Origin of the sequence: Romboutsia sp. (assembly GCF_035470145.1) — a bacterium.
In the GTDB taxonomy this organism is placed as follows: domain Bacteria; phylum Bacillota; class Clostridia; order Peptostreptococcales; family Peptostreptococcaceae; genus Romboutsia_D.
This window is the reverse complement of the sequence record NZ_DATIRC010000389.1, coordinates 1-49,219: the sequence shown is the minus strand read 5'-3', so window position 1 is coordinate 49,219 and position 49,219 is coordinate 1. Positions and strand designations below refer to the sequence as shown.

General features: G+C 32.7%; 65 protein-coding genes. 45 read left to right on the top strand and 20 right to left on the bottom strand.

Translation table 11 applies throughout. The features are described from left to right. Positions 1-1,051 precede the first annotated feature (1,051 nt). The 45 genes from VLM92_RS15590 (at position 1,052) to VLM92_RS15370 (ending at position 25,986) form a co-directional block, all read left to right on the top strand. A complete protein-coding gene (locus tag VLM92_RS15590; RefSeq protein WP_325277242.1) occupies positions 1,052-1,306 on the top strand; it encodes a hypothetical protein in 255 nt (84 codons plus the stop codon). A 51-nt stretch (positions 1,307-1,357) separates the two neighbouring features. Further along, a complete protein-coding gene (locus tag VLM92_RS15585) occupies positions 1,358-1,723 on the top strand; it encodes a hypothetical protein (protein WP_325277241.1) in 366 nt (121 codons plus the stop codon). Between the two features lie 78 nt (positions 1,724-1,801). Continuing rightward, positions 1,802-2,395 (top strand): hypothetical protein, encoded by a 594-nt coding sequence (locus tag VLM92_RS15580; RefSeq protein ID WP_325277240.1) that lies wholly within the window; start codon positions 1,802-1,804, stop codon positions 2,393-2,395. A 113-nt stretch (positions 2,396-2,508) separates the two neighbouring features. Then, on the top strand, positions 2,509-2,931 hold the full coding sequence (locus tag VLM92_RS15575; RefSeq protein ID WP_325277239.1) for a single-stranded DNA-binding protein: 423 nt from the start codon (positions 2,509-2,511) through the stop codon (positions 2,929-2,931). A gap of 153 nt (positions 2,932-3,084) precedes the next feature. After that, positions 3,085-4,305 carry a hypothetical protein gene (locus VLM92_RS15570; RefSeq protein ID WP_325277238.1) on the top strand — a complete coding sequence of 407 codons (1,221 nt, stop codon included), beginning with the start codon at positions 3,085-3,087 and terminating at the stop codon, positions 4,303-4,305. Between the two features lie 623 nt (positions 4,306-4,928). Next, on the top strand, positions 4,929-5,552 hold the full coding sequence (locus VLM92_RS15565) for a hypothetical protein (protein ID WP_325277237.1): 624 nt from the start codon (positions 4,929-4,931) through the stop codon (positions 5,550-5,552). A 221-nt stretch (positions 5,553-5,773) separates the two neighbouring features. Then, positions 5,774-5,941 (top strand): hypothetical protein, encoded by a 168-nt coding sequence (locus tag VLM92_RS15560; protein WP_325277236.1) that lies wholly within the window; start codon positions 5,774-5,776, stop codon positions 5,939-5,941. A 153-nt stretch (positions 5,942-6,094) separates the two neighbouring features. Further along, positions 6,095-7,642, top strand: coding sequence for a hypothetical protein (locus VLM92_RS15555; protein WP_325277235.1), 1,548 nt, complete (start codon positions 6,095-6,097; stop codon positions 7,640-7,642). A 10-nt stretch (positions 7,643-7,652) separates the two neighbouring features. After that, complete coding sequence (locus VLM92_RS15550) at positions 7,653-7,796, top strand: hypothetical protein (RefSeq protein WP_325277234.1); 144 nt, start codon at positions 7,653-7,655, stop codon at positions 7,794-7,796. 24 nt (positions 7,797-7,820) lie between these two features. Next, the gene (locus tag VLM92_RS15545) at positions 7,821-8,894 is read left to right on the top strand and encodes a hypothetical protein (RefSeq protein WP_325277233.1); all 1,074 of its coding nucleotides are present in this window, start codon (positions 7,821-7,823) and stop codon (positions 8,892-8,894) included. Positions 8,895-8,963: 69 nt separating this feature from the next. Further along, the gene (locus VLM92_RS15540; protein ID WP_325277232.1) at positions 8,964-9,638 is read left to right on the top strand and encodes a ThiF family adenylyltransferase; all 675 of its coding nucleotides are present in this window, start codon (positions 8,964-8,966) and stop codon (positions 9,636-9,638) included. A gap of 1 nt (position 9,639) precedes the next feature. Next, a complete protein-coding gene (locus VLM92_RS15535; protein ID WP_325277231.1) occupies positions 9,640-9,849 on the top strand; it encodes a hypothetical protein in 210 nt (69 codons plus the stop codon). Positions 9,850-9,873: 24 nt separating this feature from the next. Continuing rightward, complete coding sequence (locus VLM92_RS15530; RefSeq protein WP_325277230.1) at positions 9,874-10,065, top strand: hypothetical protein; 192 nt, start codon at positions 9,874-9,876, stop codon at positions 10,063-10,065. After that, on the top strand, positions 10,046-10,303 hold the full coding sequence (locus tag VLM92_RS15525; protein ID WP_325277229.1) for a hypothetical protein: 258 nt from the start codon (positions 10,046-10,048) through the stop codon (positions 10,301-10,303). Before VLM92_RS15530 ends, VLM92_RS15525 begins: the two co-directional genes overlap by 20 nt. Then, positions 10,284-10,580 (top strand): hypothetical protein, encoded by a 297-nt coding sequence (locus tag VLM92_RS15520; protein WP_325277228.1) that lies wholly within the window; start codon positions 10,284-10,286, stop codon positions 10,578-10,580. Before VLM92_RS15525 ends, VLM92_RS15520 begins: the two co-directional genes overlap by 20 nt. After that, positions 10,580-10,843, top strand: coding sequence for a hypothetical protein (locus tag VLM92_RS15515; RefSeq protein WP_325277227.1), 264 nt, complete (start codon positions 10,580-10,582; stop codon positions 10,841-10,843). The genes VLM92_RS15520 and VLM92_RS15515 overlap by 1 nt, the downstream gene beginning before the upstream one ends. Next, entirely contained in the window at positions 10,840-11,043 is a 204-nt protein-coding gene (locus VLM92_RS15510) for a hypothetical protein (RefSeq protein ID WP_325277226.1), read from the top strand. Before VLM92_RS15515 ends, VLM92_RS15510 begins: the two co-directional genes overlap by 4 nt. Continuing rightward, entirely contained in the window at positions 11,040-11,267 is a 228-nt protein-coding gene (locus VLM92_RS15505; RefSeq protein WP_325277225.1) for a hypothetical protein, read from the top strand. The genes VLM92_RS15510 and VLM92_RS15505 overlap by 4 nt, the downstream gene beginning before the upstream one ends. Next, entirely contained in the window at positions 11,267-11,494 is a 228-nt protein-coding gene (locus VLM92_RS15500) for a hypothetical protein (RefSeq protein ID WP_325277224.1), read from the top strand. Before VLM92_RS15505 ends, VLM92_RS15500 begins: the two co-directional genes overlap by 1 nt. Before the next feature lie 29 nt (positions 11,495-11,523). After that, positions 11,524-12,015 (top strand): hypothetical protein, encoded by a 492-nt coding sequence (locus VLM92_RS15495; RefSeq protein WP_325277223.1) that lies wholly within the window; start codon positions 11,524-11,526, stop codon positions 12,013-12,015. 12 nt (positions 12,016-12,027) lie between these two features. Further along, entirely contained in the window at positions 12,028-12,624 is a 597-nt protein-coding gene (locus VLM92_RS15490) for a hypothetical protein (RefSeq protein ID WP_325277222.1), read from the top strand. Continuing rightward, positions 12,605-12,970, top strand: a complete 366-nt coding sequence (locus VLM92_RS15485; RefSeq protein ID WP_325277221.1) for a hypothetical protein — start codon at positions 12,605-12,607, stop codon at positions 12,968-12,970. Before VLM92_RS15490 ends, VLM92_RS15485 begins: the two co-directional genes overlap by 20 nt. Positions 12,971-12,985: 15 nt before the next feature. Further along, on the top strand, positions 12,986-14,350 hold the full coding sequence (locus VLM92_RS15480; RefSeq protein WP_325277220.1) for a DnaB-like helicase C-terminal domain-containing protein: 1,365 nt from the start codon (positions 12,986-12,988) through the stop codon (positions 14,348-14,350). A 2-nt stretch (positions 14,351-14,352) separates the two neighbouring features. Then, positions 14,353-14,796, top strand: coding sequence for an HNH endonuclease signature motif containing protein (locus tag VLM92_RS15475; protein ID WP_325277219.1), 444 nt, complete (start codon positions 14,353-14,355; stop codon positions 14,794-14,796). A gap of 2 nt (positions 14,797-14,798) precedes the next feature. After that, the gene (locus VLM92_RS15470) at positions 14,799-15,422 is read left to right on the top strand and encodes a hypothetical protein (RefSeq protein WP_325277218.1); all 624 of its coding nucleotides are present in this window, start codon (positions 14,799-14,801) and stop codon (positions 15,420-15,422) included. Positions 15,423-15,430: 8 nt separating this feature from the next. After that, on the top strand, positions 15,431-16,435 hold the full coding sequence (locus tag VLM92_RS15465) for a toprim domain-containing protein (RefSeq protein ID WP_325277217.1): 1,005 nt from the start codon (positions 15,431-15,433) through the stop codon (positions 16,433-16,435). Next, positions 16,432-16,719 (top strand): hypothetical protein, encoded by a 288-nt coding sequence (locus VLM92_RS15460; RefSeq protein WP_325277216.1) that lies wholly within the window; start codon positions 16,432-16,434, stop codon positions 16,717-16,719. Before VLM92_RS15465 ends, VLM92_RS15460 begins: the two co-directional genes overlap by 4 nt. Then, positions 16,719-17,105, top strand: coding sequence for a nucleotide modification associated domain-containing protein (locus VLM92_RS15455; RefSeq protein WP_325277215.1), 387 nt, complete (start codon positions 16,719-16,721; stop codon positions 17,103-17,105). The genes VLM92_RS15460 and VLM92_RS15455 overlap by 1 nt, the downstream gene beginning before the upstream one ends. Before the next feature lies 1 nt (position 17,106). Next, positions 17,107-17,364: a hypothetical protein gene (locus VLM92_RS15450; RefSeq protein WP_325277214.1), complete on the top strand. Its 258-nt coding sequence runs from the start codon at positions 17,107-17,109 to the stop codon at positions 17,362-17,364. Positions 17,365-17,394: 30 nt separating this feature from the next. Continuing rightward, positions 17,395-17,598: a hypothetical protein gene (locus VLM92_RS15445; protein ID WP_325277213.1), complete on the top strand. Its 204-nt coding sequence runs from the start codon at positions 17,395-17,397 to the stop codon at positions 17,596-17,598. Between the two features lie 93 nt (positions 17,599-17,691). After that, on the top strand, positions 17,692-17,832 hold the full coding sequence (locus VLM92_RS15440) for a hypothetical protein (RefSeq protein ID WP_325277212.1): 141 nt from the start codon (positions 17,692-17,694) through the stop codon (positions 17,830-17,832). Then, complete coding sequence (locus tag VLM92_RS15435; RefSeq protein WP_325277211.1) at positions 17,819-17,959, top strand: hypothetical protein; 141 nt, start codon at positions 17,819-17,821, stop codon at positions 17,957-17,959. Before VLM92_RS15440 ends, VLM92_RS15435 begins: the two co-directional genes overlap by 14 nt. A 15-nt stretch (positions 17,960-17,974) precedes the next feature. Then, the gene (locus VLM92_RS15430; protein WP_325277210.1) at positions 17,975-18,166 is read left to right on the top strand and encodes a hypothetical protein; all 192 of its coding nucleotides are present in this window, start codon (positions 17,975-17,977) and stop codon (positions 18,164-18,166) included. A gap of 35 nt (positions 18,167-18,201) precedes the next feature. Beyond that, positions 18,202-18,411 (top strand): hypothetical protein, encoded by a 210-nt coding sequence (locus tag VLM92_RS15425; RefSeq protein ID WP_325277209.1) that lies wholly within the window; start codon positions 18,202-18,204, stop codon positions 18,409-18,411. 40 nt (positions 18,412-18,451) lie between these two features. After that, positions 18,452-21,499 carry a DNA polymerase III subunit alpha gene (locus VLM92_RS15420; protein WP_325277208.1) on the top strand — a complete coding sequence of 1,016 codons (3,048 nt, stop codon included), beginning with the start codon at positions 18,452-18,454 and terminating at the stop codon, positions 21,497-21,499. Between the two features lie 207 nt (positions 21,500-21,706). Further along, positions 21,707-22,018 carry an AbrB/MazE/SpoVT family DNA-binding domain-containing protein gene (locus VLM92_RS15415; RefSeq protein WP_325277207.1) on the top strand — a complete coding sequence of 104 codons (312 nt, stop codon included), beginning with the start codon at positions 21,707-21,709 and terminating at the stop codon, positions 22,016-22,018. After that, positions 22,005-22,976 carry a RecB family exonuclease gene (locus VLM92_RS15410; protein WP_325277206.1) on the top strand — a complete coding sequence of 324 codons (972 nt, stop codon included), beginning with the start codon at positions 22,005-22,007 and terminating at the stop codon, positions 22,974-22,976. The genes VLM92_RS15415 and VLM92_RS15410 overlap by 14 nt, the downstream gene beginning before the upstream one ends. Further along, positions 22,976-23,116 carry a hypothetical protein gene (locus VLM92_RS15405; protein WP_325277205.1) on the top strand — a complete coding sequence of 47 codons (141 nt, stop codon included), beginning with the start codon at positions 22,976-22,978 and terminating at the stop codon, positions 23,114-23,116. Before VLM92_RS15410 ends, VLM92_RS15405 begins: the two co-directional genes overlap by 1 nt. A gap of 13 nt (positions 23,117-23,129) precedes the next feature. Beyond that, positions 23,130-23,303, top strand: a complete 174-nt coding sequence (locus VLM92_RS15400; protein WP_325277204.1) for a hypothetical protein — start codon at positions 23,130-23,132, stop codon at positions 23,301-23,303. A 1-nt stretch (position 23,304) separates the two neighbouring features. Beyond that, positions 23,305-23,826 (top strand): dUTP diphosphatase, encoded by a 522-nt coding sequence (locus VLM92_RS15395; protein WP_325277203.1) that lies wholly within the window; start codon positions 23,305-23,307, stop codon positions 23,824-23,826. A gap of 1 nt (position 23,827) precedes the next feature. Further along, positions 23,828-24,469, top strand: coding sequence for a sigma-70 family RNA polymerase sigma factor (locus VLM92_RS15390; protein ID WP_325277202.1), 642 nt, complete (start codon positions 23,828-23,830; stop codon positions 24,467-24,469). After that, positions 24,411-24,917, top strand: coding sequence for a RusA family crossover junction endodeoxyribonuclease (locus tag VLM92_RS15385; RefSeq protein ID WP_325277201.1), 507 nt, complete (start codon positions 24,411-24,413; stop codon positions 24,915-24,917). The genes VLM92_RS15390 and VLM92_RS15385 overlap by 59 nt, the downstream gene beginning before the upstream one ends. Further along, positions 24,895-25,188: a hypothetical protein gene (locus tag VLM92_RS15380; protein WP_325277200.1), complete on the top strand. Its 294-nt coding sequence runs from the start codon at positions 24,895-24,897 to the stop codon at positions 25,186-25,188. The genes VLM92_RS15385 and VLM92_RS15380 overlap by 23 nt, the downstream gene beginning before the upstream one ends. A gap of 107 nt (positions 25,189-25,295) precedes the next feature. Beyond that, a complete protein-coding gene (locus tag VLM92_RS15375; protein ID WP_325277199.1) occupies positions 25,296-25,586 on the top strand; it encodes a hypothetical protein in 291 nt (96 codons plus the stop codon). 1 nt (position 25,587) lies between these two features. After that, positions 25,588-25,986, top strand: a complete 399-nt coding sequence (locus VLM92_RS15370; RefSeq protein ID WP_325277198.1) for a hypothetical protein — start codon at positions 25,588-25,590, stop codon at positions 25,984-25,986. A 432-nt stretch (positions 25,987-26,418) separates the two neighbouring features. On the opposite strand, the gene VLM92_RS15365 is transcribed toward VLM92_RS15370, so the two are convergent. From VLM92_RS15365 to VLM92_RS15270, 20 genes are all read right to left on the bottom strand, one after another. Continuing rightward, a complete protein-coding gene (locus tag VLM92_RS15365; protein WP_325277197.1) occupies positions 26,419-27,111 on the bottom strand; it encodes an N-acetylmuramoyl-L-alanine amidase in 693 nt (230 codons plus the stop codon). Beyond that, entirely contained in the window at positions 27,111-27,356 is a 246-nt protein-coding gene (locus VLM92_RS15360; RefSeq protein ID WP_325277196.1) for a BhlA/UviB family holin-like peptide, read from the bottom strand. Before VLM92_RS15360 ends, VLM92_RS15365 begins: the two co-directional genes overlap by 1 nt. Before the next feature lie 26 nt (positions 27,357-27,382). Next, positions 27,383-33,001, bottom strand: coding sequence for a hypothetical protein (locus VLM92_RS15355; protein WP_325277195.1), 5,619 nt, complete (start codon positions 32,999-33,001; stop codon positions 27,383-27,385). Positions 33,002-33,022: 21 nt separating this feature from the next. Further along, positions 33,023-34,735 (bottom strand): hypothetical protein, encoded by a 1,713-nt coding sequence (locus VLM92_RS15350; protein WP_325277194.1) that lies wholly within the window; start codon positions 34,733-34,735, stop codon positions 33,023-33,025. A gap of 50 nt (positions 34,736-34,785) precedes the next feature. Beyond that, positions 34,786-35,010, bottom strand: a complete 225-nt coding sequence (locus VLM92_RS15345; RefSeq protein ID WP_325277193.1) for a hypothetical protein — start codon at positions 35,008-35,010, stop codon at positions 34,786-34,788. Between the two features lie 14 nt (positions 35,011-35,024). Then, positions 35,025-35,801: a gp53-like domain-containing protein gene (locus VLM92_RS15340; protein ID WP_325277192.1), complete on the bottom strand. Its 777-nt coding sequence runs from the start codon at positions 35,799-35,801 to the stop codon at positions 35,025-35,027. 45 nt (positions 35,802-35,846) lie between these two features. Then, positions 35,847-38,150 carry a Kelch repeat-containing protein gene (locus VLM92_RS15335; RefSeq protein ID WP_325277191.1) on the bottom strand — a complete coding sequence of 768 codons (2,304 nt, stop codon included), beginning with the start codon at positions 38,148-38,150 and terminating at the stop codon, positions 35,847-35,849. Further along, positions 38,150-38,512: a hypothetical protein gene (locus tag VLM92_RS15330; RefSeq protein ID WP_325277190.1), complete on the bottom strand. Its 363-nt coding sequence runs from the start codon at positions 38,510-38,512 to the stop codon at positions 38,150-38,152. The genes VLM92_RS15335 and VLM92_RS15330 overlap by 1 nt, the downstream gene beginning before the upstream one ends. 16 nt (positions 38,513-38,528) lie before the next feature. Next, complete coding sequence (locus VLM92_RS15325) at positions 38,529-38,933, bottom strand: hypothetical protein (protein WP_325277189.1); 405 nt, start codon at positions 38,931-38,933, stop codon at positions 38,529-38,531. An 18-nt stretch (positions 38,934-38,951) separates the two neighbouring features. Next, positions 38,952-40,850, bottom strand: a complete 1,899-nt coding sequence (locus VLM92_RS15320) for a hypothetical protein (protein ID WP_325277188.1) — start codon at positions 40,848-40,850, stop codon at positions 38,952-38,954. Continuing rightward, positions 40,840-41,268 carry a hypothetical protein gene (locus tag VLM92_RS15315; protein WP_325277187.1) on the bottom strand — a complete coding sequence of 143 codons (429 nt, stop codon included), beginning with the start codon at positions 41,266-41,268 and terminating at the stop codon, positions 40,840-40,842. The genes VLM92_RS15320 and VLM92_RS15315 overlap by 11 nt, the downstream gene beginning before the upstream one ends. Continuing rightward, the gene (locus tag VLM92_RS15310) at positions 41,268-41,420 is read right to left on the bottom strand and encodes a hypothetical protein (RefSeq protein WP_325277186.1); all 153 of its coding nucleotides are present in this window, start codon (positions 41,418-41,420) and stop codon (positions 41,268-41,270) included. Before VLM92_RS15310 ends, VLM92_RS15315 begins: the two co-directional genes overlap by 1 nt. A gap of 67 nt (positions 41,421-41,487) precedes the next feature. Further along, on the bottom strand, positions 41,488-42,474 hold the full coding sequence (locus VLM92_RS15305; RefSeq protein ID WP_325277185.1) for a Mu-like prophage major head subunit gpT family protein: 987 nt from the start codon (positions 42,472-42,474) through the stop codon (positions 41,488-41,490). A gap of 29 nt (positions 42,475-42,503) precedes the next feature. Further along, complete coding sequence (locus VLM92_RS15300; protein WP_325277184.1) at positions 42,504-43,358, bottom strand: hypothetical protein; 855 nt, start codon at positions 43,356-43,358, stop codon at positions 42,504-42,506. A gap of 2 nt (positions 43,359-43,360) precedes the next feature. Continuing rightward, positions 43,361-43,555, bottom strand: coding sequence for a ribosomal-processing cysteine protease Prp (locus VLM92_RS15295; protein WP_325277183.1), 195 nt, complete (start codon positions 43,553-43,555; stop codon positions 43,361-43,363). Beyond that, positions 43,548-45,620, bottom strand: coding sequence for a portal protein (locus tag VLM92_RS15290; protein ID WP_325277182.1), 2,073 nt, complete (start codon positions 45,618-45,620; stop codon positions 43,548-43,550). Before VLM92_RS15290 ends, VLM92_RS15295 begins: the two co-directional genes overlap by 8 nt. Then, positions 45,620-45,868 carry a DUF2829 domain-containing protein gene (locus VLM92_RS15285; RefSeq protein WP_325277181.1) on the bottom strand — a complete coding sequence of 83 codons (249 nt, stop codon included), beginning with the start codon at positions 45,866-45,868 and terminating at the stop codon, positions 45,620-45,622. Before VLM92_RS15285 ends, VLM92_RS15290 begins: the two co-directional genes overlap by 1 nt. Then, positions 45,868-47,631, bottom strand: a complete 1,764-nt coding sequence (locus VLM92_RS15280) for a hypothetical protein (protein WP_325277180.1) — start codon at positions 47,629-47,631, stop codon at positions 45,868-45,870. Before VLM92_RS15280 ends, VLM92_RS15285 begins: the two co-directional genes overlap by 1 nt. Before the next feature lie 68 nt (positions 47,632-47,699). Next, positions 47,700-48,143 carry a terminase gpP N-terminus-related DNA-binding protein gene (locus VLM92_RS15275; RefSeq protein WP_325277179.1) on the bottom strand — a complete coding sequence of 148 codons (444 nt, stop codon included), beginning with the start codon at positions 48,141-48,143 and terminating at the stop codon, positions 47,700-47,702. Positions 48,144-48,157: 14 nt separating this feature from the next. Further along, on the bottom strand, positions 48,158-48,661 hold the full coding sequence (locus tag VLM92_RS15270) for a hypothetical protein (protein WP_325277178.1): 504 nt from the start codon (positions 48,659-48,661) through the stop codon (positions 48,158-48,160). Positions 48,662-49,219: the final 558 nt, after the last annotated feature.

The window sequence follows — 49,219 nt, the reverse complement described above, 5'->3', positions numbered from 1 at the left end:
TTGTTGGCTAAAGCCAAAACATATCAATAAATATATATCGGCTATTTACGTGTTTTGATTCGGAAATTACCTGTAATATATATTTCGGCAGGTCGGTTATAGGTACTTCGGTACACAGTGAACCTACTTTTGCACCCTGGGGAGGGTGTATTTACTCTTTGGTAATTTGGAGCATAAGTGCGTGTCTACCACCATAAGGCAGGTGTGCCTCTACCACCCCCCCACAACACAACACACACACACAGTATGTGTGAATACGGAGTCCCGTATTGCACCCTGGGTAGGGTGGTGTTGGGTGGCACTGCGTGGCAATACACGCTCAATACCTTTTACACATATCATATGCGATACATACGCACAAAGCGTATTGGCAAAAACATTTTAACACCATTACTGCATGTTGTACACGTGGTTTACTTGTTATATCACGCTTCGGCAAAGATGTCACATTCGTTCCACTTTCCCTTCGCTAAGTACGTTAAGACCTTGGGTTGCACCCAATCCCGCACTGCGTTTACTACACCTTCTTATCACGTTTATAACTTGTTTGGTACATGTTGTGTACGTTATATACCTGCGCCTTCGGCGTTTAGTCGCAGTACTGCGTACTACTCCTACACGTTACAAAGCTTGTTGGAAGGTATGGTAGCGTGTTGTTGCGTAAGGTACGCCCTTGCCTTCGGCGTGTGCGTAGGGCTAACGCCCTATGATTTTGCATAGGTTTTAAATTGTTTTGACTACCTTTGAACATGTATTATACCTTATTTCACCATAAAAACACGTTGTGTACACTCTCTCTCCACATCAAATTACATGTTATGAAATACTTTTTGTAACACTATTCACGTAGTGTATTAAGACCTAAAGGTCTAGGTTTTATTCACTTCGTTCATAAAACATAATCAACATATCATTTATACACATCTAAATGCTACTTATCAATAGAAATGTATGTCGGTGAGAGCACATATTAAAACACCTTCTCCCTTTTATAACACGCATAGCGTGTTGTGTATGTGGTATAAATTATTATTAAAAGGATGGTTTTATTATGTTTAAATTAGAAAGTATATTAGTTGATGAGTGTGCAGTATGTGTTATGCCTGTTTGTGAGTTAGAAGGTAATTCAGAACATTCTCAAGGTTATTTTGAGGTTGAAGAATTTGAAATGGTTACGTGTGACCATTGTGGCTTAGTAGTTGAAAAAACAACTGCAACACCTTGTACTTGGGAAGAATTTAATTTAACTTGGTACTATTGTGAAAGATGTAATAAAATATTTGAAAAAAATGAACTACCTTTTTAGGTAGGTCTTTGGTTGTTAAATAAAATTATAAAATTATAGGGGGATAAACAGATGTTTAATATATTATTAGTAGTATTATTAGGGTTAATATTGGTTGGAATGGTTAAGCAAGATAGGGATATGAAACATATCAAAGAGATACAAGAAAGACAAGCTAAACGTTTAGAAAGGCTTGAGGAAAAGAGATTGGACTATGCATTACTTAGACAACGTATCGAAACGATGGATAGGGAATATGATTTATTTACTAAGGTTCAAAGGGCACGTGATATTTCTATTGATGTGGATAGGGTTTGTAACCCTATTGGATTTGACATATCAAATATAACTGTTGAAGATATGATAAATCAGGTTAACAACACGTATAAAGAACATGGTATAGACGTAAGTTACGAGGAAATCGTATTAAGGGAATAAAGACCTTTTCCCTTTTTTACACCCTAAAGGGTGTTGTGTTATAAGTATAAATATTAAATTAATTAGGAGGTAGTCGTTATGGCTAAGAGAAAAAATAGTTTTGAGGCGTTAGAAAATATAAAGGTTGAAGGTGCAAACAATAATACAAATACTATGGAGGTTGTTGATATGAATGAATTAAATAAGGAAATGGTTGAAACTCAAATAAATACTTTAAAAGGTGAGGTAATAGATATGCATGAGAATATGGAAAATTGTTTAGAATCAGGCTTAGTAGAAGATGCTAATGAATTACATACAGAAATAGTTGTAGCAGAAGAAATGATAGTTGAGTTAGAAAATAAGTTAGATGAAGAATATGACATAGCATCTGATAAAGAAGATGATAAAGAGTTATTATCACTTTATGCACACAAATTAAAGATTGATGGTGCTATACATTATGCAGTTAAACAAGGTGCTTTAAAGTATGCACAAATGGTTGAAAAAGGTGAAGAAACACCTAAGTTTGTATCTAACAAACAAATACAAGGTATTATAAAGAATTATGAGTTAAGAACAGGTGTTGAAATGACTACTAAGCAAATCAACTTTATAAAAACTCTTAATCCAATTCAAATAGAATACATTGGTATAACACTTAACAAGGCTAGAAACTTAGCCATGGCATAAGGTTGATAATCTATAGTGCTCATATCGGGGATGTGAGCGTAATTAGGTTCTTAACCTAACAAAACAAAACATATGGTGATAAGTGGTCGAACTTATCAAAGGAGGAAATTATTATGAATAAGGTTGTATTAGTAGGAAGATTAACTAAGGATGTAGAATTAAGATTTATAGCAGGAACAGGAACACCAGTTGCAAACTTTTCATTAGCAATAGATAGAGAGTTTACAGGTAAAAATGGTAAAAAAGAAACAGATTTCATTGATGTGCAAGCATGGGGTAAAAGTGCAGAGAATTGTGCTAACTACATTGGTAAAGGCGCTATGGTTGCAGTAGATGGTAGTATAAGAGTTGATAAATATCAAGCTCAAGATGGTTCTAAGCGTACATCATTTAGAATAAACGCTGATAGAGTTCAGTTCTTAGATAGTAAGAAAAAAGAAGTTGCACCACAAACAGAAACATTTAAACCAACATTTGAACAATTAGATGGTGAAGAGATGTTTAACGAAGTAAATTTTGATGATTGTCCTTTCTAGGCACATCAAATAATACACAATCTGTTGGGGAACAGAGGTTTTGAGAGGGTGTAGGGGTACACCTTCTCTTTGAAATATATTAAACTAACATAAAATAAAAAAACAAAATGGTAAGACATAATGATGGGGATATGTCAATAGGAGATAAGACAAATGAAAAACTTAACTAAAGAAATGATAACTTTAAATAATATAAATACATCTGCTAGAAAAGATATTGATGCTACAATAAAAACTCTGCTTAAAATAGAAATAGAAGAATCAAGAAATGTACCAAGTGAAAAGATGATAACAAGCACACTTATGCCTTGTTATTATGATAGAGCAGGAGTACCAATGTCTAAGGAGCAAATTGTTTTCTTGTTAGGTAAGTGTTCAAGAGATAGAGTTCAATTGATAATAGATGTTTTAAAGGAAAAATATTCAACAGTTTCACAAAGAAAAGAGCTTATCAAAAATATTGAGGGTATGAGGAAGATGAGTACATCAACTTATCTTAAAATTAAGATGGAATTATACCCTAGAATACATGAAAGAAGTTGCATTGATGAGTTTTTCCAAAAGTGTACTGCAATATATCAAATGCAACCTGCAAATAGTGAACAAGTTAGACAAATAAAAGGTATAGCACTAATACCTGAGGTGTATGAAGGGTTATATTCAAGAGGAATAAAACTTGATGCTCATATAGACCCTGTAAACGGTAAGATACTACCTTCGTTTGATAAGGAAATAATGGATAGAATGAATAATGAAGATGCATCATCATTCTTACAATTCTTCTATACATACAAACAACAATACCAAGGTAGAATGCTTACTCCACTTCAAAGAAATACTTTAAGAAATCTATATACTCAATTGGGCGAAACAGATAAAGCATCTCCAATACATTTAATGTACATTGACCTTAGAAACTATGATAAGGTGGTAAATGAGTTGAATGAAAGAATAAGAAGAAATAATATAGCACAAGAAAGTGCATACAGTAATCGTAAAATGGTAAGACTTGATAATGGAGATATAATAGAGGTTAAAGAATATAAAGCAAATGAGTTCACATATGAAAACATGCGTGAAAGTAATAAAGATGCAGTAGAAACTAAGAGGTTATTAAAGTTTATACACACAACTTGGTCTGCATTAGGTGAAAGATACCAAGATGATGAGGATTTAGAGGCTTTATTACCATACTTAAATATAACTCAAACAAGTGGTTCTCACATCAAAGAAGATGTTGATGAGAATAGAGATAAGCTAGTTAAAATGATTAGACAAAAGATACAACAAGGAATAAGATTAGGTGCACTGGCTAGAGATTATGTATTACAACAACATGAAGATATAATAGAATTAGTATATCCATCACTATAAAAAGGATAAAGGGTGAATCTAGGTCTGAAAAGGCTTGGATTCACCCTTTTTTTATTTGTATATTAAACCATTTTAAAAACATTTAAAAGCAAAGGAGGAAAAACGCAAAGAACACGTTTTTCTTTTATTGAAGTAAAACCTAGGAAGGCGTAAACGCCTTCGATTTTTTGTTCATACTTTTATATCATGTATTTACACCTATTTCACGTTATACACGTTTAGAATACGTTTTAAATGCGTTTTATAGGTATCCCATGCTATACTTCGTATCTACCCTTATCTCCTTTCCACGTTTTACAGGTTTTTCTTTGTTTAAATGCATATCTTCGTATACACGTACTTTGTGCTCTTCTTTCATATACTCTACTTATTCTCATAGCCTTATTTCCTTGACAGTACCTTAGCTTGTCGTTCCTAGTACGGTATACATTTTAATATCATCTATTTGGGTGTAATTAATTAAAAAATAAAAAGAAAAAAAGAAATAAGTTGTTTTTTAAATAATTACAATGTACACTTAAATTTAGGCGGTAATCACATCAATAAGATGTTTACATAAAATTTATTAAAAAAATATTAATGGTAGTGGGTATGAAACATACTCACATAAGGAGGAAATTGAAATGATGAGAACAGTTAAAGTAGGAATGATGCCAGGTAGATTAGTAGAAGTAGCAGTTGAAGATGCAACAAACGTAGCACAAGTATTTGAAATAGCAGGAATAGAAATACCAAGTGGTTACGAAGTAAGAATGGATGGAGAGAAAGTTGCTATGGATACAATAATTACAGGTAATTTAGTAGTTGCTACAAAGATGATAAAAGGTAATTCATCAACAGTAAAGGTTGGAATGATGCCAGGTAGGTTGGTTGAATTGGCTTTACAAGGTGGAGAATCGGTTCAAGATGTATTTGCATTAGCAGGCATAGAGATACCATTAGGATATGAAGTTAGAATGGATGGAGAAAAGGTTGATTTATCTACAACAGTAACAGGAAACTTAGTTGTTGCAACTAAATTAATAAAAGGTAATACCCACACAGTTAAGGTGGGTACTATGCCTGGAAGATTAGTTGAGATTGCAGTAGAAGGAACTGAAACAATAGCACAAGTATTTGAAATAGCAGGTATAGAGTTATTATCAGGTTATGAATTAAGAAGGGATGGTGAAAAGGTAGAATCACATCAAACAGTAGGTACTTGTAATTTAATCGTTCAAAGTAAACTAATAAAAGGTAATAAGTAATTAACAGTTAAGTAACATTTATTTACACTTATTTTTTTACACTAATACACGTATATTTATATAAACTTTTTGAAGGGTACAGGTGGTGGTACACTTGCCCTTCACCTTTTTATAGTTTAAAACTTAGGTCAACACCCCATTTATATATACTCCTTACCCCATTAATTTATGTATATATCGTTGACCTGGGTTTTAAGTTATAAAATTAGGAGGTAATATAGGTGGATGAAAGAGAAATAATAAACAATTTTTTAAATGGTGCAATTAAAGAAATAGATGAAGAAGTAGTTAAATGTGTAGAATCATCATATCAAAAAGGCGAAGATTATGATAAAGAAACATTAGATGATTTAATTTATCAAAAAAGATTGCTTGGGTGCTATTTATAAAAGAGCTAACACATATTTATGTGTTTTAATTTTTACACCACAACATACCAAATTACATACCATGGGGGACACATCGCTCCACTTTAATTGGTGGTGTATTTTTTAAAGCACATAAGTTGCTTAATTAACAAAACATAGAGGAGGTACTTGCAAATGACAAGTATAGAACAAGAAATAAAATTATTAAGAGGAAACATTGAGAAGAATTTAATAGGTGAAATAGTAACAGATGTTACACCTGATATGATAAAAGGTGTATTGAATGAAAGAAACAATGATATAATGGTATTTGCTCAAATCAAAGAAGAAGTAGAAGTTGGAACAATAGGTGGAGGATTTAGATTCTCAGAAGATATGAGCGTTTTAAAAGATAAGTTATTACATATAAATGGTTGTATAGAAAGAGATAGAAGTGAAGAAGATGCCAAACGTGGTGGTAGAAAAGGCAAGGTGTTTGGTTTTAGAGGTGACATAATAGTCGATGGTGTTAAAAAAGAACATCCACGTGTAATAGATGATGAGTTTATAACAAATATACAAATTATATCATTTGTAATGCCACCATTTAGCGAGAGAATAAATGCTATAAGTGAGAATTTAATAAAAATAGCAAACGATAGTAAAAGAGATATAGATGATTTAAAGTATAAATTTGATGAAGAGCAAAAAAAAGCCATTGAATTTAGAGAAAAGCTAACTAGAACATTAAATAATGTTAAAAAATATGGAACACAATTAGAAGATTTGGTGAAAAGAACTAAAGACAAGAGTTTTATAAGTGAATTAGAAATGCTTATTACACATAAAAACTTCGTTGATTTGGAAATAGTTAATGATGATTTGGTATTTACAACCAACCACATAGATATATATGACCCAAGCAATATGGAAAACGTGTTTAAAGGTAATAAATTTAAAATAACAGTTAAATTAAGTAGTAGTAGAATTAAATTTGAAGGTTTGGATAGAACTAGGAGTCACAAAAGTTATTGGTCAACTAATGACCCTCACCCACATGTAAATGGTAGAACAGGTGAGGCTTGCTTAGGTAATGTGTCTTCAACGCTTGCAGACCTTTGCTCATCAAATGAAATATACGCATTATTTACTATGCTTGTTAACTTCTTACAAACATTTAATATAGACGATAGTGCAGGTAAATACATACGTAATTGGGAAATGGTTGATGGTAGTGATAACCCATATAGTACAAGTGTTAGGTGTAAACAATGTGGAGATGAAATAAATTTAGATGAAGATGATTACAGAAGATGTGGTGATTGTGATGGTTATTTATGTGAAAATTGTGGTGAATGGCACGGTGAAAATGACACTTATTATTGTGACGAGCATTACGCACAACACATATTTACTTGTTTAGAATGTGATGAAGAGAGCGAAGATATGAGAAATAAAAGAATATGTTCGGCTTGTGGAAAAGTAATGTGTGATAATTGTGTAGAATACCATGATGATAAGCCATATTGTCCAAGTTGTATGCCCAGCGAAGAGGTTGATGAAGAAGTTGACAATGGAACAGATGAAGAAGGAGTTCAACAAGAAGTGGTGGTAGCAGGTTCTAAATGTGATGATTGTGGTAAAATCCTTGATATGGGTGAGAGTATATCTTGGGTAGAAAACACAGGCATATTACTTGAATTATGTGAAGGTTGTATGAAAACAAGAGAAGAAAGATTATAGGTGATAAAAAATGAACAACATAGGTTTTAAAGTTGCATGTTACATTGACACGGCTATAATGATTGCTAATTATTACAGAGGTGAAATGGAGGCAACGATATTTTGTGGCTTTCTTGCGATTATAACTGCAATACTAAGTTTAGAAAAAAAATAACATATCAAAAAGGAGAATAAGAAGATGAAAACTTTATTTAATGAAAGAAGAACTGCACAAACTAAGGTTGAGATAATAACTGGGTTAGACCCAATAATATATGTTGATGTGAACTCATTAGGGAAGATGAGAGCATACGTTGATGGATGTAATGACGAGATAGGTTGGTTAGGAGAAGTAATTAAACAAGGTAATGATTATTTAATAAAGGATGTACACCTGTTCAAACAACAGGTGCACTCTACTACTTGCGAAATAACAACAGAAGGTTTAACAGATTTTGCAAATGAGATATTGATGCAACCAAATGGAATAGATACTTGGAATGATATGAAATTGTGGGGACACTCGCACGTTAATATGGGGGTTACACCATCAGGTCAAGATAATACCCAAATGAATGTATTTAAAGATTGTGGACATGATTTCTTTGTACGTGTTATAGCAAATAAAAAAGGTGAAATGGAATTTACATTATATGATTATATAAAAGGATTATCATATAAAGATGTTAAGTGGGTTACATATTATGATAACGCAGAGATTTACGACTTACAACAACAAATAAATGCTTTACAAGCCCACATGAACACTTTAAAACAACCTAATATAGATACTCCCAGTATCACACAAGAAATCAAAGATAAGGTATCAAAAATCAGACATGCAACAACATATGCAAATGCAGTTGCCTATAATGGGTACACAAGTGGAGCTTATGATAGTTGGTGGGATAAAGCATATGGTAATAAAAATACTCAACAAAATAAAAAAAAAACAAACGTAACAACAAATCAAATAAGCGTGGTAGATAGTGCAGAAAGCAATGATATATACGCAGGTGTAGGAAGTATAGAAGATAAAATACTTATAGCTTGGATGAGTATGGATGTTGTTGCACTTGAAGGTTTTTTAAGTGTTGATGATATATTTGATGTGACAACAATGACTACAGTTGGTGTAAGTAATTTTATAAGCGAGGAATTTGGTGAAGAAATAACGTTTAAAACTTGTGACAAGTTTAAGGAATTATGCATTGAATATAAAAAAACGTATAATGAACAATACAGTTGTAGTGGGTTTATAAACAATAAATAATGTAAAAGGGTGTGATTTAATAGGTTGCACCCTAAATAACAAATCAAATAATAAAGGATGGTAAACAAGATGAAGGTTGAAAATTACTCAAGACAAATGAATATATTAGATGTGGAGAAGGAAAAGAACAAACCAATAAATATCATAGGAGCAGGTGCAACAGGTTCTTGGATAGCATTAGGACTTGCTAAGATGGGATTTGAAAATATAAATATATATGATTTTGATACAGTAGGAGAGCATAATTTACCTAATCAAGCATTTAACATAGAAGATATAGATACTAACAAAGCTATGGCAGTTCAAAAGAACGTGATGAATGCAACGGGCAACATAGTTAAAGCGCATAATCAAAAACTACAAGGTGGAGAAAGATTAGCAGGTGTAGTGTTTGTATTAACAGATAGTATGAAGTCACGTAAAGATATATGGATGAAGAGTTTAAAGCTTAACCCTGCAATAGAACTTGTGATAGAAACACGCATGGATTTAAGAGTAGGTCGTGTGTACGCTATAAATCCTAATGATATGGCTCAAATAAAGAGATATGAAGAAACGCTATACGATGATGCAGAGGCAGAGGTATCTGCTTGTGGTGTATCTCAAACAGTTTTATGCACCGCAATAGGCATCACGTCACAAGCTATATGGAAGTTACTTAACCATATCAATGAAGTGCCTAATCATCAAGAAACTATGATAGAGTTTGAAAATAATTACATATTAACGCAGGAGTGGAAATAAGATGGAAACAAGATTAAGGGATGCAAATGGAACGTTATTAGAAATAGGTGATAAGGTAAGAAGAATAGATGGAGAATTTGGAGGCATGGTGGTTGGTGATGTAGGAACTATAACTGAATTTAGAGATGATTTACATGTAAGCTTAGAAGAATATGGTGGTGGACATGGAGTTTCACACTTTATAAAAGATAAAGAAGAAAACGAAATATAATCAATAAATAGGGGGAAGAAAAATATGATTATAGTAGGAACAAGTGAATTAGGTAATTTAGTTGCTGTTGAAATGAGATTTGGTGATACAGGTATTGCGCTTGAATTCACATCAAAGAATACAGTAATATTAGATAGTCTTGATAAGGATGTTACTTTTGTTGGTGCAATTAATAAGGTGAAGTCGGTGTTGTGCGATGAAAGCTTTGGATTATAAAGGTAAGGTTGCAAAAGAGATTGAGGGGCGTTTTAACGCTCCTTTAGAATCTATACTTCATAAGCTTTATATTGTTGATATGAAGAGTGCAGAAGATATAGCAGATATATTGGGAACATCACATGTTACTGTAAACAAATACCTTGTTAGAATGGGTATTAAACGTAGATTTGATTGGAAAGAGATAGTTAAAATGTGTAAAGAAAGGTTGAAAGAAAATGAACATACCAACACTTGAAGAAAGAATAAGAAATAATACAACAAAATTATTCAATGAAGGCGATAAAGTTGAGATAAGAAAAGATTTGAATAAAATAAAAGATTGGGCATTGTTTGGTGTTAATGAAGTTATGCTTAGGTATGCAAGTAGAACAGTTGAAATAAAAGATGTTGTTAAGACTAAAACACGCGGACTTAATGATGAAAATACAGATGTTTATAAATATTTTCTTAAAGGCAATAGTTGGAGTTGGTCAGCAGATATGTTTGTTTTAAAGGAGGAAAATGAAGTATAATGGCAATGTATTATAACTATGAACATAGACAAATCAAAGAAGGCGATACGGTCATAATAGGAAATAACGTAGAAACATCTTGGAAGATAGATGATTTAATAGTAGGTGGAAAACGTAAAAAACACGTAGGTAAAATGTATACAGTTAAAAGTAAAAGATACTTGCAAAATGGAGCTATACGAATAGAATTAAATGAGGTATATGGCATAGTGTGGTCACCTAAGATGTTAACAAAAACAGACAGAGAAGTGAATGAAATATGAAAAATCCATTTAAAGTAGGAGATGTAATTATAGTTAAGCGTGCATCAACACCTGCATACAACGGAGTAGTAGCGACAATAACTGAGATAATAGGTCGCGACAATCACGTATGTAGAACGGATAAAAAGGATTTAGGTGGTTGTGATTTACTCTTGGAGTGGCAGAAACTTGATTTGTATAAGGAGGTTAATGAGATATGATAAAGCATAAATTTGAAATAGATGAAAAAGTTTTTATAAATCCATGTGCAACACGTGAAGATTTTAAAGAAAATAGTTGTTGTACTAGTTTTATGAAACTACTATATGAACCACTTAAAATAGAAAAAAGAGGTATTAGTAAAGGTCAGCCAACATATTATATAGATGGTTGGTGGATACTTGAGAAGTGTTTAATGAGAATAAAGGAGGATAACGAAATCTAATGGAAAAACCTAAATTTAAAAAAGGAGATAGGGTGCGAATAAACCCTAGTGCAAGAAGTGGAGATTTCACACGAAACGGTTGTACATCAAGATTTTTAAGAAGATGTGACGAAGAATTTGTTATATCCAAATCAGAAGTGAAACCAAATAGAATTATTTATTATATAGATGGTTGGTGGATGGTGGAACAATGTTTAATAAATGCAAGAGAGGATAATGAAGTCTAATGAAACAATTAATCTTTATGTACAACTATATGTTAAGCGATAAATGGCAAGAAAAAAGTAAACTACCATTTACATTCATATCATTTGGTTACATAGAGGGGAAACTATATAGGATTGAGGATAATTATATAGCACTTGATGAGTTCACATCAAAGAAACATAAGTGGAGTGATGATAGAATATATGGAGCTTTCTTTTTACTTGATGAGGCTCAATTTTACATGAGAACGTTGGATGGAATTATGGGTTGTTCATTGACAAGTTTAAGAAAAAACCATACAATGGATTATATGCACAGGCAGAAAGTGGAAGTTACACCTATTCACTTTGATACCATAATAGATTTTGCACAATTAAAATACATAGAAAAAGAACCTGTAACGTGCTATACTTACGTAGCAAATATGGACAATAAGTTCATAAATAAAAAAGTTAATAACACTTATCGTAACCGTATAAGGTGTGGTTATGATGAAAAGTGTTTTATAAATTTATTATTAAAATATAAAAAAATAACTTAGGAGGATTTAATTATGAATAACACAGGTTGGGGAGCATTACAAGACGATAATGCAGGAAACAAAACTAATTTTACGAAGTTTAACGCAGGTGAAATAACAGAAATAAGATGTTTAACAAATGAACCGACAGTAAGATGGTCGCATTTTATACCATCTGCAAAACGTTCAGTAACTTGTTTAGGGAAAGGTTGTCCAATATGTGATGCTAGGGAATTAGCAAAATCACAAGGAGTAGACCCTAAATTTAGCACATCAAAGAAATTTGCTATGGTAATATATAATTTTAAAACTGAGCAAGTTGAGATATTAGAACAAGGTAAGGCATTCTTTGAACAATTATTTAGTTTCCATACAGAAATAGGAGATATAGGTACTTACAACATAAAGGTTAAAAGAATAGGTGAGAAAACTAATACTACTTATACTTTAATACCATGTGCTCCAACTGCGTTTAATAAGGAAACAGGTGAATTACCTGATTTAATAAAACAATTTACACCACCTACTAAAGAGCAAATGTTAGCGTTAATGGAAGGTCAATCACCAACTGACGTATTTGGCAATAATAAAACAGAAGTAAGCGGAGAAGATGAGCAATTCGAGGTCTAAGAAAATAACAATGAAAGATGTGGCTACGTATTTTTACGACAACAGTGGTATAAAGTATGATAGCCACATTTTTAAAGTTACAATAGCACAAATAAAAACGCTAACAAAACGTGGTTACACATTAGAACGAATCAAAGAAGTAATGGAATATATTTTTAAACATTTACCACCGAAAGGAATTTACAGTTTTGGATATGTATTAACTGTAATAGAGGATATAGATAAAATATTGTCGGATATAGAAAACCAACCTATCGCAACCATTCCGACAGACATAAAAATAATAGGCAATAAAAAGAAGATTAACAATGTGAAAGTTAATTATGACGAAAGCCTATTTAAATAGATAGGGGAGCTAAATATGGAGATACATGAAATAAAAGCACCTTCTGTTGAGCGTTCAATACTTGCTATATGTATGCAAAACACTGATGAGATATTAAACGTTGAAACAAATGAAGTTTTTGCAGAGCATTTTACAATAGATGGTAACAGATATATATATAATACAATGTTATATTTATATAACAAAGGTGCTAAACCTACTTCTACAACTATAATGGAAGTAATAACAAATGAGGATGCTAAAAAGGCTATAAATGACCTTGGGGGGCTTTCTTATATTGATGATATAGGTTATATGGATATAGATAGAAGTAACCTTAGAATCCTTTGTGAGAAGTTAAAACAGACTTATACGAGGCGTAAAATATATGATTTATGCGAATCAACAAAAGATAAAATGTTATCTGATGAGAGTAAAACTTTAAACCCTAGTGAACTTGTTGCATCACTTGAAGGTAGAGTTACGGACTTATCAATGAGAGCATCAGGTAATAGCTCAGGTGTAAGTAAGATGGGTGATGGTTTAGAAGAAAGATTACAAGCACGTATGGATAATCCATCTGAGATACCAGGTCTTGAAAGTGGACTTACTACATTTGACTATTACACAAATGGTGGGCAACCAGGTGATTTAATTGTATTTTGCGCTAGAGCAAAATGTGGTAAATCCGTAATCCTATCAACGATAGCAAAGAAATTAGCAATAGAAGATGGACTTCCTGTATTATATTTTGATACGGAAATGTCTAAGGAAGAACAAGAGGATAGACTGCTTTCTATGGTAAGTGGTGTTCCACATAAAGAAATAATGAGTGGTATGTTTGCCTGTGATACTGCAAGTGGTAAAGCAGTAGACAAGTTAAAGAAAATAAAAGAGGCTACTAAGAAGATTGAAGATGCGCCTTATTACCACATATATATGCCTAACTTTAATGCAGAAAAGGTTACTGCACTTACTAAACAATATAGGCACAAATATAATATACAAGCAATGTTCTTTGATTATATAAAAGTACCTGCAACTGCTAGTGGCAGTTTACAAGCAGTAAAAGAATACCAAGCATTAGGTTTCTTCACATCAACATTAAAGGATATAGCAGGTATATTACAAATACCAGTTTATACAGCTTGTCAAGAAAACAGAAGTGATAGTACGGGTACAGAGAAATCTGCAAACAATGTAGGTGGTTCTGATAGGATATTACAACTTGCTACTAAACTTATATTCTTATATGTTAAATCTGATGAACAAATTGCTAAACAAGGTATATCGGCAGGTAATAGGCAGTTACTTATTGCTTTCCAAAGAAATGGACAAAGTGGAGTTGCACCTATAAACCTACAATTTGATAACTCTATTATGTCTATGAGGGAGTGTTGATTATGCCTAATATAAAAAAACCTATAACATGGGATGTAGATGAGAATGGGTGCTTTAATTGCACCTCTCATCACATTGGAACTGGTGGTTATCCAATGATAAGAAAATATAATAAAACAACGAGGATGCACAGATATATTTACGAAGAAATGTATGGTTTTATACCTGATGGTCTAGTTGTAAGGCACAAATGTGATAATAGAAAATGTATTAACCCTGAACACCTTGAATTAGGTACTTACAAAGATAATAACCACGACCAAGTTAAAAGAGGTAGACACGGAAGAACAAAATTAACACAAGAACAAGTTGATGAAATGAGAAATGATTGGAAATTAAAAAAATACAATCACTATCATGAAGTAGCAGAGAAGTATAGTATATCACCTGCAACGGCTTGGAGAACTATAAATAAAATTAATTGGAACATAGAGAAGGAGTGTTGAGTATGTATAAAGTATTAGAAATAAGCAATGATAAGGTACATGGTTTAAGCGATAGTATATTAGCAAGTGGTTATCCAATGCAAACAGAAGTTGAGAGCAATCAATATAAAATACCTGTTGATGGGGATGTAAAACGTGCTAAAGTGTTATCAGGTTGTAAGCCAGGCACAGGACACGATTGTTTCTTAAAAGGTATAATAGTTCAATTTGATGTGAAGGCGAGTGAATATTGGTATCGTCAAGCAGATAGATATACGTGGTTTGATTATGTATCGTCTCAAAGTAAAATGCACCGTTTATTGAAGATGGATATAGATGAAAACTGTAATGAATGGGTTGATGCACGTATAAAAGCAGTTCTTATGGAGAAAATATGCAAATACAACCAAATGGTAGAAGATGGTGGCTATACCAAACTACAACTATCTTATGCTTTCCAAGAAGTGGTGAGTAATTGCCCATCAGGATTTATGTTAACTGCGAGAAAAACAACAAATTACTTACAACTTAAAACTATGTATAACCAAAGAAAAGGACATAAACTCCAAGAATGGCGCGTATTTTGTGAATGGGTAAAAACACTTCCTGAAAGTTGGTTGATTACAGGAGAACAACCTGAAAATTAGGAGGAAGTATGGACAAAAATGCAGTAGATGTTATAAAAGATAATTTAGATGTTAGAGTAATCTTAGAACACTATAAAGTAGATGAAATGATTGAAACAGGTAGGTTTATAAGATGTGCTTGTCCAATTCATAAAGGAAACAACAAAACTGCATTTAGTATAGATATTGAAACATCACTTTGGAGATGTTTTACAAATGATGAGTGTGGAGGTGGAGATATTTTCACACTCATTGAAAAAATAGAAGGTGTAGGATTTGTAGATGCAGTAAAAAAACTTGCAAAAATACTTTGCATTGATATGGACAATATGATTATAGCTCAACGTAAATCATCATATCAAAAAGAATTGGAAGAATGGATGAAGTTTATCCAAAAAAGGAAAAAAAAAGCTAGTAAAACAGATGTAGTTGAGTTTATAATTGAAGAAGAGGTTTTACCACTTAAAAAATATAGACACTTCACACAAGAAACACTTGAACACTTTGGAGCAGGATATGTAAAACAAATGAAATACATTACTTCAAGTGGCGAAGAACGTACTACTTATGATAGAATAGTATGTCCTATATATCAAGACAATATACAAGTCGGTGTATCACTTAGAAAAACAAAAGCAAAGGAAATAGTCAAGTGGTTGCACCTACCAAGTGGATTGGGTGTAGGTAATATAATATATAACCTTGATGCATGTAAGGATTATGACGAGATAGTTGTAGTAGAAGGTATTTTTGATGTATGGTCTTACTACCAAGCAGGTGTTAAAAACGTAGTGTGTGTATTTGGTAGTAAAATAACAGAAGAACAGTATAGGATATTGTTTAGAACAGGGAAAGACATAGTATTATCTTTTGATGGGGATGATGCAGGTGTTAAAGCTACTAAGCAAGCGACCGAACTTTTCAAAAACAAAGCAACACTTTACATGGTTAAATTTGATGAAGGATTAGACCCAGGTTCTCTCGAATCAAATGATTTAATAAATTTATATAACAAAAAGGAGAAAATAATATGAAAAATTTTGCAGAAAGATTAAAAAAAGAAATGGAAGAAATAGCAAGTAAAAAGAAGGAAGAACTGGTTGATGAAGTATCTCAAATAGAATTAACAGATGAAGAAAAAACGACAGATGCTATAATGGTAAAAATAGGTATGGAATATGCAGATAGTAAAGAAGATTGGGACAAGATGCCTGTTGATGTGCAATACAAGTGCATGTCTAATTTAGCACACTTAGCAAGTAAATATTTTGTAATGTATGATGTAGAATTAGAATTAAAGAAAAGAGGAGATAAATAATGTTTGAATTGAGAGCAATGACAGAAGAAGAAGTGGAAGAGTTTTTAAGCTTTTTAAATGATAATAAAACAGAACAACAAGCTAAGATGTTGCACCCTGGTAAAATATCTGATACAGAAATACACGCATCAATATGCTCAGACATACACACTACATTTATAGAAAAGAATAGAAGGTATGGTAATAGCTTTTCAGAGCAATTCTCAGAGTTTGGATTGTTGTCGTTGTTAATTAGGTTGACTGACAAATACAAAAGGTTTAAAATGCTATCTGAGAACCCTGAAATAGATGTTCTTGATGAGGGTATAGAAGATACATTGAGAGACCTTGCCAATTACACTATAATGGGATTGGTGGAATTAGAAAAAATGAAAGGTGGAAAATAGTATGGGAATATGTTATATGACACAAGAAGGTAGTTACATAATAAATGGGTGGAACTTAGATAAGAACAAAAACCTTTGGGTTTCAAGAACAATAGGTGGTAATAAAAAGATAGCATCAGGTGATGAGGCAAAAGCTATACATGATGAATTTTGCAGAATAGCAGAATCACAAATGCCATGTTTAATGCATCATAATGGAATGTTCATAACAAATGTGGAATCGAATCAAGAAGGAGCAGAAGAAGAGGTAGAGGGTTAATCCCCTCTATTTTTTTTATGGAGATGTATCATGTTTAAAATAGGTGATAAGGTGCGCATAACAGAGAAGTACCATAAAGAACTTGTTAAAAGCCCTATGTGCAATCCTATATATATAAACAAAAAAGAGCTAGGCAAAATAATGAGAATATCAAATGGACAATATGAAGTAAAAGGACACGGTTTCTGGACATTTGAATACGTAGAACTTGATGTGGAGGACAATGAAATATGATGAATCCATTTAATCCAATAATTTTATTACCTGTTACAGTTGATGTTGTGTTAGTATATATATTGTACTTATTGGTAATGGAGGTGAGGTTTGATGAAATTAGTAGAAAGAACAATAAAAGCATGGAGCGAAAATCCTGATGATTACGTTGATATGATTTATATATTTAGAGAAGATGCCTTAAGGTTAATAGAAAGACATATTTTATTAGGAGGAAGTTATGTGGAAACTTGATGGTGAAGTTTTGTGGAAGAATAGATGTGGTAGGTGTTGTATGGAATGTAACTCAAAGAAGTATTGTGAAGTAACTTGTGTTGATGAATGCATAGGTTGTTCACTATGTTATTTTAAAATAAGATAAAAAGGAGAATTTATCATGAAATTAGAGTGGAATAAATACTACGTTGCAAAAATTTCATATTTCAAGAATAATCCAATACACGAAGTTATTATAAATGTTAAACTTGATGAAATTGTTGTGGTATTCAATGGTACGGATTGCGAAGAAGTTAGAGTAAAGGACTTAAATTATTTTGAAGTTGTAAATGAAATAAAGATATGCAAATAAAAAACATATTTTAATTTATAAATGAGGTGGCTTTAATGAAAAATCAATATAAATATTTAGTAAGTTTTACTTTTAATGGTGGCTGTGGTAATTTTTATTCTACTACATCATTTAAGATAAATTCTTTTCAACATTTAAATTTAATAAAAGAGAAAATAGAAAAAGAAAATAGACTAGCGTATGTAGCAATATCTAGTTATCAGTTAGTTAGAAAAATTGAAAATAGAAGAAAGTTTATAAGATAAAAAAGTGATTTTAACATATAAAGGAGGTTAGTGAGATATAATGGAAAACAAAAATTGCGTGCATCTTCATGTACACACGGAATACAGCTTACTTGATGGGATAAGTAAGGTTAAGGAACTTGTTAATCGTGCTAAAGAATTAGGCATGACTGCAATAGCAGTTACAGACCATGGTTCTTGTGCGGGGCATAAGGATTTAGAAATAGAATGTGAAAAAGCAGGTATTAAACCTATTTATGGATGTGAGTTCTACGCACACGAAGGTGATGAAGTGTGTAAAGAAGATAATGGTAGGCATTTAATGGTGTTTGCTAAAAGCGAAGAAGGTTTACAGAATTTGTACCAATTATACAACGAATCGTATAGTACATTTTACCGTAAACCTCACATCAATATAAATTTATTAAAAAAATACAACAAAGGATTAATGGTTTCTTCTGCATGTATAGGGGGAACTATATCACAGAAATTATTAAGTGGTGAATACGCTATTGCTAAGGAATGGCTCACTAAGTTTAAAGATATATTTGGTGATGATTTTTACTTAGAAGTCCAACCTAATGATATTCCCGACCAATACATAGTAAATAAGGAGATTTTTCGCTTAGCACGTGATACTAAGACGAAAGTTATTGCTACAAACGATGTACATTATACGTTTAAAGAAGATGCAGATGTACACGAGGTATTATTAGCATTACAAGTTAAGCAAAAGTGGGATAGTCCTAAAAGGTTTAAATTCCCTACTAATGATTATTGGTTAAAAACTTATGATGAAATGGTAAATACCTTTATAGGTAGTATGTCCGATAAAAAGGAATTTATACAAGCTTTAGAAAATACCAATGAAGTTGCAGATAAATGTGATTGGGTTAAATTACCTAAAGGCGATTTCATGCCACATTATAACAAGTTAAAACCAAATCAAACAGAGAGAGATGCATTAGAAGAAGAAGTAAAAGAAGGTGTAGTGAAAAAATACGGAGTATCAACCCCTACATCACTTGCAGAACAAATAGAACACGAATTAGATGTTATTGATGAGGAAAGATATTCAGGTTATTTCTTAATAGTACAAGATGCAATACGTGAGGCGCGTAAAGCAGGTGTATTAGTAGGAGATGGCAGGGGGTCAGGCGCAGGTAGTAAGGTTTGTTACTTAACAGATATAACACGTGTTGACCCTGTTAAATATGGATTAGTATTTGAAAGATTTATGGATAAAGGTAGACAACCTGATATAGACGTTGATATATCAGACCAGGACTGGTTGTTTAAATATCTTCAATCACAATACGGTGATTTAAATGTTGCTCGTATAATTACATATGGAACACTAACTGCTAAGAGTTGTACTAGAAAAATATTAGGATGTTTTGGTTATTCAATGGAGGAGATAGCAAAAGTAATAGGGTATATGCCTGACAGACTCTCATTTAGCTTTAAAGAGGCTTTAGATGAATCAAAGGATTTATCTATCTTTATGGATAGTAAACCATTTATAAAGCGTTGTATTGAGAGATTAGAGGGTGTTATATCACACGAAGGTAAACACGCAGGAGGGTTTGTTATATATCCTAATCTAAGAAAGTATCTACCATTAAAAATGGTAACAGATGATAATGGTAATAGAAATGTACCTGTTGCTATGCTTACTAAATATCCACTTGAGGATGCAGGGTTTGTTAAGTTTGACTTCCTTGGACTTGAAACTTTACCTATAATAAAACATACTCTTGATTTGATAGAAGAAGATACGGGCGAAAAAGTTGATTTGTCTAAGATAGATTTAGAGGATAAGAAGATATATGAAATGCTACAAAAAGGTGATGTAAGTGGTATATTCCAATTAAACTCACAAGCAAGTAGATTGGTTGAGCAAAAACCACGTAAATTCTCTGATTTAATAGCTTTCACATCAATAATAAGACCAGGAACAGGAGATTATCACGAATACATTGAGCGTAGAAACGGTAAAGAATGGTACATAGCACCTGAAAGACAAAGATACATGAATGAATCAGAAGGTCTTATGATTTATCAGGAACAATATTTACATGATGCACACACTTATGCAGGTTGGGCGTATGGATTTAGTGATACAAACATAAGAAAGAATAAGAAACTTAAAGAAGATATAGAATTAGCAAATAAATTTGTAGTTGATGGGATTGCTAGAGGATTTAACAGAAGTTTACTTGAGAAAATTTGGGAAGAAATAGTTGATGTTGCGAGTGGTGGGTATGGATTTAATAAATCACATGCTACGTGTTATACTGTTATAACATATCAAACAGCTTACCTAAAAGCTTATTACCCTAACTACTTTTATTCGGCACTACTTACTGCTAAGATAGATAATCAAGAAGAAGTAGCAAATATAATAGCAGAGTGTAAACGTAAAGATATAAAACTATTACCACCTGATTTAAATAAAGGTACACATGAGTTTACACCAACTAAAGAAGGTATAAGGATGCCACTTAATTATTTAAAAGGTGTAGGTGAGAGTGTAATACCTGAAATAATACGCCTTAGACCTATTATAAGCCTCTCAGACCTGTTTGAAAGACGTACTAAGGCAATTATAAGGAAGAATGTATTAGTATCGCTTATAAAAGCAGGATGCTTTGATTTTGAGGAAACAAGAAACGAGATGATGTATAGGCTTGATATGTTAAATAGAACTAAGACTCAAATCAAAAACGGTCATATTTGTGATTACTATGATTACAATGAAAAATTATTTATGAAATGGGAAAAAGAATCACTAGGAATGTATTTAAGAAAACATCCACTTGATAATCACAACCCTAAAAGTTTTTATGACTATAAAGAAAGCGAAATGGTGTCTGTTGTAGGTGAAATAACAGATGTTACTGAAAGGTCACAAAAAAATGGTAAGATGATGGCATTTATTACTCTTGATTTGCCTTGTGGTGTTGTACGTGCTTTATCATTTGCAAATATATGGGAAAGTCAAAGTATTAAAAACGAATCAAAAGAAGGTAATATAGTTTATGTAAAAGGTAAAAAATCAGGTGATAGTATATTATTAGATAATATAGAGAGTTTGGAGGTAAATTAAATATGACAACTTTTGTAGAATTATTAAAGATAGGGTTGGTATCAACCTTCCTTTTTTTGGTTATAGATGGTATAATAGGAACATATAAAAAATACAGGAGGCAATAAGATTGAGTAATTTAGAGATATTTAGAAATATAATATGCCTTATGGCAGGTACAGTAATAGGAGTATTGGCAATGGGAATAGTTGCAGGGGGGACAAAATAATGAAATTCAGAGGAATAATAAGAAAATTAGATGAATTAGGCAGAATAGTAATGCCAAAAGAATATAGAAAAGAGATAAACGCAGAAAATGGCGCAGAAGTAGAAATGACACTATATGAGGATGGGATAATAATAAAAAAAGCACATGAAGGAACTTTGATAACTAGAAAAATAGATAACCTAGGGAGACTTGTCATATCAAAGAAAATTAGAAAAGTGTTAGAAATTGAAGAATGTGGAGAATTAGAAATGTTCTTACTTGTAGAAGATGCAATATATGTAAGAAAGGTGGTAAGAAATGAAGGTTTGTAAAACTTGTGGTTGTGAAGTAGATATTATCAATATTGCCATGTGTGTTAAATGTGGAGATACGCTTTGTGAGGCGTGTGCATTAGCAAATAAATTTAAGTGTAAAGAATGTAATGGTGAAAAACCTAAGTTTGAATTAGACTTTATAAGACGTTCACATATTGATACATATAAAGCTTGTCCTTATGCTTTTTATCTTGAGGTGATAAAAGGTATGGAAGTTCCTATGAATATATATGCGCATGTAGGAATAGAATTACATGAATTATATGATAAACATCAAAAGGGTGAAATAGACAAGCAGGAAGTATCATCAGGGACAACAGAAACCATTTTAAGCTGTCGTGGTAAATGGGATGATGAATTAGTCAATAAGCTTGACATAAAGGCGCAAAAAGCCACTGAGCACTATTTAAGCATATGTGATGATTTACCTGGTAAACTCGTTATAACAGAGGAAACATTATTCATAAACATTAAAGAGGGATTACCCAAGGTTAGAATTACAATGGATATGATAAGAGAAGATGAAGAAGGTAATCTACATATTCTTGATTGGAAAACAGGTAAGGTAATGACAGGTCAAAACTTGGCTACAAACTTACAAGTACCCTTATATATAAAAGCAGTTCAAGATAATTATGGTAAGCCAGTTAAATCATTTACACTTATATACCTTTCAGAAGGTAAAGAGCGTAAATATGTACACGTAGGAGAAGATAGATATGAATGTACAGTTAAAAAGAGAGTGTACAAAATATCAATAGGAGACACGATTAAGGAGATACAATCTTTATTCGGTAAAATAATAGGTGGGTTGTTTAATATACCTGATAGACCTAATTACTTCCATTGTAAACAGTGTCATTTTGGAGATAATGGTACTTGCGCTAGAAGTGATAAGCAAAGGTGGGTTAATGCAAATCAAAATAACAATATAGAAAGTGGTTGGGGGATGTAATGAATACAGAGGGGAAGAGAAAAACAAATTGTAGATGGTGTGGAAAGAACTTCTACACAAAAGACAAAAGAAAGAAAACTTGTTGTTACAAATGTACATTAAATTATAATAAAAAGCAAAAAGAAAAATACAAATTATAGGAGATTGAGAAGGATGGAATTTACACTAGAATATAAAAAAGACATATTTGATTATTTATTAATGTTTGCAAGTTTAGTTGCGCTACTTTGTGATAAAGATAATTTAGCAATTATTTTAGCAATGATAGTTTTATTTTCAGATTTATATGCTAAAATAAAAAAGAAAAGAAATGGGGAGAATAAATAATATGAAATTAACTAAAGAACAATTACAAACAATGATGGACTTACAAGGAAAGATGGATGAATTAGCACTTAAAAACAATGGTGTTGATGAGGAATTAGATTTAACACAGGAAAAATACATAGCGTTAAAAACAGAATTACATGAATTTATAAATGAAATAGAAGAGTTTAAGTTTTGGAAAAAGAATAAAGGTAAAGACCATGTATTAGAGGAAGGCATAGATACTATACACTTTATATTATCTCTTATGATAGATTATGGCTATGAGATGAAAGAGGATTTGGTAATAACTAAAGAGCAATTAGAACACATGGAGGACAAATCAATAAATGAGTTATATGTAATGACAGATGCTTTAATGGTTGATACATATATGATGAGAAGTTGGGCAGAAATGTTGACATCTATACTTATAGGCATATTACTAATGTTAAATAAATGTGGATTTACAGGTGATAATATATATGACGAATACATACGTAAAAACAAAATAAACATAGAGAGACAAGAAAAGCAATATTAATATGACACCACAGGAGCTATTTGATAAAAACATTAATATAGCTTACAAAGTTGCTCACAAGTTTGCCGATAAAGTAAGCGATGAGATAAGAGAAGATTTTATTCAAGAGGCACTTATAGGGCTTTGGTACGCTTGTGAGAACTTTGATGAAAACAAGGGGTATAAGTTCTCCACATATGCTTATAGTCTTTGTAGTGGTTATATAATGAAGTGTGATACATATTTAAGCACACGTAGAGAAAGAAAAGTAATAAAACACAATAAATTAGATGTTTATAAAATAAGTACAAGTGAAGTTGTACAAATAAACAATAAAGGTGGGACACCAATAACACTAGGTGAAACATTAGAAAGTAAAAACACTATTAGTGAAGAATACGATAATTGCGTTAATATAGATTTTAATAGCTTTGTGTATTCAAATATGCTAAACGATAAAGAGAGAATGGTGTTACTATTACTTCTTGATGAGGTAAAGCAAATTGAGATAGGTGAAAGACTTGGAGTAAAACAAGCAACCGTATCAAGATGGTTCATACAAATTAAGGATAAATACAAAGAGTGGCTTAAATTGGGGGAAGAAAATGAAAAAAGAATCGAAAAAGAAAAACGACAAAGAGAAGGACTTGTTAAAAATTGCTAGAAAAAACAATGATTTAGTACGTGTCAAACCTAATAATCCTAAGAAGAAGTTAAAGCTTACCTTACCACCATGCCCAAGCGTAAATCACGCATATAAATTTGTAAAAGGTAGAAGGTTTATGACAAAAGATGCATTAATGTTTATGCAAACAACACATCAAATAGTTGAAAGAGAAAAGGTTAAACAAAACTATAAAATGGAGAAAAAAGGTGTGTGGTTAATAGTTGAGATTACATACTATTTCCCTGATAGATTAAGGAGGGATGGTCATAACATGCACAAAGTATTAGCAGATGCTTTAAATGGATGTGCATATGTGGACGACCAATTCATTTTGATTAGAGATATAGATATAAAATATGATAAGGATAACCCACGTTTAGAAGTGGTTATATATCCTGCTAAATACAAGGAGGTTGAGGAAGATGGGGAGAAAGAAGAAAAATAAACACATCAAAGAGATAAAAAAGCGTGAAAAAGAAATACTTAGTAATGAGAAGTATGAAAAATGGGTGGATGAGTTAATGGATACCCACCCTAATTATATGGCTTTGCTACACGCCATACTACATAATAAGACACCTGATAAAGCTTTACACCACGTAGGGGTGCGTGCTTTGGAGAAAACACCTAGGCAACATGAAATAGAAAACAATAGTTATGTATCAAATAAAAGAAGGGGCAAGGGTATTGATAGAGATAGGGTAATAAACGTATAGGGTGTAGAGATACACCTTTTTTAGTTGAAAAATAAAGTAAGTAATATTATTGACATCCTTGTTTTAATGGTATATAATTAAATTAACTTAAAGAAAGAGGTGAGAAAATGTTTAATTTTGAAGAAACATTTTATATGTCATATGAGTTATTAGGAATAAAAGGTCTAAGTATGGAGGCTAAATTTTTATTTTCAGAGTTAGATGAGATACAATATAAAACAAAAAATAATGTAGTAGAATACAATAACAAAAAAGCTATGGAATTAACAAGGATAAAATCAACATCAACACTATCGAAGGTAAAAAAAGAACTTATAGATAATGATTTAGCAGAAGTAGAGGTTAGAAAAAATAAAGTTTATTATACATTGAAAAAAACCTTCTTAAAGGAGGCGTAAGATGTACGAAATAAGAAAAAATACAACATTAAAACAAACTATATTACCATATCACGAATCAATGAAAAAGAAGTATTTTATGTTACATAAAGAATTATTCTACACGGATATGTCAGTAGATGAAATATTGGTTTACGCATATTTAGTGGATAAACGTAATTTATCGCAATTTAAGGCAGATAATGATGATTTAACATATGTGTGCTTTGAAGAAAATGATGTTTACATAGTGGTTTCAAATCAAGAGTTGATGGATTTCATGAAGATAAAAGGTAAACCAAAAATAATTGCGATAAAGAAAATGTTGGAAGATAGAGGTCTTATAAAACAGGTGAGGCAATTCGATAATAGTAATAAAATATACGTTTATGATTATGAGTTTGAATCTATTGAAAAATAGAGTAAGTAATAAAATGTTACTAGGGCTAGTAATAAAATCTTACTAGGCTAGTAATAAAATCTTACTCTAACTATACTTATATAACTATACTTATATAAACTAAACTTATTTCCTTCCTTCCTCACGGAAGGGCAAATCAAAAAGAAATATAAAAGAGTAAAGATAAGCATGTTTAGAATATTCTTTGATGTGCTAATAATGGTTGAAAACCATCCAGTAACATGGTATAATAAATGTATAGAAAAGGTGTGCGAAACCTTTCTAAATATAAACAGGTGAAACTTATATTTCTACGTTTATGTTCAAATTAATTACATATTAGTTGTTTAAAAAAAATTGTGCCTAGATTAATTAAAAAATTGTCCAAACGTTTTATCAACAAAAAAAACACCTTTCCAGGTTTAACTCCCCTGGTTGGGTGTTTTTTTATGTTTACTTAACGTCTATATAACAGTCTATACCAAGTTTTCTTAATTTGTTGATTTGATTATTAGCGTAATCACGCTCATGATATGTTCCTGCTATTACAACGTATTTAGGGTGTTTAGTGTTGTTAACAGGTGGTTTAGGCTTAGGTGTTTCAACCTTTATCTTTTCGCCCATTATACCTTGTGCTATAAGTGTAGCAGTCTTATCAATGTTAGCTTTATACTTATCTGTATCAGCCTTACTGTCAACAAAACACGTTTCTATAAGTATAGCAGGTGATTTAGTGTTTTTTAACCAATAGAAATTAGGTTGTTTCTTAACACCTCTATCGTAGTATAGTGTTTTAAGCTCATCACAGACGTTCTTAGCGTATTTAATACCTCTATCAGAGCAATACCAAACCTCTGTACCCATTTCCTTAGAAGTGTCTTTAAATGCGTTAAAATGTATTTGTACTACTACATCATAATCTTCCTTATTAGCAAGTGTTACTTGTTCTTTTAAATAACTTGCAGATTTATCAACTTCACCATAAGTAACGTAATGACCTTGCGTTTTAAGGATTGCTACAACTTTCTTAGCAAGTATTCTATTTTCTTTTGATTCGTTAATATACCCTTCTGAACCTGTACCTTTACCTTCCAATGTGTGCCCTGCACTTATATGTATTCTTAACTTTCTTTTTGCTAATGCCATTATTCTTCATCCCTTTCTTCTCTTTTTATTGATATAACATTCTCTATCCCATCTAAACGTCTTAATATACCATCTAGGATAGGAACAGTTTTATTTAACTGCTCCCTCATTAGGCTTTCACGTTTATCAGATTGTTTCATTATTAACGCCTCTCTTCTATCCCTATCTTTAAGTGTGTAGACGAACAAACCAACGAATAACGTTGCAAACGTAATGTTCTCCATATTACCTGTTATTATATCCATTGTATTACCCCCATTGTTTTTGTATTTTATCGTTTGTATTTTTTCACCAACTCTTTCTTAGTTGATTTGTAAGGCTTTTTATCTTCTTTATCATCAAAATTCCATTCATCATTTGATTTGTAATATTTTGCCTTAACACCTGTTAGCAGTTTTAACATTTCTAACTCTGCATTTTGTTTTGAATTAGCATTTTTTATATCTTGTGTTTTACCTATTACACCTGATGTTGGTTTTACGTATTGGTCGTATAACACATCAAGTATATCTTTATTATTGTCTTTATAGCTATTGCCAAACATATCTTCACCTGCACCATAGTATCTTCCGATAGCCTCTAACAAAGGGTTGTAGTTTGGCATGTTGTTTATACCCTCTGCATTAGGCGTAGGAGGTTGCATAAGTGAATCCCAAGGTGTAGAAGGGTTGTACATCATATTATACATTGTATCAGGTCTACCCTTTTCTTCCATAGTTGTATTAGGTACTTGTAGTCTATTAGCAGTCCACTCATTTCTACGTTGTTTATCTTCATCTTCTATACCTTTTTCAAATTGATTCTTAGCATCCATATAAGTTGCCATAGCCCTAGGAGAGTTTGCGAATTGTTCCATTTGAAGTGGTATGTTTTTACGGTAGTAAGTGTAGAAAGGCATTATACGCTTTGCTATTTCTTTTTCACCTTTAGTTATAGCATCATAGTCAAATAACGTTCTATTAACACTATCAACTGCATCTGCACTATTACCAGTTTGTTTAAGTTTAGATATAAGGTGGTGCATCTTATCGTTTTCTTCTGTTCTTGCAAGTTTATCTAAACCAAATCCACTCCACATACTCTTATCACCTGATGGAAGTAACACATCAAGTATTTTGTTTTTGTTACCATTCATATCGCTAAAGAAGTTATCATCAACAAGTCCCTCTTGCTCAGCTATATCTTTTATATCTTTAAGTGAGTACTTATCGTTTATCATTATCTTAGAAAGTTCTTCATCTGTTTTAGGTGTTTTACCAACTTTCATTCCTAACCACTCTCTTTGACCTTTCATGTTATCGACAACCATTTTACCGTATTTATTATCTGTTCTGTTAAACACATCTGAACCTATACCATATGAACTATTCATTTTATTTTGAATTGCATTCATTCCGTGCCATCCTGGGTTATTCTTTGTTACACCTGCTTTAAATTCACGCGTTAACGCATCATAAGGTTTAAGTATCATATCAAGTGGATTAAATTCTTTATTTGATTTGTTAGGAAGTGTGTTTTTACTTGGGTTCATGGATAAAAGTGTGTTTCTAACATCTTTCTCATTTTCATTAAAAGCAGAGAAACGTCTAGTTGAATCATTTTGTTCTTTAGATATTTCATCAATTAATTTTTGTTCTTTCGTAATAGCTACCTCATCCTCATAAGTTCTAGGTTTACCAGTTATGTTAGCGATGATTTCACCATCTTCATTAACGTGTGTAGTTGAGTATTCAGGTTTTTCTTTAAGGTATGATACATCTTTATTTGTTATATCATCAGGAATGTATTTGTTGCCCCTTAAATTTCCACCTCTTCTTAGTGCATCTTTTGTCTCATCAGAAAAAATGTGTTCAACATCTTTTTTAGCACCAGGAGTAAGTGTTTTTATATCGCCATCAGGCACATATTCATCTGCATATTTATCAACATTATCTATTTGTTTTTGTAGATTTTTGTTGTAACCTTTTGGTCTACGATATTTGTTTTGTTTTTGTATTACACCATCTTCATCGACCAAATTATCTAAAGGTGTTTCCCTATTAACTTTTGCATCTTTTAAACGTTGTTCTAATTTTGCTAAAGTATCATCAACTTGTTTTTTATTTGGTTTATTACGTTTTAACACCTTCTCAGTTTCTTTTGATAGCTCAAAATCTTTATCTGATTTTGAATTGTTGTGTTTTTCAACATCTTTCTCTAAATATCTTTCAAATGCATTTGGTACATCTTCAGGGATATCTACACTACTATTAGAAGGAATCCTATGTTTTTTCCAATCCTTTATTAGGTTATCTTCCATATCAGGGTCAAACACAAAATCTGCATTTCTATATTTCACCTCTAAATGACGAGGTAATTCATTTATCATCTCATCTATGCTTTTAACGCTCTCAGAGCCATTCTCAGGTGCTCTACCAATTAATGCTTGTAATTCATCTTTAATAGGTTTATCACCCCTTACGAGCTTATCTAAAGGCGTTATTTCGCTAAGTGGTGTTATTTCATCAGTATAATCTAGCACACTATCTTCTATCTCATCAAAAGTATTTGCTATTTTACGAGAAAGGTGTGTTATGTCCATTTTCATAAGTGGTTTAGATTGTGCATCTTCAAGTTCTTTTACTAATGCTTGTACTTTGTGGAAATACTGCTCATCACGTACACCTAAGTTTCTAAGTGTTTTTACATAATCCATTTTGATTTGCTTAAAGCCATCTTTAACATGTTTGTGTTGTTCAGGGTTTATATGTCTAAGTTGCACCTCTTGTTCAACTGCACTCCTAAGATGTCTTAGGTTTTCTTTAACAGGTGGTAAATCACCTAGTTTTTGACCTTTAGTAAGTTTTATTTTTGCTTTAATAGGTTTTGTTTCAGGTAAATTAAATTGCTTTCTTATGGCTTTAACTCTATCCTTACCCTCTTTAATAGTCATTTCACCGACATCATTTAACATCTCTTGTTCTGCTCTTGGTGATTGAGAGTAATCTTTTCTTATATCATCATCATATCTAGCCTCTGAATTACGTCTTTGTTCTAATTTTTGTTTTATTTCTTTGTTGCCTATATCCTCATGTTTATATTCGTTCCATTCTTGTAATTGACGTTTATATTCATCAGTTCCCTTAGGTGCGATTACAACATCATCGTATTTAAGTTTATCACGACTAGCAGTTATTGCGCTTTCCTCAAGAGCCTCGTTGTAACCTTTAAGTTCAGGGTTAGTGCTTGGATATGTTTTTTCCCACTCATCAGGTGTCATTGCTCTATGTTTTTTCCACCAATCTTGCATTTCAGTTTGTGTTTTTTCAAGTTTACGTATTTCTTCTCTTTGTGCAACAGTAGGTTGTTTTATTTTTCTTAACTCTTTAATCTTATTATCAATACTTGTTTTAGTCATTCCTTTGAATTGTTTTGTACGTTGTTGTAGTTTTGCTCCATAATTTATATCTGTTAAAGATTGCATATACTTCTGTAACTCATCCAAAGGCTTGTTAAGTACGTCAGGTACGTTATTAAATGAATTATCCAACCCATCGTATAAAAGCTCTCTAAGAGTGTTTAAATCGTTTTTAGAGGCATTGTATGATAAAACATCTTGCCCATCAAAGAACATGTTGTTTAATTCGTTAACAACTTTAACCCTTTCCTTATTAGAAAGCTTATTTTTAGCAAGTGGTTTTGTTATTTTTTCTATATTAGCTTTTTGCTCAAGTATAAGGTTTTTATCTGCTTTTTGATTAAATAACTCTGTTAACTTTCTCTTGAATACAGGTGCTTTATCATTGTGTTTTATTGTTTTTGTATTACTAGGTTGTTTAACAGGTATTTCAGATTCTTTAAGAACTTTTTCAATAGGATTTGTTTTCGTATAGTTGTCGCTTATTAAAGGTTTTCTATGTGTTGTACTTTCTATTACATCATCTATTTCATTTGATTCGCTTGTAAGTTTGTTGTATATATTAGGATTGTTCTTTTCTAGGTAATCATAGAAGTTGTCAGAACCCTGTTCAGTCATTCTCATAGGTTTATTAGGGTTTCTCAATCTTGAGATAACATTTTGAAGTGCAGGTTTATCTTCTACGATAGGTGCTATATGAGGTGATATATCTGTTGCAAGTTGTCTATCGAATTGATTGTCCATGCTATGCTCTCTACGTATACTTTCATATGGAGTGTTGTTTAATTCTGCTTTTAATAAGTTTTCCTCATCAACAATACTATGTTTAGGCTGGACACCCATTTTACGCTTTAATATTTGATTGTTTGCCCAGTTACTTCTTTGTATTTTTTCCGATGTACCATTGTTTTTTCTTGCAAGTAATTGCATATCTGTAGCAACTTCACCTTCTGCAAGATTACCAGGTGCAAAGTGTAATTTATCACTGTTAATAGCTTTTTTTACATTATCATTAATCATATTATCCATCGTATGTCCTGCATAACCTTTTGCTCTACGACTTGCTTGTATTTTATCAATAACACTATTCAAAGCTCTCCCAGGTACATTTAAATGGCTCTCAGACATACTCTGTACTGTTTTAGGTGACATTACTTCAAATCCACCTATTTTAATACCATGACTTACATTCCTTACGCCTCTTTGTTTATTTACATCACGAACAACTGTATCAACCATATGTTTAAAGTTTTCAGGTGTATTAGATACTTTACCCATATCATCTAATTTACTTGCTATTTTAGGTGCTACCTCATCAAAGTTAGTAGCAATAGGTTTTAAACCGTTAAGCTTTTTACCTGTACCACGTAATAAATCTGCTATTGGCAAATCAATACCAAGGTCAGTTACTTTAGCAACATTTGATAAGCCTTTAAGTGCAGTACCACCTATTTTATTGCCTTTGGCAACTAATTGAGCGCCCTTAGCGCCAAGAGAACCTGCGTTAGCAGTAAGTAACGCACCACCTATATCTGCAACAACACCCATAGCTTGAAGTTTTGCTAGACGTTTTTTTTCATCTGCATCAGTAAATACTTCACCGTTTCTTATTCTATCTTCTTTCTTATCATCACTAAATGCTTTGAAAGTATCGTAGAAACCATACCTACCTTCATTATCCCTAGTAAGACCTGCTTTAAGCCCTTTAGAGCCTTTCTTGCCTGCGTTAGTAAGAGCATTAAGTATTTCTCCATGATTCAATTTACCATCGTTGTTAAAGCCTTCTACGAACCCACTAGCATAACCATGAGCACCATAGTTAAGTGAGTTAAGCGCATCTACAACTTCCATAACACCGTTAAATGCTCCACCTGCTAACCCACCACCTATTGCTCCTGCTTTACCTAGAAGTGTCTTAGCTTTTTTAGCTTGTTTAATTCCTTCTTTGATTGGTGCAGTTTGTTTTCCATTAGGCTCTACTTTGTGTATAGGTGAAAGGTCATAAGCATCTTTCCCCCATGATTTATTTAAGTTACGCTTGTATTCTTTCATATCAGAGGCAGATAGTAATGCTACACCTTTTCTAGTTTTACCTGATTCTTGTGATGTGTGTTGCATATTGTGAGTACCTGCGTTTTTTATAAACTTAGCATCATAATATTTTCTCTCTTGTTTTTTATCACGTTTATATTCACCAGTTTTATTACCGTTAGCATCTTTAACATCATATCCTATTTTCCAATGTGCTCTACCACCTGTTAAATATCTGCTACTATCATTAAGTAATGCGTTTTGTGCTTTATACTTAGGGTTTTCAGGTTGTGAGTTAAAGTGTTGTTGGTTATTCATCCTATCCTTGACCATATTACCTGATGAATAATAATTCTTCTTATAATCTCTCTCAACGTATTTTTTAACTTGTTGCACTTGTTTCTTAGGTGCTTTAGTTGTTTGTTTTTTCTTTTTCTGTGCTTTGTCATATAAACTAGGCATTGTTTTTCTCCCCCTTGTTTCTTATAAATGGAATATTTTTTTTACATTCTTTTTAAGGTTGTTCCAAGAATTATTAGTTGATTTTTTAGTGTTCTTCTTAGAGTTAACTACTGATTTTTTAGTATTTTTCTTAGAGTTGGAAGTTGATTTCTTAGTGTTTTTCTTAGAGTTAGAAACTGATTTTTTAGTGTTAGATACGGATTTTTTAACGGATTTTTTAGAGTTAGAAGTTGATTTCTTGCTTGAAGTGGTAGTATTTTTCTTAGAATTAGAAACTGCTTTCTTAGTATTTTTAGTTGAGTTAGAAATCGCTTTTTGTGTTTTTTCATTTGCCTTACCACCTCTATTAGATGAAGTACGTTCCTCATCAATAGCAGTTGTCTTAGGTTTGTATGAAGATTTTAGTTGACTTGTTGTTTTGCCCTTCATAAGCCTATCGTGTATATCAAATGCATTACTTGCAATCTTTGCTCTAAAATCACCTAATCCATTTTCTTTTCTAGCTTGAGATATAACTTCTCCATATGCTTTGTTTTTATCTATTGTTTTATCGTTCCAAGGTAGAGCAGGAGTTATATATGTGTCACCTGCTTTGTATGGAGTATTTGTTGAATTGGCTCTAGCTCTGTTAAATAAATGATTGTCTGCTATTTGTTTTGTTTTGTTTACCTCATCAATATATTCTTTAGGAGCACCATCGAAAGCTCCATCGTATAAATCCATAGTATCTTTGTATAAAGAACTCATATCAAAGTAATTGTTTAAAGTAGGTGTAGTATCAGTTCTTGATATGTTGTTGTATGCATCAGTAGATGCTTGCTTATATTCATCAATACCTGCGTTAAGTACGCTATTGTCATAAGCACTAGCATCACTTACTGTGTTATATCCCTTAGAGTAATCTACCCAATTTGGAGTGTAGTAATTTGACCACCCACCATATCCACTACCTGAGCCACTACCCGAACTACCACTTGAGCTACCACCTGAATCGTTGCCCATCATAATAAGTTCCATCATTCTATCCATATAATCTTGGTCTACACCTGAAAGGTTGCCTTGTAGTTCTGTTTGTAGTTTACTCAATGTGTTCAATCTTTCTGTTCCAAGGTTTGCTATCTTCATATCTATCTCAGATAAAAGTTGATTCTTTTGTTCCATAAGTTTAGTAAGGTTTTTGTTGTACCCTATATTGTTAACCTGCTCAAGCCCTAATGCTTGTGGAGAATAATTTATTCCACGATTCGCACCTGATACATTTAATTGTTCGTGTTGGTTGTATAGCGCATCACCTAAATCTTCCTTTGATGTGTTAAAGTTGTTGTTGACGCCAGTTTTATCAAGTTCATATTCTTTCTTTGTGTTATCATATCCACCTTCAATTTGTTTTAACATAGCCTCGTATTCTTTTGTAAGTTGCTCGACACGTTGTTTTTGTATCTCATCAATAGTAGGCTTATATTTCTCTGCTATACTACCTTTTGGTATGGTAGGTAGTACAATGTTAGATTTTGGTGCAGTTGTTTTGTTAGTAGTTGTAGTAGTAGGACTAGCAGTTGAAGGAGCAGAATATTGATTTATCTTAGGAGTTGTGATAGACGAAGTGTTTGTTGAAGTTGTTTTTATCCCAGTATTTATTGATGTGGGGTTAGGATTTGTCGTAGGTGTCACTTGTGGTGCTAACGCGTTGTTAGCTTGTGTAACTATCTTCTTTTTTGTATCTAAAGTAGCCATTATTTATTTACCTCTCTTTCTTTAAGGGGTGCATTACTACACCCTTTTTATTAAATTCCATCTATTGAATTGATTTTCTCAAATTTTTCCTTATCATCTAAAGTATATACTTTATCTTCTTTTTCTGCAAGCAATCTAAACACGCCAACGTCAAGCAAGTACTCGTATAGTTGTACGTCTATTGTTATGCAGTTAGTAGGGAAAACATTGTGTATGCCCTCTACATAGAACCCATCAAATACATCGTTCTCAAGTAAGCCTAATATATAATTCATATTTCAACACCCCCTTAATATCCTATTGCAAACCATGTGCAAGTCAATGTACCTAATATATTTGTATTTGATATGGTCTTACAATGCAATCTAACGGCACTATTGCTCACTGCAACGGCAGTCATGCATAAGTCATACCAAGAGTTACTACTTCTTCCATTGTCGGCAGAAACATGCACACATTGAGTAGGGAAAGCTATTGGGAAAGATATTTCCTCAGTTGTGTTAGGAGTTCCACCATTAGGAAGTGTCCTGTTACCCCACTGCATTATCATTCCATTTGGAAGTTTGCAATACCCTGTTGAACTGATAGACCTTGAACCTAACCAAATATCTTTAAAAGAATTGGTAGTAGTACCAACATCTGTTGTAGAACCATTCTTAACAAACATTGCGTTTTCATTTAAATAAACGGCATTTTGTTCTACGCCATCTTTAGTGTAAAGTATACCTACGCCTGGTATATTGGGATTACTTACACCAAATTTAGCTTGGCATTGAAAACCACCTGAATTTCTATTTACATGATATGCCTTATAATCAGGTGATGTATCGTCTCCAATATAAAAACTTTCACTCATTACATTTATACTATCTTTTCTTGCGTATTGCTCATCAAGAGAGACTTTTAAGTTATCATCTATACCGTTTTTAGCACCCTCTACATCTCCAAAGACTTTTGATAAGTCAGTATTGATAGGGTCTATGTGTTTAGCCACAAACCCAATATTGTATTCCTGTAGGGCTTTAGCGTGAACCAAAGCTTTTTCTTCTGTTGTTAATGTACTCATATTTAATCACCCTTTCTTTAAAGGTGCAATAAAGCACCTTTAGTTTTATTGTTCGTAACTAACCTCTACATCACACTTTATAGTACCACCAGGGTAACCACATATATACATGTTGCAATTATGCACCGTTACAGGAAGGTTGTAATCACCAACCAAAGGTATTATCTCTTCAACAACAGGAGCAATATTTATTGCATCATATGGTTCTATTTTTGATTGGATAGAACCGTTGTAGCCACCTATACAATATATTAATCCATTTACCATGGTACTACCAAATTGGTATCTAGCAGTAGGCATACTTGCTTTTGCATCCCATGTATTTGTTAATGGGTCATAACAATCATGTTGGTTGGTTGCAGTATTTGTATATCCACCTATTGCATATATTTTACCATTTACAACCCCGCCACCAAGCGCAGTCCTTGCCAAAGGTAAATTAGTAAGTGTTTCCCATGTGTTTGTTGATGTGTTATAACACTCTACTTTAGATGATACAGAGCCAGTAGTACCACCTATACAATATATTTTCTCATCAATGGATACACATAAGAAATCTTGTCTTGCAGTAGGCATAGGTGCGAGTGTTTCCCAAGTGTTAGTTAGTGTATCATAACATTCTACAACATTTGTATAAGTAGTTGTGAAACCACCTATACAATATATTTTACTCCCTACAACAGAAACACCAAGTGCTTTTCTTGCAGTAGGCATAACAGCAAGGGTAGACCATGCGTTGGCATTAGGGTCATAACACTCATTTGTACCAAGTATAGAACCATTGTACCCACCTATTGCATATATTTTACCCTCAACAGTAACAACGCCAAGTAAATATCTTGCAGTAGTAATATTCGTAAGTGTTTCCCACGCATTAGTAGATATATCAAGACATTCGTTTTTATTTGATACAGAGCCAGTACTACCACCTATACAATATATTTTATTACCAATACTAACACACCCAAGTTGTTGTCTAGCAGTAGGTAACACAGGGTTTATTAACCACTTGCCAGTAAGGGCATCAAACACCTCTGTTTTATTAACAATACTTGTTGAAGTATAACCACCTATGCAAGCCATCCTACCATCTGCTACTTGAACCGATAACCTATACCTAGCAGTAGGTAAAGATGCACCTGTGCTCCATGTATCTGTTGATGGGTCATATATCTCAACCTTATCAGAAATCGAATACCCACTCATAAGTTCATTTCCACCTATTGCATATATCTTATTGTTGTAAGTAGCACAACACAATTCTTGACGTGGAGTAGTTATGTTTGTAAGTAGCTCCCAACTATCTGCTACAGTATCATAACAATAAGTCGAATCAACAAAGGTAGCACCATTAATTGTCCCACCAATGCAGTATATTTTAGTACCGATTGCAACTGCACCATGTCTATATATACCAGTTGGACAAGGTGTTTTTGTTTCCCAAGTGTCATTGATAGGGTCATAAACTTCTACTTTGTTGGTCACAGCACCTAAATTTCCACCTATACAATATATCTTATCACCAACAGTAGTAGCAGTCGCACCTTGTCTAGCAGTTGGCATAGGGGTTTTTGTGCTCCATGTATTACTCGTAATATCATAGCACTCTATTGTGTTTAAATAAGTATTTGTATACCCACCTATTGCATATACTTTACCGTCATAACTAGCACAAGATAATTCTCTTCTAGCAGTTGTAACTGGCGTAAGCGTAATCCATGTATTTAATGCAGGGTCATAACACTCATTTTTATTCAAGTTAGAACTGTTATACCCACCTACTACATATATTTTACCACCAACTTCTGTACTACCAGCCCAACAACGAGAGGTAACCATGTTTGCAGATTCTACCGACCCCCAAGTGTTATCTTCACCAACTAAAGCAACACGTCTTACGAATTCAAAGCCAGGCGTTGAATCGTTATAACGTAATTCATTTTTTGTAGCAACACCTCTGTCCTCTTGACCATATAAAGGGTAAGGTATTGGCAAATCAACTGAGTATTCTTTATATAAAGGGCTAGTAGAAGGAGTTAAGGTGTTGTTTATTTTCATAGGCAAAACATAGCCCTCTACAGCAGGTTTTCCAACAGGAGCTATTGATGAGATATTTAGGTTTTTGGTAAAACCACCTGTTGTACATTTCATTTGGAGTATTTCACCTTCAAATGTAGCATCGGTATGCACCAAGCCATCATCAGGGTTGCCACCTGATATTGAGTTTATTAGCTCAGGATAAGTACCAAATGCAGTGTTATCAGGAACACTAACGCCTTTGTCAATTATAGCTTGTTTTATATTACTCTTTGTACTTATTAAAAGATTTAATTTATCTGCAATACCCATTATACTATCACCCCATTAATATCATCTAAAATAGTGTTGAGGCTATTGATTAAAGAGTTACCATCTGTGATTAAACTCTCTAGGTCAACCATCTTCACATCTAAATCATCTATTTTTACTTGATATGTAGCAAACGTGGAAACTCTATTTTGTTCATTACTTTGACGAGTAGTTTCATTACTTTGACGAGTAGTTTCACTTGCCAACATATTTGTATCATCCACAATAAGTTTGTCAACTATTGAGTTAACGAGTTGCGTATGTTCAACAAGTAAATTGTTTACTTTTCCTTGGATAAGAGAGTTGTATTTTTTTAAACCATCAACATCTAAATATTTTTTATTATTAAATTGTATAACCATATTTTATACCACCACCCTATATTGTAATTCCTTCTAATATATTTGTTATTTGTTCACTGGTAATATATGTTGCAACTGGAACTTCGATTGGAACTTCTGTTAGCACACCTAATATTTCAGAATCAGTAATACGTAAAAAAGAATTGTAAGTGTTATTTATTGATGCAGTCAAATCAACGTCTACAGTATTTATATTGGCATTTAACTCATCTCTAAGAGAGTTTATTGCACCTGAAATATTTGAATCTGCTTGTAATTTAGTATATACATCGCCAACAAAGGCAGATAAATCTTCGTAAAGTTCATTGAAACAATACTCTACCTCATCAAAGTTAGTGTTCATTTGAGAAGGAGATATTACTGTTCCTGCTATAAAGTTTGTAAAAGGAATGTTTATTTTTCTAGTTTCAATATTATACATGTTATCACCATCTTTCTTTTATCTATAACCTTTTAATTCATACGTCCCACTTAATTCATAAATCTTCATCGGTTGAAAATAATACGTTATATCATCAACCTTATCCCAATACGTACCTTTTTCAAGATTATACTCAGTTTTTATATACCAAGAATCAGGACTACCATCTATTGCATCTTTTAAATAAATTAAAGAACCAACATCCATGTTGTTAGTATCAAAAACACTAGGTATATCATTAAATATGCCACAATACTCATAAGGAGCTTTTATTTCAATGCCAAACGTCCTACCACGCCTACCAACCATTATAGGTAATGAACGAACTATATTATCAGATATAAAAGTTGTTTTGCCGAATATAGCTTTATTCCAAAGTGCAACTTCGTTTTGTACACTTTGTTTTTTAGTGATTTCCACATAGTCTATTTCATATTTCACTTCTATATCAGAAACAAAATCACCCCAACTTTCAGATACCAAATAAGTATCTCTGATTTGTTTGATTCGTGTTGGTGTTCCAAAATCTATTGTTTTACTTTTCCAATAACAAGCTATAGGTATATTCAAAGTTTGTTGAAGGCTTAAAACATCATAATTTATTTCACTATCAAAGATATTAAAAGCACCATCTTTACCAACTATATAAAATTTATTGTCTATGGTAATAAAACATGTGTTATCAATATTATTGTAGCGCGTCCAAGCCATAAGTTTGTAATTATAAACAACAGTGTGTTCACCTAATTGTACATACCATTCATTGTCAACTGGATTAAAACCTGTGTGACATGCCCTTATCTCATCAACAGATAAAGCAAGTGGGGGAAGTGTAAAATCAAAATCTAAATTTAATTGAGTTGTAGTAAGCCTAGATATGTCGGATTTAGTAGTTTGCATTTTATAGCATTGACCATTTGTACCTACGTAAAACAAATAATCGTTAACTATGTTGGTACAGTTTTGATTTGCTATCCCTGTGTGTGTATTTATTTGTCTTAAAACATAAGGTGTACCCACATCAAGTCTATTTGTATCACCAAATAAAACATAAACACTATCTCTACGACCTATCACTAAGCTATCAGAGAATACGTGTAACCCTGTTATCCTATCTCCAACAGGAGGTGTTTGTATAGGTAAACTAGCAGGTAGATATAAAGGATTTAAAATATCTGATATGTAAACCATATTAGGGTCATCTTTATTACCTGCAAGATATAATCTATCCCCATGAACCTTTATAAAAGTTGGTTTAACTTCACACATATTACTACCTTTAAAACCATCTTCAAGTTCAGATTCGCAAGGTTCATACCATATATTTATATGAGGATATGTTTCACCACTAACAATTGCTTGATTTGTCACGCCTTTTGTAGCAGGTTTAGGAGTAGGCGTAAAGCCACTTGGTGGTTTTATTATATGATAAAAATTAGGTTCTTCCAATGTTTCTAATTCATTCAAATCAAAATACATAATACTTAAACCACCATCTACAAAATAAAACTTGTTAAGAAATTGCACCCCACTAATAGGTTGGTACGTATTTGTTCTATTCCAAGGTATGAACTTTCTATTAGCATCACCGTAATCATCAGGGTTGGCAGTGTAATATATGAACCCACCAGTAGTGTGTACTAAATACCCATACTCATTAGGATTTGGCTCTAGTATAAAAGCGTTTAAGAGCGTTTCATTACCAACATCAACACTTATTGGAGCATCATTACTATCTTTTACGCCACTTCTTTTTCTTAACACGCCTTCTTGGTCAAAGCATATATTCAACATATCAAGGCATTGATTGTCTCTTAGCCTTAGAGGTGATTTGGTATTACATATACCACCTGTAAAATCACGTATCATGAAGTTTTGTCTCACAGGGTCTTTGAATTTTATATCTTTATTCCACATCCTCTATATCACTCCTTGCAAAATAAACATCCTTTACTGCATCATCAATATCTGTTGAAACAACTATTTCGCCATCTTTATCCTTTATGATTACAGAGCCATTCTTTATATCTCTTTCAAGTTCAAACATTTTGTTTTCAAACTCACTCATAAATAATTGTGCAGAGTTGTGTTGTTCGTCTTGTGTAAAACACCTACTAGCAGAGTATATTGCAAGTAAGTAATGGAATTGTATAGGGAGCAGTATAGGTTCTTGTGTGTTTGTTTGAAGATACACCATATTTTCTAATTCTTTGATTCGCCTAAACCTATCAACACCTTCGTTTATAAAGCTTGTAACATCACCTTCTACGAAAAGAGAACCTGTTGTATCTCTCGTATAGGCTCTTACCCTGTTTATTATTTGTGCCAACTGCATTATTCATCACCTACTTCTATTTTCATTTGCCCACCCTCAACAGGTATGTCGAGTTTTTCACCTAGCACATCAATAATACTATTTAATTGCTCTATTATAATGTGTTGAGTTTGAGCTAACATGAAAAGCATTTGTTTTTCTTCCATGTTCATTTTTTTCTTCACCTCTATTAAAAAAGAGTGGGATTAAGTTCCCACCCCTTTAGATTTTTATAGATTATTAAATAGGATTTATACCTGTTGAACCTATGATACCTCTCCAATCAGAGTAACCATAAGAATATCTGCAATACCCTCTGTATTTAGAAACGAAAGTATCGAAATCTTCTTCCCATTTAAATTCAAATTTCTTTCTCCAGAAGAAGTTAAGTTCATGTCTTTTACTATCTTGTAAGAACCAAGCAGTATCAGAGCCACCTGCAACAGACCCTAAGTAGTCTAAAACTTCTATCTTAATATCTTGTCTAGTTAAGTATTCGTTTGTATCGTTTAAGTCTCCACCTGATACTAAAGTAGAATGTAATATTCTTCTAGCAGTATCTTCTAATGCAGGAGGTACTAATAATTTATCTGCTTTGAATTGTATTAAGTTACCAGCCTCATCAGGTATCTCTCTCATCATTTGTATAGCAGTTTGTAAAGTATCTCTACTTAATTCACCTACTACTAAGTTTGAACCTACATTAGCAGAGTTTAAAAGTGGATGGTCTACTGCGAATAATGCTTTACCATCATATCCATTTGTAGTGAACCCATCAACGAATAATGTGAAGGCATTCTTTTCAACAGATGCTCTACCTGACCTAGCCATAGCTTTAGGGAACTTTTGTATTTGTTTGTATTGCTCATCGTCATATAACTCTCTTTCAATCATGAAACCTTGAGTGAATGCCTTGTGAGTATATACTCTCTCTAAACCTGGGTCTAAAGTTTTGTAATCAACTGGAGAAAGGTTTGTAGCTCTCGCAGTCCAATCACCAAATGCTCCTAATCCATAATCTACTTCTTTAGCTTTACTTGAAGTGTTTACGTTAAATACCTTTGAAAATTGCTCAGGTATTTCTTGGTAAGTTTCAAAGAATATTTTTCTTAATCCTGGTTCTAGTAACTTACCAAAGTTATCCGATATATGCGTGTTACTAGTAGTTGGGTCAACTGGTGTAACAGTACCGAATAATTGTAAGTTCATTTTTTCAACTTTTATCATTCTTTTTATCATCCTTTCAATTATGTTATTTATTTACCATCACGCCATTTAGCGTATTCAGTAGGTGACATTCCCATAGCCATTGCAACCTTTTTCTCTTGATGTGATAATACATCACTATTTTGCACTTGTGGGACTGTTCCACCTGTTCCTACGATAGATGAAGTGTTAGTTTCTGTTTCTTTTAATTCTTTAAGTATTTCTGCTCTTATTTCTTCACGTATTTTAGCACGCTCAGTTTCCACATCAATAGAAGGTTTATCATCTGCTCTTAAAGCCTTGTAAGCAACCTCTAAATCATTTATTTCATGTTTTTCTGCAAACTCTAATACTTTATCTGCATCATAATCAGGGTATTTAGTTTGCATATCCTTTACAACAGCTTGATATTGTTGTTCAATCATGAACTCTTCAAATTGTTGTATTTTTTTTGTCATTTCATCAGGAACATAGTTGTTTAGTGTTTGATGTGCATCAGGATTTATTTCTCTCATAGCTTGTATTAAGTGTGGGTTTTCTTTTAGGTAACTCATTAGCTCTAATGCTTGTTGAGTTTCTTCATCTAAGACAGGCTCTTGTTGAGTGGCTTTAATTGCCTCTAGCATCTCTTCTCTTGTTAGGTGTGAAACCTCTTGATTGGCAGTATCATCAGAAGGCGTTTCTTCGACATCAGGAGTAGATTGAATATCTTCATCAGGTATTTCATCAACCTGGTTACTAGGATTGCTCTCAGTCGCTCCTAGAGGCTCAGAAGGCACTTCTGTATCTGTATTATTGACATTATCACCTTCTGTATACATTTCTGAAAAAGCTTGTGTGAAAAAATCACTTGTTCCATAATCTACGTGTCCAAATAGTTGTAAATTCATTTTGTTTATTTTCATTTTTATTTTCCCCCTTCAATATATCTAACGTGTTCAGGATAATTTTTACTTATCTCTTCAAGCCCAAGTAAAGCAGATTGTATTATAGCAGATACGCCTGCACAAACTATATCTTCACCTGGCTTACCGTGTCCTGCATGACCTTCCATATCAATAGTTACTTTACCACTTTTCTTATGAACAACTATGTTAACCATTCATAGCACCACCCATATCAGATTTTAACATCTCAAGTAATTCAGGGTATTCTTGTATTAATGCTTGCAATTCCTCAGGTGACATTTGTTGTAATTCTTGAAGTGCTTGTATTGGTAATTGACCAGTATTAACATTAGGGTCTGCATCTATTTGTTCAGGTGTCATTTCCACTTGTTCTTCATTAGGAATCATTTCTTCCTGTGGTATTTCTTGTTCATCGTTAACAGGTTGTTTCATAGCTTGTTCAGTTTCTTTTATACCACGTTCATATCCTTTATTTTCTATCTCTTCTTCTTTGCCCTGTTGCTCTTTGTTTTCTTTATCTGCAACCAACTCATCAACTTGCTTATTTATCATTTGTATAGCTTGTGATAAACCTTGTAAGCTTTCTTGAATTGTTTGAACTTGTTGTTCACCTACTTGTTGCGCTTGTTGCATTTGTGCTTGTTGTTGTTGTTGAGCTTGAGCCTCTTGTTGTTGCATAGCTTTCATCTCATCAAAACGATTTATAATAGCCTTTTTATCAACATTAGGTAGGAAATCAAGTATCGCCTTTCTATCAACCATAGGCATACCATCCTCGGCAGTTGTTTGAGCAAGTCTTATTAACAAATCAAGTTGAGCGTTTTTATTAGTAGGCATAGTAGAGCCTGCACTTATTCTTATATCAAAATCATTTTTAAGTATCTCAGGTGTTATCTCCTTGAACTCTACATTGTTTTCAATATCAGTAACTCTAACCCACTTATTAAATTTCCAAAACTGTTGCATACGTGAGTACCACATTGTAGCAAGTTCTCCAAGGTAAAACTCCATTATCTTTATCTTTAATCTAATACGTGCTTGTGATGCCTCTTGGAGTGCCATAATCGCTTGTGCCGCCACAACTCCACTTTGTTTTTCACCTTTAAGTGAATCAAAAACACCACTAACATCTTGTATATCTTTTTTCATAACTTCTATACTATCTCTAACATATACAGGCATTGAAGGTGGAGTAGGTCTACCAACTTCTGTACCAGGGTTTTTACGTATTACAAGTCCTGGTCTATTTGTAAGTTTACCAGGAGATATACCACAGTTTTTATCTATTATCCAAGGCATATTTGCAGTAGACTTAGCATTGTCTATTATTTGATTTGTAAGTTCGTTCATATATATTTGAGGTGATAATATTTGTTCTACCTCACCTTTTCCCCAAAACTCAAAAGGTACTTCGTAATCTTTCATAAATAAGAATGGGAATTTACCATCTTTGTAAGGGTTTTTTTTATCACTAAGTACAACACCAATATCAGGACAACATGTTAAAACTCTACCGTTAGGATATTTTTGCATCTTAGCTTTGTTTCCTTTTTCATCTTCTATTTCTTCAACAGTAGCCCAATCTCTAAACCACATCTCAAGGACAAGTATTTGATTTTGCTCACCTATTGCATCCTTATCTCTATCTGCAACTAATTCACTATGTGTTATATTGCTACCAACAAATGCATCTGCTTTGTCAGGAAACGCCTTTTTTAATTGGTTTGCATGTTTATATGTAGCATATATTATGTATTCTGCATCTTCTACATTTTGTGCTAATGGGTCAGGGAATATATTAAAAGGATTAACTGCTTTACATGATACTTCTCCCATGTCACCTTTTTTAGCATCCCAAGGTATAAACCAACAACAAGTACCATATATAAGCATAGGTAAAAGTTGTGTAGTAAGTTTTAAACTCATAGCCTCTCTATTCCACTCATAATCAAGTGCCACCTGTATATCACTTGCTACTGCATTTCCATCAGGCGTAGTTGGTATTGTTAAGAATTTAGGGTCATTATCTGTCATTATAGGTCTTATAGATTCTATTGTTGAGAATATATGATTTGTTATTTGATTTGATTTGTAATCAGGTCTACTTTCGTTTTTAAAGTGTTCACCATTATAAGCACTTTCATATGTTTTCCACTCTTCCATTATAGGAGCTTTAGCAACATAAGATTGTTTGAATTTTGTATTTGCCCACTCACAAAGCTTTTGCTCTTGTGGAGTAGGTGTATATGGTTTCCCCATTATTCAACCACCATCCAATCCCCTGCTAGTACATCACTTTGAGTTGCTAACCAAGGCACTAATGTCTCATCAACGCTAGACATCATTATAAATGGTCTAACTGCGCTTTCAGCATTACCTGTTATTGATGAGTAATCAGATGTTCTAAACCCTTCAACATAGAATATGTATAATCCTGCACCATTCCACCCTGTTCTAGTAAGTTTTTTACCTAACAATAATTCTTCTATCGCTTGACCATATTTCATCATTGCGCCACCTCTTCCTCGCCATCCCCATCAAATAAAGGGTCGACTATATCTTCATCATATTCATTTACTGTTCTTCTTCTTCCGTTTTCATCAACTACAACAGGTTCGTAATTATCGCCCTTACCTTCAAGTAGCATCTGTAACATTATCGCTAAACTCATTACAGTATCATCGTGAGAACCTTGTTGAGCATTTGTACTACCATCATCACATATAATATAACTTAATAATTCCGATATTACAAGTTTTGAAGGTATATCTAAATACATTTCCCTTACAAACTCTCTTAACTTATCTATCATAAGAGGTTTTGTTTTAGTGTTAGTATTCCATCCTAATTTTTGTGTAATCTTATCTGCTATCCTATCATAAGTTTTAGCAAAATATAAATTCCAATATTCTTCTTTTTGAATTGCTTTAAGCGTTGCTAAACCGTGGTTATTGTTTTCTACGCCTAAGTATGCCTGGTTATAAAACTTAGCAAGTTTAACTAGTTCTACTCCAAATAAGTCAGGGTCAATGTGACCATACCACATACAATGTAGCTTAAAATCATCACTACCTACCATACCAACACTGTAGTCACCATCTGCTTTCCCCTCTGCAACGTCTGCACCTATTGCATAGTACTTACCAGGTTCAGGGAAATCAAACACATGTAAATATCCTTTATCATCTTTTACAAACTCTACTTTACCACCTACATCACGTAAATAGCCACGTGTAGGTTCTTTTGTAGCTTGTAAGTATTTTCTTAAAGCTCCTATGTCAAATACTGGTCTACCTGATGCGATAAATGCCTCTTCAGGAGTTGAAGGGTACTCTTGCCTAAACAACTCTAAGTCACCTTGGCATTTGTTTCTAATAGCCCATTTACGCCAAAACAACTGTTCATATGTTAAACAATGTTCTTTCATTAAATTGTATTCTTCTGTGTGGACTTTATTACCCTTCTCATCAAATGTAGTTGAATTTACTTCGTTCATAAACTCTTCTCTTTGTTCATCAGTAATAAAGTTCTTTTTGTATGATGGGTCAAAGAACCAAGGGTAAAATAAAGGTATAAAATCGCTATCACCTTTAACAGCCATTTGCCATTGTTCATAGAAATACCCACCTATACCATTTGCAGTACTCTCTAGCACAACTAAAGTGTTGTTTGCATCAGGCACACATTGCAATAGTCCAAGCATAGTAGTCTTGGCATCAGGGAAGAATGCTACTTCCGAGGCATGTATATTATGTATTGTACCTGAACGACCAACCTCAACTGTACCTGCTGTTGATACGGTAATTTTACTTCTTAGCCCAGGGTTCTCTTTTTTCTCCCTATCATCTGTTGTAGGGTTTTCAAAGGATAATACTTTACCATTTGCATACTTTTTCATAGGTTTAAGTATATCAGGCATTTCTTCGTAGAAAAGTTTAGACATGTTAAATAAGTTTTGTGATGCGCTATCTTCATGTGCTATTATCATTGACGTTTTAAGAGGGCTTGTTGATGTATCGTGATATATTAGTCCTTCCGTAAAAGTACTAAATCCCATTTGACGTGCTTTAAGGATTATAAAACGTTTTAATTTACCTTCTTTTTCGCATTTTTTTAATTCTTCTTCAAACGCCTCTTGTGCCTTGTTTATCTTGAAGTCTATAAGGTTTGCATTTTTATCACGTATTTTAAGGAAGTTCTTCATAAACCATGGTCTATCATTTCTTACCTTATACATGAATAGTTCTTGTTTAGTCATTTGTTTAGCCATGGTCTATCACCTCATTAATGATGAAGGCAAGCGCTAATAATAGTATTAAAAACACCATTTGATATGTGTTATTCACCATCCATCACCTCAAAATCACTTATATCTATAAATTTATCTGCTAACTCATTGATTTGCATTTCAAACGTTTTAACAGTTTTTTCAACCTTAACCTCTTGCTTAGCCTTGTGACCTGTTCTATCTAATACGTCTTTACAGGCTTGTAAAGCTACACCATCTATTGGGCTATCCATTAAATCACCCATTCTAGCCATAGCCTTCATACGCATTGATTTGAGGTTGTTTTCAACCTGTTCATGCTCTGCTTTTTGAAACTCCGATATTATACCCTTTACATCTTCACGTTTTAACCATGAGTATATAGTATTTTCGTGTATATCTAATAATTGTGCTAACTGATTATTTTTATATTGACCTGTTAAATACAGGTGTATAAATCTTTGTTGCACTTGTGTAAGGGAAGTTATATCGTATTGTATTACTTCATTACTCATACCTACCACCCCTATTAATCAATATCATGTGTTTCTTTGTATGTAGCATATCTTTGGTTCATAAGTTTAACACTCTTTGCTAATCTTGTTTCGTAATCATCATCTATTATCTCTACATCAGGAAAATCATCAAATGTAGTACCTAACTTATCATCATTTTCATTCCCTATTTCATACAACCCATTTTCATGTAAAAAAATAGAGTCAGACGTAAAGGAGGAAACATCTGACCTATTTTTATTATGTATTTCATCCAAAGCTTTAGACGGAGGTGTAAAGTCTTTAGGAGGGAAAGCTTGATTAGTATTAAGTTCTGTTTGATATTTTTTTGCGATTTCAGAGATATGTGTTTTTTTGATGTGTATTTCTTCTTCATCTTGATGTGTGTGTATCGGCGTTTCTATCCCAGTCTCTATTTGTTCTTCTTTGTTAGCAAGAGCTTTTGTAAACCAAGGTTTATTAGCACCGATAACCATTTCTAGTTTGAAATGTTTGAAGTTTATTTTTAATTCTATCATATTATATCACCTTCCATGTTTTTATATTACAAAGGGATATTAAACTTATGCATCTGTTATGTGTTATACACGTTATGCCTTCGGCATCACGTTTAGAGGGTTGTTAGGTGTTTTATGTTTGGATTTGTATTTATCCTTATTATCTTGTTTCCGTTAGGAAACCTGGGAGCTTTAGCTCCCTTTATGTTTTTGTGTTTTTTATCGACGTGTTTTCAACACGTATTTAAAACCCCCTATTAAAGAGTATCACACCTTTTTTGGTTTTGTCAAGAAAAAGTTTTTACCAATTGTATATTGTAACCTTTTTGTAACTATTTAGACACCTAATTACTTATCAAATAAATACTAAATCTCTTGATGTGATAATAACGGTTTTAACCGTTCAGTACTAACGCACTTCGGAACAAGTTCCTTCGTTTGTTGGCTAAAGCCAAAACATATCAATAAATATATATCGGCTATTTACGTGTTTTGATTCGGAAATTACCTGTAATATATATTTCGGCAGGTCGGTTATAGGTACTTCGGTACACAGTGAACCTACTTTTGCACCCTGGG

Coding starts and splice junctions, on each gene's coding strand:
- VLM92_RS15590 (WP_325277242.1), top strand. CDS start 1,052: ATGTTTAAATTAGAAAGTATATTAGTTGATGAGTGTGCAGTATGTGTT.
- VLM92_RS15585 (WP_325277241.1), top strand. CDS start 1,358: ATGTTTAATATATTATTAGTAGTATTATTAGGGTTAATATTGGTTGGA.
- VLM92_RS15580 (WP_325277240.1), top strand. CDS start 1,802: ATGGCTAAGAGAAAAAATAGTTTTGAGGCGTTAGAAAATATAAAGGTT.
- VLM92_RS15575 (WP_325277239.1), top strand. CDS start 2,509: ATGAATAAGGTTGTATTAGTAGGAAGATTAACTAAGGATGTAGAATTA.
- VLM92_RS15570 (WP_325277238.1), top strand. CDS start 3,085: ATGAAAAACTTAACTAAAGAAATGATAACTTTAAATAATATAAATACA.
- VLM92_RS15565 (WP_325277237.1), top strand. CDS start 4,929: ATGATGAGAACAGTTAAAGTAGGAATGATGCCAGGTAGATTAGTAGAA.
- VLM92_RS15555 (WP_325277235.1), top strand. CDS start 6,095: ATGACAAGTATAGAACAAGAAATAAAATTATTAAGAGGAAACATTGAG.
- VLM92_RS15550 (WP_325277234.1), top strand. CDS start 7,653: ATGAACAACATAGGTTTTAAAGTTGCATGTTACATTGACACGGCTATA.
- VLM92_RS15545 (WP_325277233.1), top strand. CDS start 7,821: ATGAAAACTTTATTTAATGAAAGAAGAACTGCACAAACTAAGGTTGAG.
- VLM92_RS15540 (WP_325277232.1), top strand. CDS start 8,964: ATGAAGGTTGAAAATTACTCAAGACAAATGAATATATTAGATGTGGAG.
- VLM92_RS15535 (WP_325277231.1), top strand. CDS start 9,640: ATGGAAACAAGATTAAGGGATGCAAATGGAACGTTATTAGAAATAGGT.
- VLM92_RS15530 (WP_325277230.1), top strand. CDS start 9,874: ATGATTATAGTAGGAACAAGTGAATTAGGTAATTTAGTTGCTGTTGAA.
- VLM92_RS15525 (WP_325277229.1), top strand. CDS start 10,046: ATGAAAGCTTTGGATTATAAAGGTAAGGTTGCAAAAGAGATTGAGGGG.
- VLM92_RS15520 (WP_325277228.1), top strand. CDS start 10,284: ATGAACATACCAACACTTGAAGAAAGAATAAGAAATAATACAACAAAA.
- VLM92_RS15515 (WP_325277227.1), top strand. CDS start 10,580: ATGGCAATGTATTATAACTATGAACATAGACAAATCAAAGAAGGCGAT.
- VLM92_RS15510 (WP_325277226.1), top strand. CDS start 10,840: ATGAAAAATCCATTTAAAGTAGGAGATGTAATTATAGTTAAGCGTGCA.
- VLM92_RS15505 (WP_325277225.1), top strand. CDS start 11,040: ATGATAAAGCATAAATTTGAAATAGATGAAAAAGTTTTTATAAATCCA.
- VLM92_RS15500 (WP_325277224.1), top strand. CDS start 11,267: ATGGAAAAACCTAAATTTAAAAAAGGAGATAGGGTGCGAATAAACCCT.
- VLM92_RS15495 (WP_325277223.1), top strand. CDS start 11,524: ATGTTAAGCGATAAATGGCAAGAAAAAAGTAAACTACCATTTACATTC.
- VLM92_RS15490 (WP_325277222.1), top strand. CDS start 12,028: ATGAATAACACAGGTTGGGGAGCATTACAAGACGATAATGCAGGAAAC.
- VLM92_RS15485 (WP_325277221.1), top strand. CDS start 12,605: ATGAGCAATTCGAGGTCTAAGAAAATAACAATGAAAGATGTGGCTACG.
- VLM92_RS15480 (WP_325277220.1), top strand. CDS start 12,986: ATGGAGATACATGAAATAAAAGCACCTTCTGTTGAGCGTTCAATACTT.
- VLM92_RS15475 (WP_325277219.1), top strand. CDS start 14,353: ATGCCTAATATAAAAAAACCTATAACATGGGATGTAGATGAGAATGGG.
- VLM92_RS15470 (WP_325277218.1), top strand. CDS start 14,799: ATGTATAAAGTATTAGAAATAAGCAATGATAAGGTACATGGTTTAAGC.
- VLM92_RS15465 (WP_325277217.1), top strand. CDS start 15,431: ATGGACAAAAATGCAGTAGATGTTATAAAAGATAATTTAGATGTTAGA.
- VLM92_RS15460 (WP_325277216.1), top strand. CDS start 16,432: ATGAAAAATTTTGCAGAAAGATTAAAAAAAGAAATGGAAGAAATAGCA.
- VLM92_RS15455 (WP_325277215.1), top strand. CDS start 16,719: ATGTTTGAATTGAGAGCAATGACAGAAGAAGAAGTGGAAGAGTTTTTA.
- VLM92_RS15450 (WP_325277214.1), top strand. CDS start 17,107: ATGGGAATATGTTATATGACACAAGAAGGTAGTTACATAATAAATGGG.
- VLM92_RS15445 (WP_325277213.1), top strand. CDS start 17,395: ATGTTTAAAATAGGTGATAAGGTGCGCATAACAGAGAAGTACCATAAA.
- VLM92_RS15440 (WP_325277212.1), top strand. CDS start 17,692: ATGAAATTAGTAGAAAGAACAATAAAAGCATGGAGCGAAAATCCTGAT.
- VLM92_RS15435 (WP_325277211.1), top strand. CDS start 17,819: ATGTGGAAACTTGATGGTGAAGTTTTGTGGAAGAATAGATGTGGTAGG.
- VLM92_RS15430 (WP_325277210.1), top strand. CDS start 17,975: ATGAAATTAGAGTGGAATAAATACTACGTTGCAAAAATTTCATATTTC.
- VLM92_RS15425 (WP_325277209.1), top strand. CDS start 18,202: ATGAAAAATCAATATAAATATTTAGTAAGTTTTACTTTTAATGGTGGC.
- VLM92_RS15420 (WP_325277208.1), top strand. CDS start 18,452: ATGGAAAACAAAAATTGCGTGCATCTTCATGTACACACGGAATACAGC.
- VLM92_RS15415 (WP_325277207.1), top strand. CDS start 21,707: ATGAAATTCAGAGGAATAATAAGAAAATTAGATGAATTAGGCAGAATA.
- VLM92_RS15410 (WP_325277206.1), top strand. CDS start 22,005: ATGAAGGTTTGTAAAACTTGTGGTTGTGAAGTAGATATTATCAATATT.
- VLM92_RS15405 (WP_325277205.1), top strand. CDS start 22,976: ATGAATACAGAGGGGAAGAGAAAAACAAATTGTAGATGGTGTGGAAAG.
- VLM92_RS15400 (WP_325277204.1), top strand. CDS start 23,130: ATGGAATTTACACTAGAATATAAAAAAGACATATTTGATTATTTATTA.
- VLM92_RS15395 (WP_325277203.1), top strand. CDS start 23,305: ATGAAATTAACTAAAGAACAATTACAAACAATGATGGACTTACAAGGA.
- VLM92_RS15390 (WP_325277202.1), top strand. CDS start 23,828: ATGACACCACAGGAGCTATTTGATAAAAACATTAATATAGCTTACAAA.
- VLM92_RS15385 (WP_325277201.1), top strand. CDS start 24,411: ATGAAAAAAGAATCGAAAAAGAAAAACGACAAAGAGAAGGACTTGTTA.
- VLM92_RS15380 (WP_325277200.1), top strand. CDS start 24,895: ATGGGGAGAAAGAAGAAAAATAAACACATCAAAGAGATAAAAAAGCGT.
- VLM92_RS15375 (WP_325277199.1), top strand. CDS start 25,296: ATGTTTAATTTTGAAGAAACATTTTATATGTCATATGAGTTATTAGGA.
- VLM92_RS15370 (WP_325277198.1), top strand. CDS start 25,588: ATGTACGAAATAAGAAAAAATACAACATTAAAACAAACTATATTACCA.
- VLM92_RS15365 (WP_325277197.1), bottom strand. CDS start 27,111: ATGGCATTAGCAAAAAGAAAGTTAAGAATACATATAAGTGCAGGGCAC.
- VLM92_RS15360 (WP_325277196.1), bottom strand. CDS start 27,356: ATGGATATAATAACAGGTAATATGGAGAACATTACGTTTGCAACGTTA.
- VLM92_RS15355 (WP_325277195.1), bottom strand. CDS start 33,001: ATGCCTAGTTTATATGACAAAGCACAGAAAAAGAAAAAACAAACAACT.
- VLM92_RS15350 (WP_325277194.1), bottom strand. CDS start 34,735: ATGGCTACTTTAGATACAAAAAAGAAGATAGTTACACAAGCTAACAAC.
- VLM92_RS15345 (WP_325277193.1), bottom strand. CDS start 35,010: ATGAATTATATATTAGGCTTACTTGAGAACGATGTATTTGATGGGTTC.
- VLM92_RS15340 (WP_325277192.1), bottom strand. CDS start 35,801: ATGAGTACATTAACAACAGAAGAAAAAGCTTTGGTTCACGCTAAAGCC.
- VLM92_RS15335 (WP_325277191.1), bottom strand. CDS start 38,150: ATGGGTATTGCAGATAAATTAAATCTTTTAATAAGTACAAAGAGTAAT.
- VLM92_RS15330 (WP_325277190.1), bottom strand. CDS start 38,512: ATGGTTATACAATTTAATAATAAAAAATATTTAGATGTTGATGGTTTA.
- VLM92_RS15325 (WP_325277189.1), bottom strand. CDS start 38,933: ATGTATAATATTGAAACTAGAAAAATAAACATTCCTTTTACAAACTTT.
- VLM92_RS15320 (WP_325277188.1), bottom strand. CDS start 40,850: ATGTGGAATAAAGATATAAAATTCAAAGACCCTGTGAGACAAAACTTC.
- VLM92_RS15315 (WP_325277187.1), bottom strand. CDS start 41,268: ATGCAGTTGGCACAAATAATAAACAGGGTAAGAGCCTATACGAGAGAT.
- VLM92_RS15310 (WP_325277186.1), bottom strand. CDS start 41,420: ATGAACATGGAAGAAAAACAAATGCTTTTCATGTTAGCTCAAACTCAA.
- VLM92_RS15305 (WP_325277185.1), bottom strand. CDS start 42,474: ATGATAAAAGTTGAAAAAATGAACTTACAATTATTCGGTACTGTTACA.
- VLM92_RS15300 (WP_325277184.1), bottom strand. CDS start 43,358: ATGAAAATAAACAAAATGAATTTACAACTATTTGGACACGTAGATTAT.
- VLM92_RS15295 (WP_325277183.1), bottom strand. CDS start 43,555: ATGGTTAACATAGTTGTTCATAAGAAAAGTGGTAAAGTAACTATTGAT.
- VLM92_RS15290 (WP_325277182.1), bottom strand. CDS start 45,620: ATGGGGAAACCATATACACCTACTCCACAAGAGCAAAAGCTTTGTGAG.
- VLM92_RS15285 (WP_325277181.1), bottom strand. CDS start 45,868: ATGAAATATGGTCAAGCGATAGAAGAATTATTGTTAGGTAAAAAACTT.
- VLM92_RS15280 (WP_325277180.1), bottom strand. CDS start 47,631: ATGGCTAAACAAATGACTAAACAAGAACTATTCATGTATAAGGTAAGA.
- VLM92_RS15275 (WP_325277179.1), bottom strand. CDS start 48,143: ATGAGTAATGAAGTAATACAATACGATATAACTTCCCTTACACAAGTG.
- VLM92_RS15270 (WP_325277178.1), bottom strand. CDS start 48,661: ATGATAGAATTAAAAATAAACTTCAAACATTTCAAACTAGAAATGGTT.